Source organism: Agarivorans sp. DSG3-1 (assembly GCF_046774965.1).
GTDB lineage: Bacteria > Pseudomonadota > Gammaproteobacteria > Enterobacterales > Celerinatantimonadaceae > Agarivorans.
In genome coordinates, this window is the sequence record NZ_CP177241.1 from 3,742,322 (window position 1) to 3,799,992 (window position 57,671).

A 57,671-nucleotide genomic window follows, 5' to 3' on the forward strand; every position below is an offset into this window, starting at 1 on the left:
AACATAACTTATCCTTAAGGTTAAACGTCTACTGCTTATCAAGTTAAAACAGTAACAACTCCACAAATAGAACGATATTGCGATTACAGCGAGCCGCCTAAAAATCACTAAATGAGGTTTGAGCCTCACTGGCTAAACAGTAAAGCTTAGTGCTTCTTAACTATATGCCGCTCTCCCGCCATATTTGGCGAATTAAGCATCCAGTACTGATAAGGCCAGCGGGTAAAATTTAGGCCTTTATATTTGCCAATAAAGCGATTACTTCTTCAGTTTCTACCGGCCTCACTATACGCGCCACTTCTTTGCCAGACTCAAGCAAAATTAAAGTTGGCCAAAGCTTTACCTTAAACGATCGACCTAAGCGCTTTCCCTTACCGTCAAACACTTTTATGTGTGGTATACCGGCCTTAGATAACACCGATTCAACAGCAAGTGCAGCCGCTTTACAGTGGCCACACCACGTTGCGCCGAATTCAAGTATTGCGTAGCCGCTAAGCTCAGCCACCTCTTCAATGCTGGGGGCGTCTTCTTGGTATTCAGGGTTAAAACCTGTGTGGCTTGCTTTCATGCTATTTTCCTATGCGATTACAAAATAATTAACGCGACTCAGCGCTTTTAGTAAGCTAAGCCCTTTTGGGTTAATGTTCAAATTCACCCGTTTTTAAAAACAGCTTCACTTGTTTTATTACGTCATCATTTTTCATCATAAAGGTGTGAGTAACCGGCATAACAACATGGTCTGTCATGCCCTCAACTTTTGTTCGCTCAACGGAAACCTTTCCATCATCAGGGTTGGGTAGCATTAACGAGAGAAAGGGATTAAAGGTAGAACTGCCCGCGATAATGCCAACGGGATAAGTCACCGGGCCAATAGAGTTTGGCAAGCTGTCATCTTCTGTCCCGAGTTGCATGCCAGCAGGGCCATTAACCAACTCAAAACCTGGTACATTTTTAAGCCTATCAACAACCTCACTGCCCTTATTTGGAGGCCCTAACATCACCACGCGGCCAAGCTCAGTTAATCTGTTCTTACTCAAAAACCTGCGCAATACAATGCCGCCAAGCGAATGAGTAACAAAATTTACCGGTTTAGCACTACCACATGCTTCTAATGCTTTAGTAACGTGTAACTCGGATATTGCTTCAATATCTAGGCGAGTAGATGGATAATCATAGTTAGAAACAATATACCCTTCTTCCTCTAGCGCTTTAGCAAGTTTACCCATAGAACTCTCTGAGCGGGCCATTCCATGAAGTAAAACCACGCACTCGTCGGCCAACACAGAGTTACTTGAAATCAACAACAAAACTGCGATAACCACAGTCTTTGTTATGCCGAATTTTAAACTTTCCAGTTGCTTAGTCATGAGCAGAAAATGGGACAATTGTTGTTTGATATTAAAATACCGAGTCATTGATGTTTAAACGGAGACAAAGTCACCTAATCTGATTGGCAAACAAAGCGCGATAGGGATTGTTTCCAGGCATTTTAATTTGACTCTGACCCCTATTATTTGACCCCTTTTATTATTTTGTCGTCTCGCTGTTGTGTAGATTTCATTTTTAACCTTGTAATTTCGCCCAAAGTAACGGAAAGCTTAATCCTTAGATATCGGCTTCAACGGCCCACTTAATCGCTCTTTCTAAGCGGTCATTTCCCCAAAAAAGCTCGCTACCGACATAAAAAGAAGGCGCACCAAAAATTCCACGCTCAATCGCCTGTTCGGTTTGTTCTCTCAGCATGAACTTAGCCTCTTCAGTCACCGCTTCCCTCATCACTAAGGATACATCTGCTCCAACAGCACCAAGACAAGGTTCGATAACGCTTGGAGATGAGATATCTTGGTTATGCTCAAAATTAGCAGAGTAAACTAACCTTACGAATTTTGGGACCCAAGGTGCATCAGAAAATCTAGTTGTAACGCGGGCTGCTAGCAATCCATTTTGCGGGAATGTTTTGGGGCGACTAAACGGAAGATTGGAATCGCGACAAATTCTCGCCATATCTTTCCACATGTATTCACCTTTAGCGGGATAGACATTAAAAGGTGAATCATTCATACCCTGCTTATTGAAGACTGCACCCAACAGAAAAGGCCGCCACACAATACTTACATTGTTATCGGCCGCCAAAGACTCAATACGCATTGCCGCAGGATAGGAGTATGTACTAGCATAATCAAACCAAAACTCAATGCTCACTAAGCACTCCTCTAGAGGCTAATGCCTTGTTATGCCTATGACTTAAGCGAAAACTATTTATTGTTTTCTTTATCCGACAGATACTTAGTAATCAATTGAGGAATATGTAGCCCTGTCTTACGAACAAGATACCAATCTATAGCAGCCAGAATAACCAAACCTATAATCATTCCCATTTTCAATTCTCCATGTACTTTGAAATGTAAATCTATCAAATAGTTAAGAAAAACACTTTGAGCCTAAATACACTATTGATATTTGGTCTGGGTAATTACTTTTATTCTGTTACGCCGCGTTAAGTTTTGAGCAAGGGCACCACTGAACCTAACCTATTGCGTCATAAACACTAGAATTAGAACTAAAGCCGCCAAGCGCTGGAAATCTACTTTAAACGCTTTGTTATGTGTTCATACTCATAGCGTACTCGGCACAACCAGTATGCTCACAAATGTGCTCATTATCTATCTTGAAGCCCTGTGATAGATAGAATCTATAGGTTGCTTCATTGTCTTTATAAACATTTAAGGTTAACGCTGAAAATTGCTCTTTAGCATGAGCCATCAGCTGCTTACCAATACCTTCCCCTTGGTGTTCTGGAGACACAAAGTTTGCTGCCAACAAATTCTCGTATAAGGAGTAGAAGCCAATAACTTTTGATTCGTTTTCAAATACGTAAGTCTTTGATGCTGGTATATAGATATCGCGCATACTCGTAACTTGCGATTCCCAGAACTCTGCGGCTACAAAGTCGTGAGCTTTCACTGAAGCTTGTAACCAAATATCTAAAACTGGGTTTATGTCTGTTGATGTGTATTTTCTAATCATTTTTATTATTTCAATCGTTCGTTAAATCCAAAATATAGATGAGATTATGACGACTTTTGGATTCAAAGAATTGAATATTTACGACACGTTTAGAGCCAATTTTGCCTCGAAAACATAACGGTCAAAAAATGGGCAAGTGCAGCGCCTCCGCCTAACTAAACAAAAAACTATCTAAACAAGACACCCTTTTAGAAAACCAACAACAACACCCTTTCGTGACACTTAACTTAGTCTAAAGCTAAAAACCTCCAAGCAAGTTAACACTATAAGCTTAAGTGCTTGGATCAACTCAGCTCTAATCATAAACTAGGCGAACTAAGGCCTCAGCATGGCTGATGATTCGATAAAAAACGAATGAAGAAAATTAAGCACTGCTTAGCAAGCAGCGACTTAGACCTAAACCTGTGGTGCGCTTATGGCCGAGGTGTTGGTAGTATTTCCGTAATAAGCGCTCTTTACCCACCGCGCCTGAAAAGTGCTGTTCAAACTCGCAACTTAAACTAAGCCATTGCTCTGCAGCTATGCCTAAGCGTTGCATAATGGGGCTAGCCTTTAGGCTTAGGTGGCCTCGTTTGTCTTCTCGAACAATACGGCCAGTGCTATCAACCAATTCCAAATAATGGTGCAGCTGAAAAGGTAAGCCTTGTGGCATGGTGTTTCTGGGATTACCCACAAAGGGAAACAGCGCTTTAGGTTGGGCTTTTTTTTGCTGTACGGCTTTCGCTCTTAACTTAACACTGGTGTGTTTAGAGGATTCGGGCGTTGTGTCCATTTTCGCCCTAACGGGGTTTAAATCAACATAAGCCATACAGGCCATTAGGGCTGCTTCATCGAGCAAAGCTTGGGATTTAAAGCGCCCCTCCCAAAACCTTCCCGTGCATTGGTCTTCTTTATTGGCTTCTCTAGCAATATGTTCATTGAGTTGGCGCATAAACCAACTTAAGTCATAGAGACGTTGGCGGTAAACTTCGGCACTATCGTTAACACACTGGAGTTGGCTTGCATCTAGTTGGCTACGCCGCTCTGGGTTTACATACATTTGGGTTAGTAAGGTGCCCTTGTGCAAACTATGCCAGCGCTCAAGGACTTCTTGTATAGACCAAGCCTTGGCGTGCTGTTGATTCACATGCAGTACGATATGCGTGTGATTGCTCATGACCGCATAAGCGCACACATCAATGGCAAACACCTGTGCCAGATTTAGTAAATAGTCTTCTACCCATTGGCGGCGATGCGCATAGCTCTTGCCTGTTTGCTTATCCTCACCGCACAAATACGCCCGACGTACGCAGCGGGAAACACAGTGGTAATAAGGCGTATCATCCAAACTTACTTGCGATTTTCTAGGCTGAGGCATAACAACAACTCCACGCTAAAACGTTACTTAAGCGTAGAAGAGTGACGAATATTTCGCCATAATTATGGGTGTCTTATTTAATTTTCCTCAATACTTCGATACAACACTCTTCGTCACACTTCATGGAAATAAACCCTTTTTCTTGCAAGTCTTGTAAAAGTAACATGTCTATGTCAGACAGCTCTCCTCCAAATAATTTTTCTAAGTTCTCGTTGCTCCAGTAAATATACCCTTCGGTATAGAAGCGTTTTAGTCCTGAGATAACTCTTACTTTCTTAGGGTGATTTACTTCACTGAACATCTTCGATCCCTTTACCTTTCAAGTCGGTTATAACGTCAACTTTTATTTCTTGGTTAGTTATCACCTGTGTTGCTCCACCTTGTCCAAAATTAGGAAAATCTATTGTGAATAAAAGAAATAAAAGGGGTCAAAATAAAAGGGGTCAGAGTCACTTTATTTAACTTAATCGACATGCTTTCGCCACCCTTCTCGCCTACCGCGCATACCTTCTGTTACCCGTAGACCCGTTAGCGTTTCTATTTCCTGTTTAAACTGTTCACTACCTAATGCCAAGCCTTTATGCGTTGCTTGGCGAATATCATTGAGTAGCTTTCCTTCTATATGAGTGGCAAACAAAGCGCGATAAGCACTTTGCCGCGCAGCAGGCAAGCGACCTAAACGCATATATAGCTCATGCTCACTCAGCAAGCTGCTACGTTTTCCTAGTGCATTACACTGGTAACTAGACCAAGAGTAATCGGCTGGGTCTTTAACCATGCTCGCGCGCACAGGGTTTAGCTCTATGTATCTGCTTACCTGCATGAAATACGCTTCACTCTCGATTAAGCAAGACTTAAAACGCCCCTCCCACAAGGTACCAGTGCGCTGGTAGCGACGATTAAAATACAACACATACATCCGCCCTAGCGACTGCATCATTGTTGAAATGCCCGTTGCTGTTGAAGGTGTGCAGAGTAGATGGACGTGATTAGTCATTAATACCCAAGCATGAATAGCCACTTGATACTGCTTGGTATATTGCTTTAACCAAGCAACATAGGCTTGCATATCTTCGTCGTTAGCAAAAATAATTTGGCGATTATTGCCACGCTGAATGATGTGCTCCACCACACCGGGATAAGAAACACGAAGTTTTCGCGCCATTCTATTACCTAAAGCAAGATGTTTAGCTCAGTGTAGGCAATATAAAGTGACTCTGACCCCTTTTATTCTTTGATTAAGCAAGACTTAAAACGCCCCTCCCACAAGGTACCAGTGCGCTGGTAGCGACGATTAAAATACAACACATACATCCGCCCTAGCGACTGCATCATTGTTGAAATGCCCGTTGCTGTTGAAGGTGTGCAGAGTAGATGGACGTGATTAGTCATTAATACCCAAGCATGAATAGCCACTTGATACTGCTTGGCATATTGCTTTAACCAAGCAACATAGGCTTGCATATCTTCGTCGTTAGCAAAAATAATTTGGCGATTATTGCCGCGCTGAATGATGTGCTCCACCACACCGGGATAAGAAACACGAAGTTTTCGCGCCATTCTATTACCTAAAGCAAGATGTTTAGCTCAGTGTAGGCAATATAAAGTGACTCTGACCCCTTTTATTCTTTTATTCTTAATTTTTTTAATTATTGTTGATTTATAGTTTACTGTTTCCCTCATGATCAACCACTCTCAACTTTTTCGTATTGCCGTTGAATTCTAGTCGCGCGTCGCCTCGTCCGCCGCGCTGGTTTTGGAAGTTGGTTATGTCCATGGTGAAAATGTGAGTTTTACCTGTATAAAGATGCCCATGGTGGGCTTTTCGATTGCCGCCATTCACTGTATCAAGTATTGATATGACCTTTAGCCTGTCTTCAGGTGAGAGAAGATCATTTTTCTCGAGATCGGATATGTCCCACTTCTTTCCAAACAATAGGTGTGGTTGGCTCTTAGTCTCTTGCTTTTTGTCCGGGGTGGGGTCAGTTATTGTGGCTTTATCTTCTGTCTTTAACTCCCGCAATCTTCTTTTGCTTAGACTATATGTCTTGACTTGGAGTTCTCCAAATTCCTCAACAAGCATGGCGCGAATTTTCTCATCATTTTCATTACGATGATTCCATATTTTTACTCGTGCCGATCGTTCATCCAGTTTTGGATACCGTTTTTGGTCTGTACTTGAACTTTGCCTCTGCAATGCCCTACCCCCCATCACATCCGCTTCTCGCTCCAACCCCTCATCATCATTTACATTCACTCCACCCTTCATCTGCAATGTCGGCCTCACCCGCCCCTGCTTTTGCTGAACCACATGCCAAGCCTCATGCGGTAAATGCTTCTCCTGCCCCGCACCTAAGTGAATATCACTGCCCTGCGCATAAGCATGCGCCTGTAACTGCGCTGGCTTGCTAGAGTTATAATGTACCTTCACATCGTCCATACTCATGCCAGATAAATTCTCGATGCCGGTTTTCAGCGTATCGGGTAAGCCAGTGTTGTTTTCCTGTTTTGGTTTTTCTCTTAACTGAGTAGGGCTTGTTAAAGCCGGTTCTTTTTTTGTATCAGCGAGCGGCTCGGTTTTTAACTGTGTGGTTGGTACGTTTTCTAACAACGACGTTTCTGGTGCTTGCTGCTGCACTGCCCCATTACCATTATTCAAACCACTTTGAATGCCTGCTACTCGTTTTTGCTGCGCATGCATACGCGAGCTGTTATGAATGTGATTGGCAACGCTTTGAATCTTTTGTTGCTGTGGGCTGCTGTTTGCCATCGCTTGAAATTGAGCCAGCTTTTTACTTTGGGGCGATTGTAACGCGAAACCTAGCTCACTCGCTTTTTTACCGGCGCTGCCACCAACTTGTTCGGCAGAAGCGTGCTGTTGCGTTGGTTGGTTCTGTTGTTGCGCGTTTGGTTGCGGTTGCTTTATTTTTGCTTCCTTCATACTTTCACCTTAGCCGTGTTTTTCATTTCAGTGAGTCGGTGTATTGATTTCCCAGCACGGGACATTTCATTTTTAAAAGCTTTGGTTCGCTTTTCTGTTTGGAGGAAGCATAGGTTTCCAATTTCAACCATCCGGCTCAAGTTCAACCTCACTTTTAACCTCACTCTCAAACGCGATATCAACCTCAAGTTCAAACTCATCGATCAAGGCAACCAATGCTTGCAACGCTTCTTCGTTTGGGTTTGCCTTTAGCAAATGCTTAACATTACCCGCGGCTGCCTTCACCTCACCGGTTAAGCATTGGCACAAGGCAATCTTGTAAAGACCGTCTCCGGTTGTGCCGTAGATGTTGATTGATTGTTCAAAGTATAAAATCGCCTCATTGAAAAAGTGCAACGTCATCAATACGTTGCCAAGGTCGTCGGCGAAGTCGTCGGCTTCGGCCAGGGGGTAGTAGGTATCCCACAATTTAGGGATCAGCCGTAGCAGGTTCCAACGTTCGTTGTCGCTGATGGTTGGTAAAATTTCAAATAGCCGTGGCAGCATTTGTACAAATATGCGTGCGTCGCAACCACTGAGGCGGGTAACCGCGAGAATGTCTCGGTAATTTGCAGTTTCAAAAGAAGGTTCTACCAGTTTCTTTAAACTGAAATAATCGTCGGGGCCATAGTCGGCTACGAAACGCTCATAGGCATTACGAGTTTCTATAAAACTATGGGCGTCTGGTAAAAACAATAGGCAACCGAGGTCGAGGCTGGCTTGTTGGTGCAATGGGAACAAGGCTAAACCACCTTTATTGGTGCACACCTGTTGTAAGGCGTGGTAGTTCACCGTGAGTGAAAAACTGCCGTGGGTGACCAGCCCCGGTGCAGGGTTATGGTCTAGGTTACTGAGGTGGTGTTCGCCTTTGTCGGCGGTGAGTAACACTAAGCCCTGTTGCGATAAATTTTGCAGGCGAGTAAGGCAACGCAAACCGATGTGGGGTAATAGTACGTGGCTGTCGCTGAGTGTTTCGCGGTAGGTTTCCAGCAGACGGTTTAATTCAGGTTCATCTTCATAGGCCAGTTCGGTGTCGCTAATGGGGTGGTAAGCATACTCTAGGTGTAAGGTGTCTATTTTCTGCGCGGCGCTTCCTTCTTGGTCTGAGTTTTCTGTTTCGGTTTTTTGTTCTTTGTTTGCCTCTTGAGCAACGTTGGTTTCGCTGTGCAAGCTCAGCAAGGTATGGCTGAGCGTGCCGTTTTCAACTTTAAACAGATCTTGCGGGATGGTATCTAAAAAGTAATTACCGACGGCGAGGATCGGTTGCACCAGGCTGTTAGGTTGAATCTGCTTATTTGAGTATTGCAGGTTTAGGTTGGTGGTGGACTCGACATCGTACAAGCAGTAGTCGAGCCAGCCTTTGTCATAATAAGGTTGCAAGCGTGGGTGGCCGCGCCAAAAATCTAAATTGGTTTCGGTAAAGTCACTGAGGACATAACAAAACGGTGGTAAGGGCATGGCGCTGTTATTGTAGAATTTTTCGAAGTGTTTAAAAAAGTGGTAACACAAACGGCCGTGGCCAGCGCCGAGTTCTAATAAATACACCGGCTCTTCGGTGTGGCCTTTTAGGCTTAAATCCCGTAACAGGGCTAGCACCAGCTCAGCGTAGGTTTTGCCCATGACCGGGTTGCTGGTGATGTAGTGCGGTACTTCACCGCTGCGCCAGGCATTAATGCCAGCTTGGTTAAAGTAGTCGCGTTGTAATTGCCATATTCTGCTGCGGGAAAACAAGGTTGCTTGCTCTATGCAATGCATGTCGGCTGATTATCCTTACCTGGGTAGCAGACGGACGTTACCTGTCTCGACGCAGGCTATGTACTAAGGCCTGCGTTGCTACGGTGTCGTTAAAATTTAATTAAAAAAGCTCGTTTTCTATTGATAAACTGCGTTTTTCACCAAACTTCGTCATATTGAGAGTGCTTCAATTATCATTCTCAATAAACAGCGACACAGTCACTCTACATGTAGTCAAAGGTTTAAACAACTGTTCAATATTCACACCAGTGATGCGTCTAATTCGGAGCTGGCACTTTATAACGACCACATAACTCCTAAATAGACAGAAAAGTTTTACTTACCACGTATAAGGGTCTGACTTTACGCATCTCTGTAACACAAGTTTCAAACAGCTCTGTATAGCGGCTATTATTGGCGGCCCTAGGTAGTTCAGCTTCAATGCGTGTTTCAAACTGACAGGTATCCAAATATCGCTGGACCCGACACCGTGTATTGTGGCGTAGAACCGTATCAGCGCTAGCGAGGCAAATCGTTATGTCGAACATAATCAACGCCCGCTGTGACAGTTTGGCTCGCCTCATTGAGCGCAAGGGATAAAACTGTCCAGGAGGAGTTAACCTAAGAATGGATTGATTTAGTATAGTATCTGCATAGTGACGACGCACGAATAAACGTTTGCATATTAACTCGCTCAACAATGGTCGTTAAAAGTGTTTCCACAGCAGTCGGTGAAGATCCATGTAAAATAGTTTCACTTGGATTTTCGTCGCTTTGATGTTCGAAATGTTTGTTGCCGCAAATGTCAGTGTTGAACTGTAGACAAAAAACCAAAAGCTAGAAGAGACACCACTTTTGAAAAATAGAAAGCACTGTAAAAAAACAGTGCTTTCTTTGATATGTTAATGAGCGAAAAAATGCTTACAAGCTAGCCATGTACGCTCGCCAGCCGCCAAATTCGCTAACATCTTTGGCTGTGGTCGTTGCGTAGCCTTCACAGATAAAGCTATTTACCCAGCTTCCATCGGCTAACTCAATTTTGCCTAAGCCTAGAGGGTGCGGAATGCCTTGCAAGAAGCTACCAAGGTGCTGTTTGGGTAAGCGCCATACTTCTACTTCTATGGCTACGCCATGTTCTTCATCACGAATCATACCGGGGCGTGCGGGTGGCCCACCAGCTAAAGCATATAACTTGTAGGCGCTGGCGCTTTGAGTAGCTTTAACTAATTGCCCTGCTCGCTCGGTAAGCTGAAAGTTAAGGGGTAAACCTGACAAGTGAGCACCACACACTGCTAGGTCCATGTAATCATCCTCTACGCTTTCTGGGGTTTGCAGTGCCGGTAACGCTTGTTTGCTTGCACCTAAGTTAAAGCCATTATCTTGTTGGACAAGTGCCGCCATGCTGAGGATCTTTCTGTCGCAATAAGCATCGCTAAACAGGGTTATACCGAAGCTTTGAGTATTACCTTGCTGGTTTTGGTAAAAACCGGCAGGTACCGATATCGCGCTGTAGTCCAGCAAGTTCATAAAGTTGGTGTAGTAGCCCATATTGGAGTTAAGTTGAATGGGATCTTCTTGTAATTGGGCAATGCTATAACTACTGCCCGCTGTTGGGGTAACAATTGCATCTACTTGTTTAACTAGCTCGTCACAGACCACTTTATAGGCTTGCAGTTGATAGAAGGCCTTAAAGGCATCCACCGCATTGTGCTTTGTAGCGCCGCCAATAATGGTTTGAATAACCGGTAAACATTGGCTTGGATCTTTTTCAAAAAACTCTTGAATAGCGGCATAACGCTCGGCCACCCATGGGCCTTCGTAAAGCAATTTAGCGGCTGCTAGGAATGGTTCAAAATCAATTTCTACTAACTCTGCGCCTAAACGCTCTAGCTGTTTGAGGCTTTGTCCAAACAACTTTTCTGTTTCTGGGTTATCGAAAAACGCCAGGTTGCTAGCTTTGGGTACTCCAATTTTGAGTGAAGTTAACTCCTGCAAAGGCTGATAGTACTGGCTTTGATTAGCTTGTTGGTTTGGCCTTGCGTAACAATCATCGGCGTCGTACTGGCCAGCTACGTCCAGCAGCAAGTTTAAATCATCACTGGTATGGGCAAACAAGGTGACACAATCTAGGCTTTTACAAGCTGGCACTACACCGCTGCAACTAAGCAAACCTTTGGTGGCTTTTAAGCCAAGAATATTATTGAGCGCTGCGGGCACCCGGCCAGAGCCTGCGGTGTCGGTACCTAATGAAAAACACACTTGCCCTTTGGCTACGCTTACCGCACTGCCTGAGCTAGAGCCACCAGAAATCATGCTTGGATCAAAGCTGTTTTTAACTGCTCCCCAAGGGCTGCGAGTACCGACTAAACCTGTAGCAAACTGGTCTAAGTTGGTTTTACCCAAAGGCACCGCACCAGCTGCAATAAGTTGTTTCACCACAAAGGCACTGTCACTGGGTTGGTAGCTATATTCTTTACAGCCTGCGGTAGTTGGCAATGCTGCTAGATCAATATTGTCTTTAATCGCAAACGGCACGCCATATAAAGGTAACTCGGCAATATCTTGCTGCTCTAGCGCGGCTAAATAGTCGGCTAATTGTTGCTCACTTATGGTAGATATCCAGCAGTTGTTAATGTCGCTTTTCACTGCTGCTAACTGCTGCTCTAAATATTGCTTAGCGCTAAACTGTTTGCTTAGGTAAGCTTCGCGCAACTGCGAAATAGTGTAGGTACTTGTTGTCATGTTATTCGGTCTCCATAACCATTAGGCGCTGCCCTGCGTGAACTTGGGAACCTTGAATTTGGTTCAACTGTTTTATTACTCCGTTTGAAGGCGCAGTCACTTCTAGTTCCATTTTCATTGCTTCTAACACTGCCACCACCTGGCCAGATTTAACGCTTTGCCCAGGCTCTACCATTACTTGCCATAGGTTTCCGGCTACGTGGCTCTCGATAGCGAGTTCCGAATCTTCTAATACATCGTCGGTGCCGGTTTGTTCGTTAAGTTGTTCAGCCACAAAATTGGCTTGGCCTGTTTCTTCCCAGCGCTGACGCTCTGCTTCAAAGGCGACTTGTTGGTTTAACTTAAAGGCTTGAATGCTTTCTTGCTGTTCATCTAGCAAGGCTTGATAACCCTTTAAGCTAAACGCTGTTTCTTCAATTTTTAGTGGGTAATCGCCCCGCGGGAAGTCTTTACGAATTTGCTTAAGCTCGTCCGCACTCACTGGGTAAAACTTAATTTGATCGAAAAAGCGCAGCAACCAAGGTTTAGTAAACTCAGTGGTAGTGCGATAGCGATTCCACATCTGTAGAGTACGCCCCACAAACTGATAACCACCCGGCCCTTCCATGCCATATACACACAAATATGCACCGCCAATACCTACCGCATTTTCTGGTGTCCAGGTGCGCGCGGGATTGTATTTAGTGGTGACCAAGCGGTGGCGTGGATCAATTGGCGTAGCGACGGGTGCGCCAAGGTATACATCGCCCAACCCCATGACTAAGTAATTGGCGTTAAATACAATGTCTTTTACTTGTTCAACAGTATCTAGGCCGTTAATGCGGCGAATAAACTCGATGTTATCGGGGCACCACGGCGCGTCTTTTCTGACTACATCGTTGTACTTTTGAATAGCCAATCGGGTGGCTTCGTCGTCCCACGACAAGGGTAAATGAACAACCCGAGCAGGCACACTGAGCTGATTAATATCACCAAGGCTTGCTTCTACTTGTTCAAGAATGTCGAGCAGCTTGCTTAGGGGGATCTCAAGGTTGTTGTAATGCACCTGCAACGAGCGAATGCCCGGGGTTAATTCTTGAATGCCGCTTATCGCCAGTTCTTGTAACTTAAGCATTAAAGCATGCACCCGAAAACGCAGTGCAATATCTAAGCGTTGCGGGCCATATTCAATCAGTAAATAATCTTCACCCGCTGGGCGGTAAACCACTTTTTCGCCATATAACTCAGCGGCCAAGGTTTTAACAATCGGAGTAGTAATAGGCGAAGCATCAATGGCAGTATTGTAAGCTTTGCCTAGGCTAATGCATTCTAGCTGCTGACGCTCTGCTTGTTCGGCTTGTGGAATAGTGACCGGAATAAAGCTTATTTCGTCACCCGCTTTAAGTTGACCCATTTTCCACAAGTCAGCTTTAATGATGGTAGCCGGACAAACAAAGCCACCTAGGCTTGGGCCATCGGGCCCCAAAATAACCGGCATATCGCCAGTAAAATCAATGCTGCCAACGGCATAAGCATTGTCGTGAATGTTAGACGGATGCAAGCCAGCTTCTCCGCCGTCTGTGCGTGCCCATTCAGGTTTTGGCCCAATTAAACGTACGCCTGTGCGACTCGAGTTAAAGTGCACTTTCCACTTGGCAGCAAAAAACTGCGTAATATCGTCATCGGTAAAAAAATCAGGCGCACCATGCGGGCCGTAAATAACGTGAATAGTCCAATGTTTCTGAATACTGGGCGTTTGCTCTAACGCTCGACCCACTATAAATTCATTTAGGTGCTTAACATCGTTAATCACAGGCAGTTGTAATACGTCTCCGCTGCGTAACGCCCGACCCGCATGCCCGCCAAACTGACCTAGAGTGAAGGTAGATTTACTGCCTAAGTATTCAGGACATTGGAAGCCGCCACTAATCGCGAGGTAAGCTCGAGCACCAGCATCGCTCACTTTACCTAATGCCAAGCTTTGGCCGGCGCTTACTTTAAATACTTGCCACATCGCGCGGCTTTGGCCATCTAAACTAATCTCTATATCGGCGCCACCTATTGCTACCAAGCTGTCTTGATTAAACTTAAGTGTTGGCCCTTGCAGGGTAATCTCTAAACCAGCGGCATCACTTGGATTACCTAATAGCTTATTAAGAAGCTGAAAGCTTTGCGCATCCATTGGGCCTGATGGCGGTACGCCAATATCCCAGTAACCCGTGCGAGCGGGATAATCTTGAATAGTGGTTTGCGTACCTGCGCTTAATACATCAATAGTATTTGGCTTGTAGGCAAAGCTGTTTAAGCTAGAGGTAAGCAAAGTACCTTGTTGAAGTGCGGGCAGTTTAAGCAACTGCTGCAAGTACGCTAAGTTGTGCTCAATGCCATACACTTGGCAGCTAGCAAGCGAGCGAGCTAAGCCGGCGATGGCTGTGTCTCTATCTGCTCCATGAAACTGCACTTTAGCTAACATGGGGTCAAAAAACGGTGAGACTTCTACGCCACTTTCTATCCAGTGATCAATCCGCAGTTGCTCATCGCTGGCTAAACCTAGTTCTTCTGCCTTTGGCCAACTAACATGGCTTAATAAACCCGCGTTAGGCTGGAAATCTTTATTTGGATCTTCGGCATACAAACGCACTTGTATCGCGTGACCTGTGGGTTGTAAGCCCTCGGCTTTGTCACTTAGCGGATAGTTTTTATTACACGACTGAGCAAAACCCAGCTCAATCATCCACTTGACTAAATCTACGCCAAATACCATCTCGGTAACGCCATGCTCTACCTGCAGGCGGGTATTAACTTCTAAAAAGTAAAAGGCTTGGCTTTGCTGGTCAAATACAAACTCTACGGTACCTGCACTGCGGTAATTAACACTTTGGGTGAGTTGTTTAGCAGTTTGCTGTAGCTGTTCTCGAGTGGCCTGGCTTAAGTTGGGTGCTGGGGTTTCTTCAATTACTTTTTGGTTGCGGCGCTGCGCTGAACAATCTCGTTCGCCCAGGGTGAGTACTTCACCTTCGCCGTTACCAAACACTTGCACTTCTATGTGGCGTGCTTGAGTAATAAATTTTTCTAAGAACAAACCTGCATTACTAAAGTTGTTCTCGCTAAGGCGTTTAACACTGTCGAATGCTTGGCTTAGTTGCTCTGCACTGTCGCAGCGCTGCATACCAATACCACCACCACCGGCAGTACTTTTTAGCATAACCGGGTAACCCAGCTCCTCGGCACAGCTAAGTGCTTGTTCGCAATCATCTAACAAGCCGCTGCCTGGTAATAAAGGCACCTTGGCTTGCTCGGCTAATTCACGCGCTCGATGTTTTAGGCCAAAGGCATTCATTTGTTCTGCCGTGGGGCCTAGAAATACCAAACCTTGTTCTTCACAACGTTGGGCAAATTCTTGGTTTTCACTTAAAAAACCGTAACCAGGGTGAATCGCCTGCGCGCCACTTTGTTTGGCGATGGCAAAAATTTTGTCGATATTTAGATAGGTTTGGCTGGCTGAGCCCGCGCCTAGGCAATGGGCCTCAGACGCTTGGCTAATGTGTAAACTGTCGGCGTCGGCTTCGCTGTAGAGCGCAACGCTGGCAATATTCATTGAGTTGAGGGTTCGAATGATCCGACAAGCTATCGCGCCGCGGTTGGCTATCAATACTTTTTCGAACATAGTGTCACCTGAGAACTGCGGGTCGTCCCGGCTTATTAGTAAAGGCGTGTTTAGGGTCGTCCCTAGCCTTAATGTGGAGCGTGTTGCTTATGCAGCATCCCATATCAGCATTTCTACTGGTGTTGGGTTATAGGCGTTACAAGGGTTGTTAAGTTGTGGGCAGTTAGACAGTAAAACTATCACATCCATCTCGGCGTGCATTTCAACGTACTCACCTGCGCCACTGATCCCATCGGCAAAGCTCAAACCGCCTTCGGCAGTAACGGGCACATTCATAAAGAAGTTAATGTTGTGGGTAATATCACGCTTGGTTAAGCCAAATTGATCGTTTTCGGCCACGGCCAATAACCAACTGTCTCTGCAGGCGTGCATGCACTTTTTCTCTAGGGCGTAACGCACGGTATTGCTCTCGGTTGCACAAGCCCCACCTAGGGTGTCGTGTCGGCCACAGGTATCTGCAGTAATGGTGAGCATCTCGCGACCTAGATTTGACACTAAGGTCGTGCCCGCCGTTAAATACACATTGCCTTGTTCACGAATGGTGTCCATAGCGCTGTAACGTTCGCTAGGATCGTTAGCGTTATAAAATAGGGTATCGGCAGCTTGGTTGCCTTCTAAGTCTAAGATACGCAGGGTTTGACCGGCTTTTAGCACTTTCATGTAATAGTCACCGGCTGGAACTACATCGCGTAGCGTGGCGTCATCGGCTATTAATTGGCTTGTTTTAATCATCATTTTTTTCCTTTTAGTCCCAATACTTAAGCAACGCAACAACTGGCTTGCGTTGTTTCGCAACGATAACGTTCAGTGTTTTCAAAACCTCGACCATTCTCTGGTCTAAAGTTACGGCAATAATCATCTTGGCTAACGCTCTCCGCCTGACACATTTCTACGCTTACTGGATGGTTGGGATAATCACTAGCAGGGTTCATTGGATGTGGGCAAGTAGATATGAGCACTAATGTGTCCATTTCGAAACGCAGCTCAATGACATCGCCAGCCTTACTCGCTTGTTCATCAAACTGCAGGTTGCCTTCGGCGTCTGTTGCAACTTTGCTAAATAAGTTTAAGTTGGCCGCCATGTCACGCTTGCCTAAGCCGTATTTGGCGAGCTCGACCAACATGCTGTCGTAACCATTTTGTAGCCACTGGTTCCTCTGGGTTTGATAACTACGCTCGCCCCACTTGGCGGCGACTTTTTGCTTGTTGGCTAAACCACCTACGCTGTCTATCCAGCCGCTATCGTCTCGAACGATTGAGCAAAATATTCTGCCCATATCGGAATATAAACAGTTGCCTTTAGTCAGTTTCAAGGTGTGCTGACACTTAAGCGTATCCGGCGCGTTGTAGCGCTCTAGCAAGTCTTTAGGATTGTGAAACAACAGGCTAACATTGGCTTTCCCGCTGGTATTAATAAAACGTAAGATTTTACCCGCAGGCACAGTAACCGACCAATGAGCCGCTCCTGCGATGGTTTCTTGATAAATAATGTCTTGGGTTGATGAGGTCATAATTTGTCCTTATTACGCGACAGATGCATCGATAATCGGTTTCATATCCTCGGTAAAAGACAGATTTTGGATGTCTTTTGCAATCGGGATATCGTAAGTAACTTGAGCACCAAAACGCTCTGGGTGCTGTGCATCGTGACGGTGTTTATCAAATACCCACAGCCGATTACCTAGGCTAAAGCCCTCTGATAAGTCGTGAGTAATCATAAAAATAGTGAGTTTGTGTTCTTGCCAAAGTTGATGCACTAACTTGTGCATGTCCTTACGAATACCGGGATCTAACGCACCAAAAGGTTCGTCTAATAACAAAATTTTTGGTTTTTTCATTAAGGCTTGAGCAATGGCTAATCGTTGCTGCATACCACCCGATAATTCAGCAGGATATTTATGTGCCGCGTGGCTTAAGCCAACTTTGTCTAACATCGCCATTGCTTGGGTATAGGCTTGTTGCTTCGCTTTACCAAACAAGCGACTAACAAAAAGCGACTGGGCAAATACATCACTTAGCATGACATTTTGCACTGCAGTTAGGTGAGGAAACACCGAGTACTTTTGAAACACAATACCGCGCTCAGGTCCGGGCTCGTTTGGTAGTATGTCACCATTAAGCAATAACTTGCCTCGGCTAACGCTTTCGTTGCCCAGTAGCAAGTTTAAAAACGTAGACTTACCACAGCCAGATGCGCCAACAATGCTCACAAACTCGCCTTCCATTACACTCAGGTTGATTCGCTCTAACACTACGTTGTCGCCGTATTCTTTCCATACATCTTTGGCTTGTATGATGGGGGTAGCCATTACGCGTCTCCTTGTGCAGTGTGGTACCAAGTAAACGCATGTTGCGACAGCTTGCGTAACAACCAATCCATTACAAAAGCCAGCAAACTAATCCAAAGCACGTAAGGTAAAATAACGTCCATGGCGAGGTAACGACGAATCAGAAAGATGCGGTAGCCTAAACCTTCGGTAGCGGCAATGGCTTCTGCTGCAATCAAAAACAGCCAAGCGCTGCCCAGGGTTAAACGCACTGCTTCAATTAATTTAGGCAGTATTTGCGGTACAACAATGGCAATAATGGTTTGCCAGCTTGATGCACCCAAGGTTTGTGCTTTAAGAATTTGTTCTGGCGGCAAGGCATCGGTTCGCAGCTGTAAATCACGGATCATGATTGGACAAATACCAATGATGATTAACATCACTTTGGATAGCTCACCCAGACCAAACACAATGAACAAAATCGGTAGTATTGCCATGGGTGGCACTAACGACAAGGCTGTAACCAAGGGAGATAATGGCGCGCGTACAAACGGCACCATACCGTTAGCCACGCCTACGATTAAGGCAATCAGAGCGCTAATCCCAACTCCCATCGCTAAGCGACTCAAGCTAGCTAAAGTATCGGCCAACATTAAGTATTCGCCGCTACGTCTGCTTGGCTCAAAGGCCATGCGGTTTATTGCGTCTACAAAGCTAGACATTGCCGGCAATAGCTTGTCATTTGGGTTATCTACCAAACGGGCTTGCGATGCCATCATGTACAGCACAATCAACACAATGAAAGGAAGTAAGCCCAACAGCAGCCGAGTAATTCGGCTAGGCTTTTTATTAATTAGTCGAGTCATAGAACGGCCTTATAGTTTGCCTTGAACCGCCATGTCCATGTACTCAGAGGTAAAGCGTAGTTTTACATTAGCGCTGTCACCATAGGTACCTGATGGCGTTTCGATACCAATGAAACTAGCATCTGGCGCCCCTTCACCTAGTAGGCCGTGGTGGTGAGAAAACTCAGCCACTTTAGCCATGGTAGATGGCAAGGTTGCACTGTTAGTGAAATCAACAGCGTCTTTTGCGTCGTAGAACATTTTGGTAGAGGCCAGTTGCGCATCGTAACCCGCTAAATCTGTACCCGATGCTTCGGCCATAAAGCTGCGTGCTTTAATTGCTGCTTCGTCATTGCCCGACATGGTAGCCATAATTTCGTACCAAGCGCCGGTTAGCGCTTTACCCAATTTAGGATCTTGATTTAGGGTATCGGTATGCACGACTAATAGGTCGATAATTTCGCCAGGGATCTTAGATGAGTCAAACACCATGTTGGTATCTGGCATAGAGGTAATTTCGCTTAGCAGTGGATTCCACGTGGTTACTGCCGTTACGTCTGACGTGGTAAACGCAGCAACAAGGTCTGCATCGGAAGTATTCTCTACTTTAATGTCACGCTCTTTTAAGCCTACCGACTCCAATGCACGTGCTAATAAGTAATGAGAAACGCTGAGTTCAACAAGGTTTACTTTTTCGCCCTTCAGATCTTTTAGGCTCTTATTACCTTTTAACACTACGCCGTCGTTACCGTTTGAAAAGTCGCCCACAATTAATGCCGTAGAATCAATGCCGCTAGCTGCGGGAATGGTTAAGGCATCCATGTTAGTCATTACGGTAGCGTCGAAGCCGCCTGCAGTGTATTGGTTAATAGATTCGATGTAGTCGTTAACTTGCACTACTTCGATATTGATGTCGTATTTGTCAGCCCATTTTTGCACGATGCCAGAAGCAGCGCCATAATCCCATGGCATCCAGCCCACGTAAATTGTCCACGCAAGTTTATAAGTAGGTTTATCGGCGGCTTGCGCTGAGCAAATGCTCATTACGCTAGCACTTAGAATAGTGGCTGCTATAGCCAAAGAACGGAGTGGAGATTTAACTAAGTTCAACATGGTCACCTCAATGTGGTTGTACACTTAAAATAAAAACATGAGAGACGTATTTAAGTGTCATCTCCCGGGCTTTTATCCCTCCGTGTAACCCCGTAATGAGGTTGACAACTCTCGGTCCAGACACTGCGTTGCAGCCGGAACCCTAGATGTCTATTGCAAATTGTAGTGGCGGCTCTTGATGTGGCAAAGCCATACATCTCTCATGTCGCATAGTTAATAGAGCAAACGCTATGCCAAAGTATGAGTACCTAGTTTTGGGTACTTGATGGGTTATTACAAGAAACTTTGCGCACCGAATTGGCGCATATCGACCTAGTGCGCACCAAAGCAGTGAAACTAAATAAAAGGATAATTTTTGTGGGAATTAGAAACCAAAAAAGCCAGTAGCAAATGCTACTGGGTTTTCTGAATTGGTGCCCGGGGCCGGACTTGAACCGGCACGTCCTTTCAGACGAGGGATTTTAAATCCCTTGTGTCTACCAATTTCACCACCCGGGCAAAACTTTACTTTGTAATGGAGGCGGGTCCCGGAGTCGAACCGAGGTCCACGGATTTGCAATCCGCTGCATAGCCACTCTGCCAACCCGCCATACAGCGTTACAAATTTTGGAGCGGCACATCAGGTTCGAACTGATGACCTCAACCTTGGCAAGGTTGCGCTCTACCAACTGAGCTAGTGCCGCTTAATTCTTTAATCAACACTGAAGCAGTGCTAACTAATTCCTATCTTCATTAGCCTTTGGTAAGGACTAACAAATTAAGTCTTTTGTTACCGCTTATGCAGTAGCGAGATTCTCAACTCTAAATACTGGTGCCCGGGGCCGGACTTGAACCGGCACGTCCTTTCAGACGAGGGATTTTAAATCCCTTGTGTCTACCAATTTCACCACCCGGGCGACACGTTTGTTGCTAACAATATCGGCCTACGGCCTGAAAGCGAGATGTACTTTAACGTATTACAGAAATGAGTCAACGGATTTTTTAAGGGAGTTGATTCAAGTGCTTAAAAAGCGATCTAGCAAGCACCAATTAGCTTCTTTAGTGAACGACTAGCCTGCATATTACGCGCTATGAATTAGCGTTTAACTATAGATTACGTCTAGAGAACATGATTGGTGAATTAACAGATGCAACTAAACTAGAGAAGAGTTTGAATCACAGTACAGATGAAAGGTTAGCTGAAAAGCTGGGAGAATAATGCAAAGAAGAGTTGGTGCCCGGGGCCGGACTTGAACCGGCACGTCCTTTCAGACGAGGGATTTTAAATCCCTTGTGTCTACCAATTTCACCACCCGGGCGACACAAATTTCGATAGTAATGGAGGCGGGTCCCGGAGTCGAACCGAGGTCCACGGATTTGCAATCCGCTGCATAGCCACTCTGCCAACCCGCCATACTATCTGTGTTAAATTGGAGCGGCACATCAGGTTCGAACTGATGACCTCAACCTTGGCAAGGTTGCGCTCTACCAACTGAGCTAGTGCCGCTTCTCTGCTTTGCTTGCTAATTAGGTAACTAGTCAAGTTCGGCTTTTTAACACTCCAGCGTTGCCGCTGAATGTGCTGTGCATTTTAGCGGCCAGAATCCTTACGTCAACTGTCTTTTAGCAAGTTTCTTACTGTTCGTTGGATTTTTAGACTAAAGCTGCGATTTATTAGCCATTCTGCTTTAATTGTGGCCATGCCAGCATTAAATAACTGACCATTGACCATAAAGTTAATATGGTTGCGACATAAAACAAGCCATAACTTGCTTGGGTAACCAAGGGATCAATTTGTGCAGTAAGGCCGGTAATAGCTGCCATTTGCGCAGCAGTTTTATATTTGCCAATCCAAGACACAGCTACGCTTGAGCGTTTACCTAACTCAGCCATCCACTCTCGTAGAGCTGAAATAATGATCTCGCGAGAAATCATTATTACCGCAGGCACGGTAATCCAAAATGTTTGGTAATGCTCAACCAATAGCACCAGGGCAGCAACCACCATGGCTTTATCTGCAACGGGGTCTAAAAACGCGCCAAACGGAGTGGTTTGGCCTAGGCGACGCGCTAGGTATCCATCTAAATAATCTGTTGCAGCTGCTAAACCAAAAATGAATGCAGCAGCAAGCATGCCCCACTCTACAGGAAGGTAAAAAGCTAAGACGAAAAATGGAATTAATACAATTCTAAACGCGGTTAGTAAATTTGGAATATTTATCATTATTTTTCATTTATAAAACTACTGCCGCTATGTTGCCTAATCTTGCCTAGTGATGCAACGTATCAAAAATCTTTTGCGCTAAAGTCGGGCTTATTCCAGGAACTTTTTTCAATTCGTCTACGCTGGCGTTTTTCATTTGTTGCATTCCACCTAAATGGGTAAGCAACGTTTGCCTGCGTTTAGCCCCTATACCTGGAATATCTTCAAGCACACTGGTTTTACGTGCTTTGTCGCGCCTATTTCGATGGCCAGTTATCGCGAAGCGGTGGCTTTCATCACGAATATGTTGAATTAAATGTAGGGCAGCTGAGTCACTCGGTAGATGAATCTCAGTCATTGCCTTACCAATTAGCAATGTTTCTAAGCCTGGTTTACGTGTTACACCTTTAGCGACACCTACCAACAATGGCATAGGATCGAGGTTTAGAGGCTCAATACTGGAAAATGCCGCGGATAACTGCCCTTTCCCACCATCAATAAACAATACGTCAGGGATCTTTTCAGCCAATTGAGCTTTTTGATAACGCCTTTTTAAGGCTTGTGCCATTGCCGCATAATCATCTCCGCCGGTAATACCTTCAATATTGAAACGCCGATACTCTGATTTGTTAGGCCCTTGCCTATCAAATACCACACAAGACGCCACGGTACGTTCACCTTGGGTATGGCTGATATCAAAACACTCCATCCGTTTTATCGGCTTGTCTTGATCAAGCAAGCTCTCTAACTCGGTCACTCTATGATGAATAGTCGCTTCTTGGTTAAGCTTAGTGAGTAGTGCGTTCTCAGCATTGGTATTAGCCAAAGCCACAAAACGGAGTTTTTCACCACGCTTAGGTGAAGTGAGTTTTACCTTCGTACCTAGCTCGGATTCTATCGCCTCTTCAATCTCAGGCCAATCGCCTTCTACGTCAGGGAGCAATACCTCGTTAGGCTGGTTACCTTTGCGCTGTTCAGAAAAATAATACTGCATCACAAAGCTTCGTAATACTTCTGGCAACTCTGCTTGTTTTGGCACTTTAGGGTAGTAAGAGCGACTACCCAGCACTTGGCCATCACGAATAAGTAATAGATGAACCACTGCAATACCGTTTCTAAAGGCAAAACCAAGTACGTCACTATGTGCGGTATTACCGCTAACAAACTGCTGCTCTTGGACCTTACGCATGGCTTTAATTTGGTCTCTAAAGCCTGCCGCAGCCTCAAAATTCAGGTTTTCGCTAGCAGCTGACATTTTGTCAACCAGCTGATTAATCACCTGCTGGCTTTTGCCTTTTAAAAACATGCTCGCAAGATCGACCTGCTGCTGGTAGTCAGGTTCTGAAATAAAATTAACACAAGGTGCTGAGCAACGCTTAAGTTGATATTGCAAACATGGCCGTTGACGATTGGCATATTCACTATCACTGCATTGACGAATAGGGAATAATTTCTGCATTAAGTGCAGACTTTCGCGCACCGCATTGCCATTAGGATAAGGCCCAAAGTAGTCACCCTTGGTACGTTTAGCGCCACGGTGCATCGAGATACGCGGATGTTTATGATTACTGATTAAAATATAAGGATACGATTTGTCATCCCTAAGCAATACGTTGTATTTGGGTAAATACTTTTTAATCAGGTTGTGTTCGAGGATTAACGCTTCGGTTTCAGTATGAGTAACCGTTACTTCGATACTGGCAATGTTCGACACTAACGCGCGGGTTTTATTGCTATCAACATTTTTTCTAAAGTAACTACTTAAGCGTTTTTTGAGTGACTTAGCTTTACCGACATAGATCACGTCGTTAGCGGCATTGAACATCATGTAAATGCCGCTAGCTTCTGAGACTTGGTTGAGAAAAGCCTTACTGTCGAATGGCGTGTTTTTGTCAGCCAAAATTACAATTTGTCAGTATCAATCATACCGTGGCGAATAGCTAAATGCGTTAGCTCTACATCGCCGCTAATATCGAGCTTGCTAAACAAGCGATAGCGGTATGAATTAACGGTTTTAGGGCTAAGACTAAGTTGCTCTGATATATCAGTGACCTTTTCGCCTTTGGTAATCATTAGCATTATCTGTAATTCTCGTTCAGATAAACTTTGAAACGGATTGTCTTCTGCTGGATTAAATTGGCTTAGCGCCATTTGCTGAGCGATCTCAGGTGATAAGTAACGCTGACCAACATTAACTGCACGAATGGCCTGTAGCATTTCGTCTGGTGCTGCGCTCTTGGTTAAATAGCCACACGCACCTGCCTGCATTACCTTGGTAGGAAACGGGTTTTCGGTGTGTATGGTTAATACAATAATCTTGGCATCTGGATCGTAACGTAAAATTTTACGGGTAGCTTCCAAGCCACCGATCCCGGGCATGTTCATATCCATTAGGATAACGTTGGCTTGATTGCTTCTGCACCACTGAACGGCTTTCTCGCCACTTTCAGCTTCACCAACAACTTTAAATCCTCGAACGTCTTCTAAAATGCGACGGATCCCTGTACGCACTAGCTCATGATCGTCAACCAGAAATACGTTTATCAAGCGTTCTCTCCGCTGTAACTAAAACATCAATCTACTAATTGGGCGGGTTGGCAGACGGAGTGTTGCCTGCGCAGCAAATGTTATATCCCATCAAGATAAGAATTTAAAGGATTAAGCTTTATAAGTTTAGATTAGAACCGTGTTTATTGGCAGGTTGCGCAATAAACTAGCAATTTATCAGTTAGAGATACTGGATTGGATTTAGCTAAGCGGAAAACAAAAAGCGCCGACTCATTAGTCAGCGCTTTTCGTTTAATATGGCGGAGGAGGAGAGATTTGAACTCTCGAAGGGCTATTAACCCTTGCCGGTTTTCAAGACCGGTGCATTCGACCACTCTGCCACCCCTCCGCAGCAACGGGGCGCATATTACCCCCCTATCTTGGGCTTGTAAACTGTCTTTTTAAGGTTTTTTGACAAGAGCATGCCAAGTGCACATTTAGCAAACAAATTTTGCTTATAAAAAAACCCAGCTAAAGCTGGGTTTTTAATCTTTTAAAACGACTTACTTAGGCAGGTAGCTTTTACCCATTAAGAAGGTATCTACTGCTTGTGCAGCACCACGACCTTCATTAATTGCCCAAACAATCAAGCTTTGACCACGGCGAGCATCACCAGCAGCAAATACGCCTTTTACGCTAGTGGCATATTCATCGTAAGCTGCTTTAGCATTTGAGCGAGCGTCTTTTTCTACGCCTAACTCATCAATAATGCCGGCTTCAGGTCCCATAAAGCCCATTGCCAATAATACTAAGTCAGCTTTAATAACTTCTTCGCTGCCTTTTACTGGCTCAGGAATCATTTGACCATTGGCGTTTTTAGCCCAGTTGATCTTGGTAGTATGAACTTCAGTAACATTACCTTGTTCATCACCAGCCATTTTCTGCGTCATTACTAGGTAACGACGAGGATCTTCACCTTGAATAGCAATAGCTTCGTCTTGACCGTAATCACGCTTCAACGTGCGTTTAAACTCGGGCCAAGGGTTATCTTGAGCACGCTCTTGTGGAGGCTGAGGCATAATCTCTAACTGCATCACGTTTTTACAACCGTGACGTAGAGATGTACCCACACAGTCAGTACCTGTATCACCACCACCAATAACCACAACGTGCTTATCTTTAGCGCTAATGTAACGACCGTCTTCTAGGTTGCTATCTAGCAAGCTCTTAGTATTTTTACCTAAGAACTCCATCGCAAAATGAACACCGTTAAGCTTGCGACCTTCAACTGGTAAGTCACGAGGTACCGTTGCACCAGTGGCCAGCAGTAAGGCATCAAAATCATCGTTTAAGCGAGTGATTGAAATATCTTTACCAATCTCAACAGAGGTTTTAAAGATAATGCCTTCTTCACGCATGATGTCGACACGACGCTGAACAATCTCTTTTTGTAGCTTCATGTTCGGAATACCGTACATTAACAAGCCACCAATGCGATCTGCTCGTTCAAATACCGTTACCGTGTGACCAGCAGAATTCAATTGCGCCGCTGCAGCTAAGCCAGCAGGGCCAGAGCCCACAATAGCCACTGTTTTACCGCTGCGTTTTTTAGGAATGTTAGGTTTAACCCAACCTTCTTTAAACGCGCGCTCAATAATGTTTACTTCTTGGCTCTTAATGGTTACTGGTGGAGCATTAATCCCCAGAACACAAGAATCTTCACAAGGAGCTGGACATACTCGACCCGTAAACTCAGGGAAGTTATTGGTTTTGTGTAAACGGTCGATGGCATCTTTCCAGCGACCACGGTAAACCAAGTCATTCCACTCAGGGATCAAGTTGTTAATCGGACACCCAGCTACGCGCGGGGCGTAAGCTGAGTCACCTGAATGACAAAATGGGATCCCGCAATCCATACAGCGCGAAGCTTGGTCTTTAACCGCTTCCTCGCTCATAGGCGTTTTAACTTCTAGCCAATCTATCAAACGCTCTGCTGGGTCGCGGTCTGTCGATAGCTTCCTGTCTATTTCCATAAATCCAGTTGGATTTGCCATGTCTCTCTCCTAAACCGCTTCAGCTTTCTGTTTGGCTTGTTCAGCCTTGGCTTTTTTCGCTTGCGCAACGCTATCAAGGTGCATATCGAATGCAGCAACTGCTACATCGTAATCCGTTTCATATTCACCGGTAGCTTTAGCGTCTTTCATGTAATTTTGCATACGTTCATAATCAGTAGGCATTACACGAACAAACAGACTTAGCGCATTGTCCCAATCTTCCAACAACTCTTTGGCTACGTCTGAGCCAGTGTGAGCTAAGTGGTTCTCGATTAGGGCTTTTAACTCGGCGGCTTCAGCTGCATCTTCGATGCCACCAAGTCTCACCATTTCCATGTTACAGCGAGAAGCGAACTGCTTGCTGCGGTCTAATACGTAAGCCACACCGCCAGACATACCAGCAGCGAAGTTACGGCCAGTTTCACCAAGAATAACCGCTTTACCACCGGTCATGTATTCACAACCGTGGTCGCCAACACCTTCTACAATGGCAGTAACACCTGAGTTACGAACACAGAAACGTTCACCAGCAATACCGCGAATGTATGCTTCACCCGCTGTGCCACCAAAGAAGGCTACGTTACCTACAATGATGTTTTTGCGTGCTTCAAACGGTGCACTTGAATCTGGGTAAACCACCAATTTGGCGCCAGATAAGCCTTTACCGAAGTAATCGTTGGCATCACCTTCAAGTTCAAACTTGATACCTGTAGCCGCAAACGTGCCGAAGCTTTGTCCTGCACTACCGCTAAATTTAACGTTAATGGTATCTGCAGGTAGACCTTCAGCGCCGTAGCGTTTAGATATCTCGTTCGACAACATCGTACCCACACTTCGGTCGGTATTGATGATTTCAGAGCTTAAAGAAACTTTCTCGCCAGACTCTAGCGCAGCAGCAGCATCTTTAATTAAGCGACGGTCAACAATGTCGTGAATTAAGTGTTTTTGCTCTTGGCTACAGTAAAGCGTCTCGTTTCCGCTATCGTCTGCTTTATACAAGATTGGCGATAAATCTACGCCTTTATATTTCCAGTGATCAACGTCTGTGCGAGGCGTTAAACATTGGCTCTGGCCTACCATCTCGTTGATGGTACGGAAGCCAAGTTCAGCCATAATTTCGCGTAAACCTTCAACCATCATTTGGAAGAAGTTAACAACGTGGTCAACTTGACCTGCGTAACGCTCACGTAAACGACGGTCTTGTGTAGCAATACCTACCGGACAAGTGTTTAAGTGACACTTACGCATCATGGTACAACCTTCAACCACTAGTGCAGCGGTTGCCACGCCCCACTCTTCAGCACCTAACAAGGTAGCTACTGCTAAATCGCGTGGTGTTTTAAGTTGGCCATCGGCTTGAACTGTAATACGGCTACGCAGTTTATTTTGAATAAGGGTTTGGTGTGTTTCTGCTAGACCCAGCTCCCACGGCAAACCTGCGTGTTTAATTGAGCTAAGTGGAGAAGCACCGGTACCACCATCGTAACCAGCAATAAGCACTACATCGGCGTAACCTTTACATACACCCGATGCAATTGTACCTACGCCCGCTTCTGATACTAACTTAACGTTAATACGTGCGTCACGGTTGGCATTTTTCAAATCGTAGATTAGCTGAGCTAAATCTTCGATTGAGTAAATGTCGTGGTGTGGCGGTGGTGAAATTAGACCTACACCCGGCGTTGAGCCGCGTGTTTTACCAATCCATGCATCTACCTTATCACCAGGTAATTGACCACCTTCACCAGGCTTAGCGCCTTGTGCCATTTTGATCTGTAATTCTTCAGCATTCGCTAAGTAATGGCTGGTAACACCGAAGCGACCAGAAGCAACCTGCTTGATCTTGGAGATCATTGAGTCGCCATTTTCCATAGGCTTGAAGCGAATTGGGTCTTCACCGCCCTCACCAGAGTTACTCTTACCACCAATACGGTTCATGGCAATTGCCAATGTGGTATGAGCTTCCCAAGAGATTGAACCAAAGCTCATTGCACCTGTAGCGAAACGCTTGAGGATCTTGTCAGCTGATTCAACTTCTTCTAGAGGTACACTTTCGCGGTCAGTCTTAAACTTCAGTAAGCCACGTAGTGTGAAGGCTTCTTTCGCTTGGTTATCTACATTGGCTGCGTATTCTTTAAATACCTTGTAGTCATTAGTAGATGAAGCGTTTTGCAGCAAACGGATAGTGGTTGGGTTAAATAAATGGCGTTCGCCATCTTGACGCCAAGCGTAATCACCACCAGTTTTAAGAATCAAATCATTAAACGGGTTATCGTCTGCAGGGAAACCTTCGCGGTGACGATTTAAAGCTTCAGTGGCAATTCCGTCTAGGCTTAAACCTTCGATACGAGTTACTGTGCCAGTAAAGTATTTCTTAACCACATCAGAGTTAATACCCAGCGCTTCAAAAATTTGCGCGCCTTGGTATGACTGAAGTGTAGAGATACCCATTTTCGAAAAGATTTTTAGCAAGCCACTATTTACTGCATTGCTGTAACGCGATATCACATCATCGTTAGACATGCTGCTATCAATAATGGCTTGGTCACGCATGTCTAGCAGTGTTTCAATGGCTAGATATGGGTTTACTGCTGCCGCGCCGTAACCTAATACAGTGGCTAGGTGATGCGTTTCACGAATGTCGCCTGATTCAACAATCAAGTCTGCGTGAGCACGTATACCTTCGCGGATTAAGTAGTGGTGAACAGCGGCTGTGGCCAATACCGATGGTACTGCAGCATGGTCGCTATCTACTCGACGATCACTCAAAATAAGGATTGAGAATCCGTCATCTACAGCGTCTTTAGCATGACGACAAATACGGTCGATTGCTTTTTCTAGTTCATTTTCCGCGCCAGTGGCTTGGAAAGTAGTAGAAATAGTCGCTGCTTGGAAGTGGTTATGATCAATGCTACGTAGCTTAGCCAACTGTTCGTTGGTTAATACTGGCTGCTTGATTTCTACTTTACGACAATGCAGTGGTGTTTCTTCAAGTAAGTTTAAGTCCGCGCCTACGTAAGTACGTAGCGACATCACCATTTCTTCACGAATTGGGTCGATTGGCGGGTTAGTTACTTGAGCGAACAACTGCTTAAAGTAATGTGATAGATGCGGATTTTTGTCAGACAAAATCGCCAATGGCGTATCTGTACCCATTGCACCTAGTGGTTCTTTAGACGTTCCAACCATTGGCTTAAGAACGGCATTAATGTCTTCTTGGCTGTAACCAAAAGCTTTTTGACGTTTTTCTAAGCTGTGCTGCGTAGCAAAACGGTCGTAACCTTCAGGTAAAGGTAGATCATCAAGAACAATCTTATTCTCTTCTACCCACTTACCGTATGGCTGACTAGAACACACAGTGTGTTTAACTTCGTCGTCAGCAATAATGCGACCTTGTTCTAGGTCTGCAATAAAGATTTTACCTGGCTGCAAGCGGCCTTTTTGAACCACTTTAGATTGGTCTACTACTAAGGCACCTGTTTCTGAACCCATTACAACTAGGCCATCATCGGTAACAAGGTAACGAGAAGGACGTAGTCCGTTACGGTCTAAAGTTGCGCCAATCACTTTACCATTGGTAAATGAAATTGAAGCTGGGCCGTCCCATGGTTCCATCATGCACGAATAGTACTCGTAGAAGGCACGCTTCACAGGGTCCATATCGTCTTGAGTTTGCCATGCTTCTGGCACAACCATCATCATTACTTGCTCAAGTGGGCGACCACTTAACACCAGTAATTCTACACACATGTCTAGGTTGGCTGAGTCAGAACGCGTGATATCACACACTGGATTAATCATATCCAGTTCTTCTTTGCTGAAGTTTACACTTGCAAGCAGTGATTCACGGGCACGCATCCAGTTTACGTTACCTTTAACCGTGTTAATTTCGCCATTGTGGGCAATGTAACGGAAAGGCTGTGCTAAACGCCAAGCTGGGAAGGTATTAGTAGAGAAACGCGAGTGGAACATAGCAATTGCCGACACTACGCGTGGATCTTGTAAGTCTAAATAGTATTTACGTACTTGCGCGGTTGTTAACTGCCCTTTATAGACAATAGTGCGCGAAGACATCGACGCCATGTAAAAGCTTTCGTTTACACCAGCAACCGTTGCATCAGCAATGTGCAGCGTGTATTTACGTAAAACAAATAGCTTACGTTCAAAAATCTGTTGGTCTAGATCAGATGGGCGCGCAATAAAGACTTGCTCAATTTGCGGCTCATTATCAACTGAGGCCTGACCCAAACTTGAGTTGTCTTTTGGCACTACGCGATAACCTAATAAGGTTAAGCCTAGTTTCTCAATGTTTCGGTTTAAAATTTCGCGACATTCGCGACGAATAGCTTCATCACGCGGGAAGTAAACCATGCCCACGCCATACTCACCTGGATTAGGTAAGCTGAAACCTAGTTTTGTCGCTTCTTCGTTAAAAAACTCATGAGGAAGCTGAATGAGGATACCTGCGCCGTCTCCACTATCGACGTCACAACCTGTACCACCACGATGCTCCATGCAAGTAAGCATGGTTAATGCGTTTTCGATCACATCATGACTTTTACGCCCTTTTAAGTGGGCAACAAATCCGATACCACAGCTATCGTGTTCGAATTCAGGCCTATAAAGGCTCTTATTGTGTTGAGTTATGTTTGTCATCCAGTAATTCCTATTTACTGCTATATTGATGTTATTCAGACCGACAAGACCTTGAACATCAATAGTATTTTCATTTAAAGAGGAGCCACATCAGCTCTCGATGATGTGTGAATAATCGTCTTTATCAGTAGATTATCCTTACAACCTCCAAAACAACAGCATTCAATAACGCAGGAGCTAGTCCATTCGTCACGAAAGTAACGGAAATGCTATCACAGATATAATGAGAATTTCAGACTTGACTTGAAATTAAGTGTGATTTTTTTTTACAAAAACGCCTAAGAGACTAAATAAACGAGTTTTTTCTCACATTTTTTGCAGAAAAATTCATTAAGTGACGATAAAAACAGTAAACACTGTTTAAAAAGTAATTAAATAACGTAATTTGTAAACTAAAATCAGCACGCGAGTTACTGAAAACGAAACTCAAAGTTAGAAAATTAATTTAACGATCAACAAACACAAAAAAACCAGCCTAAATTGGCTGGTTTTTTATACAAGTGTGAGTGTTTAACTGGCGTCAAACTCACGCTGTAAGGGCGGCATCACCTGCTTCTTACGGCTAACTACGCCAGGTAAATCAATAATAGAGCCATCAATACTTCCACCTAAAGTAGACGCCACCAATGCGGCTTCATCACTACAGATTAAACCAGTAGAATTTAATGTAGTGATGTCAGTAAGCAATACTAATGCGGTGTGGTAGTTATGAGCTTGTTTAAGCGCCACTAATTCTGTTTCTAACTCATCTAAGCGCGCTAATACCGGTGCAACCGAGGTTAACTCAAGCTGAGCGATAGCAAATTGCTTACCGTTAATCTCGTAAACCTTTTGGTCGCGAAGCACTAACTCAGATGCAGGCACTGATGCTACATCTGACTTAGCAGCAAACTGCTCATCAGCGAAGGCATTAATATCGGCTACACCCGCCAATTTCGCTAAGGCTTCTGCAGCTTCACGATCAACAGGAGTAAATGTAGGCGAGTTAAACTTAACAGTGTCGCTCAAAATAGCACCAAGCATTAGCGTTGCCGCTTCTTTACTTGGTGTAATGTTCGAGGCTTGGTACATGCTGTAAACAATGGTACAGCTACAGCCCACTGGGCGGATCCAACACTCTACTGGCTCAGCAGTAGTAATGTCGCCGAGTTTATGATGATCAACAATACCGCGAATATTGGCTTTTTTAGCATCTTTAGGCGCTTGGCCCCAATCAGAGTAATCAATTAACCATACATCTTCACCGGCAATCTCGGTGCGAACTTCTGGCGCTTGAAAGCCAATTTTGTCTAAAAGAAATTGTGCTTCAGGGTTTGGTTCGCCCTGAGCAATAGCAGTAGCAGGTGTACCTTGCTTAGTTAATAACTCTGCTAAAGATATTGCACCAGCAATACTATCGCAGTCTGGATTAGTGTGTCCTAAAACTAACATCTGTTATCCGTCTCACTTAATCGTTGAAGGGTTGAGGCAAACTGCCCTGTTAATGCGCTGATCATAGGGCTATGTGAAACCGAGTGCAACACTCGCTTTAGTATAAGGTAAGGTGATTTTGCACTGACAAACATTCAAAAAGCTAAGTCTTTGAGTGCTTTATTAAATTTATCTGTGATGAATTGGTGACGCTACCAGCATTTTTAGATGGCGGATTTGATTTTTTTTAGTTAAAAACTGGTTATACTACAATTTCGGTTTATATAAACTAACCAACTAACTCAGCCTGAACGGAGTGAAATAATGAATCAGCCTAGCACGATAAACTATAGCGCTGCATCGAAACTGGAAACAAATAAGGTATTGCGTAATACATACGCTTTACTATCGATGACCTTGTTTACCAGTGCAATTGCAGCTTTCTTTGCAGTAGTCGCCGGTATTGGCCACATGGCGTCTATTGGTATGATGGTTGCCGCTATGATCATCGTATTCTTCGTCTTACCTCGCAGCATCAATTCTTCGATGGGGCTTGTTTGGACATTTGTATTTACAACCTTAATGGGTGCCTCGTTGGGTCCATTGCTTAGCGCTTACCTACAGTTTCCACAAGGCCCAGCCATTGTGATGCAAGCCTTAGGTATGACAGGTCTTATTTTCTTCGGCTTGTCTGGCTATGTACTCACCACCAAAAAAGACTTCTCTTTTATGAGCGGCTTTTTAATGGCAGGTTTAATTGTGGTTGTAGTGAGCATGTTACTTAACTTGTTTTTACAAATACCAATGCTTAGCCTAGCCATTAGTGGTGCAGCGGTAATGTTGTTTTCTGGCTTTATTCTTTACGATACCAGCAACATCTTAAACGGTACCGAAACCAACTACATTCGAGCAACTATCTCTATGTACTTGAATATATTTAATATTTTCGTACACTTGTTACACATCTTAGGTTTCTTGAACGACGACTAAGCCAGATTGGTAAAGGATAAATACGCCCTGCCTTTGCAGGGCGTTTTCATTTATGGCACTTACGTTAAAAATTGATTCATCTGCACTTAACTGGACTGTAGCGTTAAAAGCTGCTGGTTTAGCTACGTTAGTATTAAGCCTAGGCTTGCTGCTAGACGTAGATCTCGCACTTACCGCCACTCTCGGTATTGTGGCTGCGGGTTTAGCCGACAGCCCCGACTTCTATCAGCAACGCCTGCAAAGTACAGCATTAATGGTAACCAGTTTTACCTTAGCGACTGTATCGGTCACTCTATTGTTTCCTTGGCCGTGGTTGTTCGCTGTTGGTTTATTTAGTTCATGTTACTTGTTTATGCGCATGCCGGTGCTTGGGCAAAAATACGGCTCTATCTCTCTTTGTTCCTTGATTATTGCCATTTACACCATGCTGGGGTATTCCACCTATGCAAACCCTTGGGTGCAACCACTTTGGTTAGTGATAGGTGCACTTAGTTATGCGTTACTTTCGCTGGTTATAAACGCCCTTTACCCTACCCGCTGGGTAGACAAACAGCTGGATAATGTATTTCGCCAAATCAGTTTGTACCAATTAACTAAAACCCGGCTATTTCAACGCGCAGCTAATATCAACGACATTCAAGTTAAGCTAACAGCCCAAAGCGCTGATATTGCTGAGCAGCTAGGCGTTATACGCCACGGCTTGTATGTGCACCAACAGCGTAACAAACAGCAAGTTGGCTCAAGCCAAATGGACCGATTTTTTAAAGCCCAGTTACTGCATGAGCGCTTAAGTTCGTCCCATTTAGATTACGAACGTTTGCAAAAGGTTCTTCCAAGAACATTGCTCGCTGAAACGAGAACTATATTAGTTAAAATCGCCCGGGTTATTGGTGCAAGACAAACCCCGCCAGAAATACAACAAGAACTTAACTATGCAATTGATACTCTTGAGCAAAACCGAGCCAATTTAAAAGATGTGCCACCGCGCTTTGCCTACATGCTCAAAAACTTAAAGAAAGTCACCGCTCTATGCTTTCATGAGCAGCACTTTCCTGAACCAGAACAAAGCTTTTCACCTTTTAGTTCTATTTCAATAAAACAATATTTGCAGCAAGCTTTCGACTTTACACTCTCCATAAACCGCCATGCCTTAAGAATGGCTACTATTATGTTAGCCGCTTACGGTTTAATTCAGCTCTCGGGAGACGAACACGCTTACTGGTTGATGCTAAGTTGTTTATTAGTAGTTAAGCCGAATTATCACGATACTAAAAAGCGAGTAGACAAAAGAGTTTATGGCACTATCGTGGGTGTTGTGCTTGCTGCGGGACTCAGTTATTTAGCTCTTCCTGAGATCATTCTTATAGCATTGCTCCCAGGCTTTATATTACTGTTCTTTTTGTTCTTCCATTTTAACTACGCTATCTCCGTGGCTGTTATTACGGTGTTTGTAGCCATGTCTTTAGACATACAGGGCTATCCCGCGAACGAAGCGTTAATGGTAAGAACCTTTGTCACTATTCTTGGGGCAGTAATGGCAATGACAGCGATGCGTTATCTGTGGCCCGATTGGCAACATAAGCAAAGCCGCAAAATTATTAGCCAGTTATTTGCCAATATTGCCAAGTATCAGCAAGCCATATTCGAGCAGTATTTCTCTCAAGCTACCGATGAGTCAACGGCCTTTCGCTTAAGCCGCTACCACGCCTATCAAAGCGAAGCCGAACTGGTTCGCCATTGGCAACATATGCTGGCAGAACCCAGTGCTAAGCAGCGATTATCACCTGATTTGTATCAACTGGTAGGTTTAAGCCATCATTTGCTGTCTCACCTGTCTGCCCTCTCTACGCATCGTAATCAGCTGCAATCTAGCCACGCAGCTGAACGCTTAGCGAGTCTAGGCGAGACCATTCAAAACGAGCTGTGTTTAATGCACGATTACCTGTTGCTAAAGTCGGAGCAAAGGCCAAGTTTAAGCCTGCAGCATGACGCTTTAATGCGCTCCATTAACCAACTACTGCCTCAATTAGTTGGCAATGAACTATTGATTGCTTATCAGCTACAGCTTATCGGTAAAGACTTAAAGAAAATTCGACAGTTATTGCTCAATGGTAAGTGGTAAACTAGCCGTGATAACAGGCTAATAAGGCACGAAACACTGGCATGATTGAATTTAACGGCAAACAATACCCTACCGATAAAAACGGCTACTTACTTGAGTTAGAGGTATGGACAGAAGCGCTAGCCGCTCATATTGCTGAACTAGAGAACATTGAAATGAATGAAGCCCATTGGGAAGTGGTTCACTTTGTTCGAAATTTCTATCTGGAGTTTAATACCTCACCAGCCATGCGGGCGCTAGTTAAAGCTATGGCCAAAAAGTTTGGTCCAGAAAAAGGCAATAGTCGATACTTATATAAACTGTTTCCAGAAGGTCCGGCCAAACAAGCAACCAAAGTAGCTGGCCTACCTAAACCAGTTAAATGTATCTAAGTTAAATAACAAAAAAGCGCCTTAAGGCGCTTTTTTAATACTCATTAATTCGTTAGTGCTAAGCAGAAATAAGCTCTATTCCGCCCATGTAAGGTTGCAGGACGTCTGGGATACGAATACTGCCATCAGCATTTTGGTAATTCTCTAAAATAGCCACCAAGGTCCGACCTACTGCTAAACCAGAACCATTTAAAGAGTGTAACAACTCTGGTTTTTTAGCACCGGTTGGTCGAAAACGCGCTTGCATACGGCGCGATTGGAAGTCTTCACAGTTAGATACTGAAGAAATTTCTCGGTAAGCATCTTGCGCAGGTACCCATACTTCTAAGTCGTAGGTTTTAGTTGCGCCAAAACCCATATCTCCAGTACACAAAATAACTACCCGGTATGGCAATTCAAGTTTCTGAAGAATGTTTTCCGCATGTTGACGCATCTCTTCCAAGGCGTCGTATGATTTCTCTGGGTGAACCAGCTGCACCATTTCAACTTTGTCGAATTGGTGTTGGCGAATTAAACCGCGAGTATCACGCCCGTAAGATCCGGCTTCACTGCGAAAACACGGAGTATGAGCAGTCATACGAATGGGCAACTCAGTTTCATCTACGATGCTATCGCGCAACATATTAGTGAGCGGTACTTCGGCCGTAGGAATCAAACTCATGCCAATACCTTCTTCGGTTGCCGGCTGAGTATGAAATAAGTCTTTACCAAATTTAGGCATTTGGCCCGTGCCGTACAAAGAATCTGAGTTAACCAAGTACGGTACGTACATCTCTTGGTAACCATGTTCTTCAGTATGGGTATCTAGCATAAACTGAGCAATGGCACGGTGTAACTTAGCAATTTTGCCTTTCATTACGATGAAGCGTGAACCACTAATCTTTACTGCGTTGGCAAAATCTAAACCTTGTAAGTCAGTACCTACATCAACGTGATCTTTAACGTCAAAATCAAAATCCGGTAATTCACCCCAAGTATGCAACTCAACGTTCTCGTCTTCGTCTTTGCCTATTGGGGCACTTGGATGAGGTAAGTTAGGTAGCGTTAAAGAATAATCTTTAATTTCTTCCAGTAACGCGTTTAGCTCGCCTTTCGCGGCGTCAAGTTTTTCACCCAATTGGCCTACTTCGGCAAGTAGCGGTGCAATATCTTCGCCACGGCCTTTAGCTTGACCGATTGATTTGGAACGGGTGTTACGCTCATTTTGTAGTTCTTGGGTGCGAACTTGTAGTTCTTTACGACGACTTTCTAATTCAGTCAATCGAGCTACATCAAGTTCAAATCCACGAGTCTTTAAGCGCTCAGCGGTGGTGTCTATTTCGCCGCGCAACAAATTAGCGTCTAACATTCAATAACCTACTTCCAATTCAATTTGATAATTAATCACAATACCCAGCCAAATAACGCCTAGTAAGGTATTGCTAAATGTTTGCTTTACAAAACTCGCTTATTATAGAGCAACTACCTACAGACACAATCTAGCTTTCGACTAGATCGCGCAATATAGGCGAATTACTTTGAATAAGTGAGTGCTTATTTAGCTTGCTGGTCGAGATTATGTAAATAACTCAGTTTTTCAGCTATCTGTTTTTCTAAACCGCGCGGTTGTGGGTAGTAAAATTGGCTACCGTGTAAGGCGTCTGGCAGGTATTGTTGACCAGCCGAATAAGCATTGGGTTCGTCGTGTGAATAACGATACTCTGCCCCATACCCTAACTCTGCCATCAATTTGGTGGGTGCGTTACGTAAATGTACTGGCACTTCTGCATCGCCGTATTCTTTGGCTGCAACACGAGCGGCTTTAAAAGCGGTATACACCGCGTTGCTTTTAGGTGCGCAAGCCAAATAAACCACAGCTTGAGCAATCGCACGTTCTCCTTCTGCAGCACCAACTCGAGTAAAACAGTCCCATGCACTAACCGCAATTTGCATCGCGCGAGGATCGGCATTTCCCACATCCTCTGAGGCAATTGCTAAGCAGCGACGCGCAACCGATAAAGGGTCGCCACTGGCTTCTAAAATACGGCTATACCAATACAAGGCTGCATCTGGCGATGAGCCACGAATTGATTTATGTAAAGCCGACAACAAATCATAAAACTTGTCGCCTCCTTTATCGATATGGCTATAACGCTCTCCGGCCACTTGCTTAAGCAGACTAAAACTTAAGTACTTACCTTTTGCATCTACTTCAGCCAGCTCAGACATCATCTCAAGCAGATTGAGTGCACGACGCGCGTCGCCGCTCACTAAGCCAGCTAAGGCCTCAAGCACACCATCTTCGAAGTGCAGATTTTGTTGCTTTAGAAGTGAGTCATCGTTAATCGCACGATCTAGCAGCTGCATAATTGCCGCGCTATCTAGTGAGCGTAATACATAGGTTTTCGCCCGCGACAATAAGGCGTTGTTAAGCTCAAACGAGGGGTTTTCAGTTGTTGCACCCACAAAAATAACGGTGCCATTTTCTACATATGGTAAAAATGCATCTTGTTGGCTTTTGTTGAAGCGATGTACTTCATCAACAAATAGAATAGTGCGACGGCTTACTTGTTGATTTTGTTGAGCCCGCTCAATAGCAGCTCGAACTTCTTTAATGCCACCAGTTACTGCAGAAATTTTTTCGACTTCCGCATCAGCATAATGCGCAGCTAGCTCAGCAATAGTGGTTTTACCGGTGCCTGGCGGGCCCCATAAAATCATTGAATGTAGCTGGCCACTTGATATTGCTTTATACAAAGGTTGATCAGCCGCTAAAATGTGCTGCTGGCCAACGTAATGCGCTAATTCTGTCGGGCGCATTCTTGCTGCTAGAGGCCGAAAATCGGCCTCGAAGTTTAACTCCAAACTCATTAGCGTTGGTCGTCAATCATTGTATTTGCCGGAATATCGAATTGAAACAGTTTGCTATCAAACTTTGGGTTAGCTTTAAAACTGTCTAATGTAAATTCACTGCGCTGACCGGTACTTTCAATAATGTCGAAACGCGAAATACTGCTATCGGCATTTAGTTTCACCCAAAACGCAGCTTGCATTGGATCTTGTTTAGATTTAACTAAATAACCCTGCTCTAACTTTTCTACCTGATAGTTCTGCCAACTCTCTTTACGATCGTCTGCTAGCAAAATAAAGGGCGATTGATTAATCGCTTCACCCGCATCCATGATGGTAACCTGCTCAACAAATGGGCTGTAATACCAAATAGTTGAACCGTCCGAAACAATCATATCTTGCTCAGGCATCACTTGTTGCCAGTTAAGCTTGGCAGGCCTTGCTAAGCTAAGCTTACCTTCTGCCTCGTGAATATTGACACCGTCGGCATCTATCACCGTTTGTTTAAACTGTGCTTGAAAGCCCTGCAAGTCTGCAAGGTGTTGTTTTAATTCAGCAGCGGCATCAGCCGCTACAGCCTGGCCTGCTACCAATGCAGCAAAAGCAATACTTACTAATGTTTTCATCTTATCTCTTTAATCAATTCGAACAGGAGGTGGTGCAATCACTTCACGATTGCCGTTGTGCCCTGGGGCACTCACAATGCCTTGAACTTCCATTTGTTCAACGATACGCGCCGCGCGGTTATAACCAATTTTAAACTTACGTTGTACTCCAGAAACAGAGCCGCGGCGAGTTTCGGTTACGTGCATTACCGCTTGGTCAAATAAAGCATCTAATTCTTCGTCGGATTCAGCGACTTCGCCAGGTAGCATTGCATCTGGGCCAGCTTCGCCGTTTAATATCTCGTCAATGTAATCGGGTTCGCCGCGTTCTTTCCAGGCAGAAACCACTGCGTGAACTTCGTGATCGTCTACAAATGCACCATGCACACGTGTTGGAACACCGGTACCCGCTGGCAAGTACAACATATCGCCCATACCCAGTAAGGTTTCAGCACCCTGTTGGTCCAAAATGGTTCGAGAATCAATACGACTAGAAACTTGGAATGCCATTCGTGTAGGAATATTGGCTTTAATCAAGCCGGTAATTACATCCACCGAAGGACGCTGTGTTGCCAAGACTAAGTGAATACCTGCAGCACGGGCTTTTTGCGCAATACGAGCTATTAGTTCTTCTACCTTTTTGCCTACAATCATCATCATGTCGGCAAATTCATCAATCACCACTACAATATGCGGCAGCTTTTCTAAAGTGGGCGCAATTTCTGCCATGCTGTCTTCTGGCTTCCAGAGAGGATCGACAATAGGATTACCCGATGCCAAGGCATCCAACACTTTTTGGTTATAACCTTTTAGGTTACGCACGCCGAGCGCTGACATTAATTTGTAGCGTCGCTCCATTTCACCCACACACCAGCGCAGTGCATTAGCTGCCTCTTTCATGTCTGTCACAACCTCAGACAATAAATGAGGAATGCCTTCATAAACCGACAACTCCAACATTTTAGGGTTGATCATGATCAAGCGAACATCTTCGGGTGTTGATTTATAAAGTAGGCTCACGATCATTACGTTTACCCCAACAGACTTACCCGAACCTGTTGTACCAGCCACTAACAAGTGCGGCATTTTGGCAAGATCAACCACTACAGGTTGACCGGCAATATCTTTTCCTAACACCATAGTGAGTGGCGATTTAGCTTGATGAAATACTGGGCTATCTACCACTTCACTTAAATAAACTATTTCTCTAAAGCGATTTGGCAGTTCTAAACCAATCACCGACTTACCGGGAATAACTTCAACCACACGCACACTAATTGCCGATAAAGCTCGCGCTAAATCCTTAGACAAATTGGTGATTTTGCTTACTTTTACCCCAGGCGCTAAATCCAATTCAAAACGGGTAATTACTGGGCCAGGGTGCACTGCTACTACCGATGCTTGAATATTAAAGTCCAGTAATTTGGCTTCGACTAAACGAGAAACTTGTTCTAACTCTTCTTGAGAAATCGGGTTTTGCTTTTTATCTGGCCTATCCAATAAATTCATATCGGGTAGTCTGCTTAATCGAGGTTGAGCAGGTGCAGCCGGAGTTTGCGGCTGACTGGGTGCGACAGTTTTAGCCTTAGCCGGCATTGAGCCACCATCAAAGGGGATATCAGGCATTGGCTCAGGTGGTGTTTGGTCAAGAATCACGCTTGGTGGGTCTACGCTTTCGTCTTCAAAGGCAAACTCAATATCTTCTTTAGCTTGAGATAACTCTTCCTCAAATGAACTGTCTATTGAAAAGCTCGGTTCAATCGCTTGCGAGCTCACTACAGGCTCTGCATCTAATTTTTCTTGTAAAGAGGCTTGCTGTTCATCTACAAAATCAGTTTGCAAATGAATATCAGACTCCATATTTGGGTCTGGCAATTCAGTGCTTTCTTCAGCTTTTGGTTCTGGCTCAAAGTCGCGCATTAATACATCTTGCTCTAATTCGCGTTGTTTCTTATTCCGCATTCGCTCGGGCAAAGATACCAGGCCACTATAGGCTGCGTTTAAAAGACTGCCCAGTTGCTCAACAAACTGAATCCAAGATACGCCGGTAAATAAGGTTACACCACCGGCAAATACTGCTAACAAAATAATACTAGTGCCTAACAAACCAAACACTGGGATCATTAGCTGAGTGAAAATATCTCCCACTAAGCCTCCTGAAGAAAAAAAGAAAAAATCATCAATATGAATGCTCGCTAAAGTGGTTAAACTCGCGAAAGTGAAAACAAACCCAATAACCCTTAAACCTAGAGTAAAGAAATTGAGTTGGGCAACCGGACAGGGTCGCCAAAATAAAGCCCAAGCTAAAAAACCACTTATCAAAGGAACGCTATAAGCCATAAAGCCAAAACTAAATAGCAGTAAATCGGCAAACCAAGCACCAGAACTGCCAGCTGCATTAGCAATGGATTGTTCAACTGCTGTTTGCGACCAACTCGGATCACTAGGATTAAATGTTAATAAGGCTACCATTAGGTAAACACCTAAAGCGCCCATTGCGATAGCGCATACTTCCGCAATACGAGCAAAGCCAGACAATCTGTTGTCTGTAAGATCTGTCACAAGCGTTCCCTTGAACTAAAAATATCCAATAAATATTCTGTTTGGTTAAAAACAAAACAAGCGGCATTAGCCGCTTGTTTAACTTTATCAAAAATGAATTGGAGGGGGAAACGACTCCGTTAGTTTTTGATAACTAGTCGATTACTCTGCTTCACTTCTTCCATAACGACGTAAGTACGCGTGTCGTTTACACCAGGCAAACGAAGAAGAGTTTCGCCTAACAACTTACGATAAGCAGACATATCCGCTACGCGAGTCTTTAATAGGTAGTCAAAATCACCAGATACTAAGTGACATTCTTGAATTTCTTCAAGCTGCTGCACTGCATGGTTAAATTGTTCAAATACATCTGGCGCACCACGATTCAACGTGATTTCAACAAAAACCAACAGTGAAGCGTCTAAATACTGAGGATTTAAAATTGCGGTGTAACCGGTAATGTAACCTTGGCGCTCCAGGCGTCTAACCCTTTCTAGACAAGGTGTAGGGCTTAAACCTACGCGTTTTGAAAGTTCCACATTTGATATGCGGCCATCTTTTTGCAACTCATTAAGTATGTTGCGATCAATACGATCCAGTTCCTTCATTGGTCGACCTTTTGCTTCCATTAGTGGTGATACGATTGTTGTCCCTAAGTACACCAAGTTGAGCTGACTTTTTATGCATTATTACTGGTTGTCACTGCATAAACTATGTGGGTATCCCTTCACACATAAATAAGTCATTACAAGCGAGATGCAGAGCTAAAACCCAAGCGAACAGATTTTTCTAAACTTTTGTTTTATCCCCGAGCATTATTTATTCCACAAAATGCCCAGACTATCAAGTAAAAAGCCGAATTAAAGGCTAGATAAATACGCATATCCATATAAAGTTTTATTATTTGTTGGGATTAACGAAGACGATTATGCTGTATCCAACAAATCAGCTTGCCCGTGCAGACCGCAAGTTTTTCATATTTTGATGCTTGATATTGAGTTTTATACCCTCATATACCAAGCAAGGACTTTAAGGAATTGAAACAATCATGAGCAACGCGAAACATCATAAACTAATCATTCTCGGTTCAGGCCCTGCGGGTTACACTGCAGCGGTTTACGCTGCCCGAGCAAACCTTAGCCCTGTTCTTATCACAGGCATTCAACAAGGTGGCCAGCTAACCACGACCACCGAAGTTGAAAACTGGCCTGGCGATGCCGAGGGATTAACCGGTCCTGCGTTAATGGAACGGATGCAAGCTCATGCTGAAAAATTTGAAACTGAAATTGTGTTTGACCACATCAACGAAGTAGATTTTAAAGAGAAACCATATAAGCTTAAAGGCGACAGCGCTGAATATACCTGCGACGCTCTAATTATCGCTACAGGCGCTTCCGCTAAGTATTTAGGGCTTCCATCAGAAGAAGCATTTAAAGGTAAAGGCGTATCGGCTTGTGCAACCTGTGATGGATTTTTCTACCGCAACCAAAAAGTAGCCGTTGTGGGTGGCGGTAACACTGCTGTTGAAGAAGCCCTATATCTTTCAAATATCGCTTCAGAAGTTCACCTTATTCACCGCCGCGAAGAGTTCCGTAGTGAAAAAATTCTTACTAAACGCTTAATGGACAAGGTGGCAAACGGCAATATTGTTCTTCATTTAAACCAAACATTGGATGAAGTACTGGGTGACGAAATGGGCGTAACTGGTGTTCGCGTGCGAAACGTAAACGACGACACCACTCAAGATATCGACGTTATGGGCGCATTCATTGCCATCGGTCACCAACCTAACACTGGCATTTTTGAAGGCCAATTAGCAATGAAAGATGGTTACTTGACTATACAATCTGGTACCGAGGGCAATGCAACTCAAACCAGTATTCCGGGGATCTATGCCGCTGGTGATGTTGCAGACCACATTTACCGTCAAGCAATTACCTCTGCTGGCGCTGGCTGTATGGCTGCCTTAGATGCTGAGCGTTACTTAGATAGCCTAAACGACTAGAGTTATCATCTGCGTCAATCTAAAGCCGGCCTCAATGCTGGCTTTTTTATTGCCTATTCACTTTGGTTTTGCTGATATACTCAGCCAATAACCATTTTACATCCAAGTTATTTTGCAGCCGGTATATCTAGATCTTAATCGACCCTTTCCTGACCCACACCAAGCACTCAGCGATCCAAACGGGCTACTAGCTATAGGCGCGGACCTGAGCAGTAAACGGCTAATCGATGCATATAACAATGGTATTTTCCCGTGGTTTAGTGATGAACAACCAGTATTATGGTGGAGCCCCGATCCTAGAATTGGGCTAGAATTATCAAGCCATACCATTAGCAAAAGCATGCGTAAATTTATCCGTAAATCTTCCTTAACAGTCACCATCAATCGTGATTTTGAACAGGTTATTCGTCAATGTGCATTGCAGCGAGAAGGTGAGACCTGGATTAACAACGACATGTACCAAGCTTACTTAAAGCTTCATCAACTTGGTCATGCTCAATCAGTTGAAGTATGGCAACAACAGCAATTAGTCGGTGGCCTTTATGGCGTTAATGTAGGCCAGGTGTTTTGTGGTGAGTCGATGTTCCATACCGTAAGCAACGCTTCAAAACTAGCCTTTCACCTTTTCTGCCAGCACTTTGCTGCTCATGGTGGCGTTTATATTGACGGCCAAATAGAAAACCCTCACTTGCTAAGTTTAGGTATGCAAGCTTTAACAAGAGCTGATTTTCTTAATTTATTGGAAGCAACCAAAGACAAACCACTAAACCCAAACTGCTGGCGGCCACAGGAAATACGTTAATGCAATTGCCTATTGGCTTAAGTCAAATAAGCCCCTGCCCTTACCTACCTGAAGAAAAAGAGCAGTTATGTTTTACCCTATGTAATTCTCAACAAAAGACTGACTATTACCCACAGTTATTGGCCTTAGGATTTCGCCGTAGCGGCAATGAGCTATACCGCCCAGCCTGCGAACACTGTCACGCCTGTCAATCCTTACGCGTTGATACTCAAGCATTTAGCGCTAGTCGCTCTCAAAAACGTATTTTGAACAAAAACAAACTAGTGACAATGCAATGGGAGGAAGAACTTAATCAAGTTGATTACCAGCTCTTTGAACGTTACATAGCCGCACGACATCAAGATGGCAGCATGTACCCTGCCAGCGAGGAGTCATTTTTTCAGTTTTTAAGTTGTGAATGGTCAAATACCCAATATCTAAAACTGTTTCTAAATGGCCAACTAATAGCGGTATGTGTAACCGATGTACAAGAAAAAGCCTACAGCGCCGTATATACATTCTTTGAGCCGAACTTAGCACAACAGTCACTGGGTAATTTGGCGGTACTAATGCAAATATCAGCCGCTCAACAAAACAATAAGTCATGGTTGTACTTGGGTTATCAAGTCGATAACTGCAAAAAAATGAACTACAAACGGAACTATTTGCCACATCAACGATTTATTAATGGGAAATGGCAATAGATTTGGAGGATAAACTTTACACAAGGCGGTAAATCTGGCATTCTCCCTGCGTTTTTATAAGTGCGTGTCAAACAGAGGACTCAATGGCGAAAGAAGACAATATTGAAATGCAAGGCACAGTGTTAGACACCTTGCCTAACACAATGTTCCGTGTAGAACTAGAAAACGGACATGTTGTTACAGCCCACATTTCTGGCAAAATGCGTAAGAACTACATCCGCATTTTAACCGGGGATAAAGTTACGGTTCAACTAACACCGTACGACTTGTCAAAAGGGCGCATTGTTTTCCGCGCGCGCTAATCCGCATATTGTTGTGAGCAACAATTAAAAAAGCCAGCTTATCGCTGGCTTTTTGCATATTGGCTTGATTTATACTTCAGCCACTTCATCTTCATATTGAAAATCAAGCTTGCCATCTTTCAAACCAATATCAACATGGCCACCTTGATTTAAACGTCCAAACAAGATTTCGTTAGCGAGTGGTTTGCGTAGTTGTTCGCGAATAACCCTAGACATTGGCCTTGCGCCCATAGAGCGATCATAGCCTTGTTCAGATAACCACAAACGTGCTTCTGTATTCACTTCCATTGATACGCCATTAGCATCAAGCTGTGCTTGCAGCTCTACAATGAACTTATCCACCACTTGCTCGATGATGTCTTCACCTAAGTGATTAAACCAAATAATGTTATCTAAGCGGTTTCTAAACTCTGGAGCAAAAATACGGTTAATTTCTGCCATCGCATCAAAACTCATATCCTGCTCTTTAAAGCCAATCGCTGAACGTTGAGTTTCTTTAACACCAGCGTTGCTGGTCATAACCAAAATAACGTTGCGGAAGTCTGCATGACGCCCGTTGTTATCGGTGAGTGTACCGTGATCCATGACTTGCAATAACAGGTTGAATACGTCTTCGTGTGCTTTCTCAATCTCATCGAGCAATACCACACAATGAGGATGTTTGAGTACTGCATCCGTTAACAAACCACCTTGGTCGAAACCAACATAGCCAGGAGGCGCTCCAATCAAGCGAGAAACAGCATGACGTTCCATATACTCGGACATGTCAAAACGAATAAGCTCTACACCCATAGCTTTGGCTAACTGTTGAGTAACCTCAGTTTTACCGACACCAGTTGGCCCCGCAAACAAGAACGAACCCACCGGTTTTTGTTCTGCACCTAATCCAGAGCGGTTTAAGCGAATCGCATCCACTAATACATCAATGGCTGGATCTTGCCCAAACACCACCATTTTAAGGGTATCGTTTAAGCCGCGTAAGGTTTCCCGATCAGAAGACGATACTTTGGCTTCAGGAATACGCGCAATTTTTGCAACAATCGCTTCAATATCACCGGCACCAATGGTTTTTTTACGGCGACTTACCGGCAGCATTCGCATGCTAGCACCCGCTTCATCGATGACATCAATGGCTTTATCAGGTAAATGACGCTCATTAATATACTTGGCTGCTAATTCTGCAGCGCTGCGCATTGCTTGCTTGGTATAACGCACGTCGTGGTGAGCTTCATAGCGACTCTTCAAACCCATCAGGATCTTAGTGGTATCCTCAACTGTTGGTTCCACCACATCAATTTTTTGGAAACGACGAGCTAACGCTCGATCTTTCTCAAAAATCTGATTGTATTCTTGGTAAGTTGTTGAGCCAACACAACGCAGTAAGCCATTGCTTAGTAGAGGTTTAATCAAGTTAGCGGCGTCAAGTTGGCCGCCTGAAGCTGCTCCTGCGCCAATAATAGTGTGAATTTCGTCGATAAACAAAATGGCGTTTTCAGCATTTTCTAGCTGTTTTAACAACGACTTAAAACGCTTCTCAAAATCACCGCGATACTTAGTACCAGCAAGCAAAGAGCCAATGTCTAAAGAATAAATAGTAGCGTCTTTAATGACATCAGGGACGTCTTCGTGAACAATTCTGTAAGCAAGTCCTTCAGCAATCGCGGTTTTACCTACCCCTGCTTCACCCACTAACAACGGATTGTTTTTACGACGACGACATAATACTTGAATAGTACGCGACAGTTCTTTGTCACGACCAATAAGAGGATCGATTTTACCTTTCAACACTAAATGATTTAGGTTGCTAGCAAAACTCTCTAGTTGTTTAGTTTCTTCAGATTGCGCTTCAGTATCCGCTGCAGGGCCTTGTTCAGCACTTGGCTCATCATCTTTACGAATACCATGCGATATAAAGTTAACCACGTCTAAGCGGCTAATATCCGCTTTTTTAAGGAAGTAAACCGCTTGGCTCTCTTGCTCACTAAAGATAGCGACTAATACGTTAGCCCCGCTAACTTCACTGTTGCCTGATGATTGAACATGAAACACTGCACGTTGCAGCACACGTTGAAAACCTAGAGTAGGCTGAGTCTCGCGCTCGCCATCGTCCTCTGGAATGATTGGGGTGGTTTGTTCAATGAAACTACTTAACTCTTGGTTAAGTTGATTGAGATTAGCCCCACACGCGACTAGGGCTTCTTTTGCGGCAGAATTTTCTAGTAAACCCAACAACAGGTGTTCTACCGTCATGAATTCGTGTTGCTGTTGTCTCGCTTCTTTAAACGCTTGGTTTAAAGTTTGTTCCAACTCTTTATTTAGCATGCATAGGCCCCCTAAAGACAATCAATACTACGTAGCTATGCTTTCTCCATGGTGCACATCAAGGGATGGTCATTTTGTTTAGCATAACTATTTACTTGTGCAGCTTTTGTTTCAGCTACTTCGGCCGTGAAAACCCCACAAACTCCTTTACCTTTATAATGAATGGTTAACATTATTTGTGTTGCTTTATCTAAATCCATATTAAAAAACAACTGCAACACTTCGATAACAAACTCCATAGGAGTATAGTCATCATTATTTAATACCACCTTATACATTGGTGGCGGTGCCGTCTCGCTTTTGGCCTCTTTGGTGAATTCTTCAACATCTAGCCAGTCAGATAATTTGCTCATAAAAACTATAGTAGTAAAAACGCGTTTCTGTATTCAACATAACCGCTTTGAGTTAACAAGGCTAGTAGAAAAATGCCTTGAAAACTTGACTGTAGTAAATATTTTACTAAATTGTTAAACAGCTGACTTAAAGTTGCGTCAAAAATGACCAACAAGTTGGTTTGGTAGATAAATTTAATAGGGAAATGTCGTATGCCAAACGGTACAGTTAAATGGTTTAACAACGCAAAAGGATTTGGTTTTATTTGCCCGGATACAGGCGGAGAAGATATCTTCGCTCACTATTCGACAATTCAAATGGAAGGGTATCGTACTCTTAAAGCTGGTCAGCCAGTTCAATTTGAAACTCAGCAAGGGCCGAAAGGTAGTCATGCTGTAAGCATTGTCTTTGACGATAGTCAGCAATGACCTTTTAATAGCAATACTCTGCTAGGCCAAATGCCAGTCTTAATGACTGGCATTTTATTTTCGAACTCCCCCACTCTCATTTATCAACATGACCCGTCCTAAAATAGGTTGACGATTTTTAGGCCAGCTCCAGTAGCTGGCCTTTTCTATTATGCACCTGATTGGGCGTTTCCATATTTAAACTCAGGTGCGGTCTCATCGTGTTGTATATCGCTATCGATTCTTTTACCAGTCTCTTTAGTTCTTTCAGTGTCTTACATCGGTACAGTAAAAACTCTTGCTTCAGTATACCGTTTATCCTTTCCGCCAATGCGTTTTGGTAGCAATCATAGCCGTCTGTCATCGATGGTCGAATTTGGTTTATCAATAAATAGTTCATCTTGATAAACAGCCGAACAGTATTGTGAGCCTCGGTCTGAGTGGTGTACCGCGTTAGCGATATAGCGCTTATCTTTAACCGCCATCTTTAGCGCTTTCACTACGCTGTCAGCTTTCATGTCCTTACTCACGTGATGACCGACTATTTTACGAGAACCCGCATCGGTGACCAGCGACAGATAATGCACACCTTGGTCTGATTCAAGGTAGGTAATATCACTAACTAGCACATGCTCTGCATCATGCAGTCCTTCCTCTTTCAGCAGATTCGGATGTTTCTTCATCCAGTGCTTACTGAACGTCGTTTTGGTGACGCTTCTTTTGGGTTTAACCAGCAAGCCCTCTCGTCTCAAATAAGCAAAGAACTCATCTCGGCCAAGTTTAATGTTGTGCTCAAGCAGTGTCGGTTTTAACAACGCGTAGAGCTTGCGCCCACCCAATCGCGGCATATATTTACGCCAGTACGCTACCCAGTCTTTGATGACCGATAACGTCGCTCTACGGTTTTCCATTCGGGCGACCGCCTGATAAATAGATTGCCGTGAAATACCTGCCGCGCGACAGGCAGCAGCGAGGTTTATTTCGCTGTCGGTTTTCGCTTGCCAGACGTACCGGATAAGTACTTTTTTCTGAGGCCCGCTCCGTATTCATTGTCCATGATATCGACCATACCATTGAGGATTTGGTTACGGAGCTTCTCTTCGGCTAACTCACGCTCAAGGCGCTTAATGGTTTCTGCTGGCGTTTCTTTTGAATTAGGCATAAGGGGATGCTGAAAAGGTTTTGACCAATCAAGCCTACCATGTTTTCTGAGCCAAACCAGTACGGTTGAACGCCCCTGAATGCCAAATCGGGCTTGTGCTTGTTTGTACGCCATTTCGCCTTTTTCGATGCGCGCTACGACACCTAATTTAAAGGCCAAGGTGTAATCGCGTTGTGTGCGCTTACGGCTAGAGTTAATGGGTCTTGTCATAAAGAAGTCCTCTTTATGACAACCTATTTCCGGACGGGACAACAGATACAAAAAAGCCGATAACAATGCACCGGCTTATTGAAATGGCTTAGCTCGAAATCAACGCAAGCTATCAACTATTTCGTTAAAGATAGCACTTGGGCGCATTGCTGCAGACGCCTTAGCGGCATTAGGCTGGAAATAGCCGCTTAAGTCTACACTTGGGCCTTGAGCCGCATTTAACTGTTCTACGATCGCGCTCTCTTGCGCAACTAGCTTATCAGCAATGGCTGCAAACGCTTGCTTAAGCTCTTTATCACCTTCTTGCTCGGCTAGGCACTGAGCCCAGTACATACACAAGTAGAAGTGACTTCCACGGTTATCAAGCTCTTTAACTTTGCGTGAAGGCGACTTGTTTTGGTCCAAGAAAATGCCCGTTGCTTTATCTAAGGTCGCAGCTAGAACCGCAGCTTTAGCATTATTGGTAACTTGTCCTAAATGCTCCAAAGAAGCAGATAGAGCTAGAAACTCACCTAAAGAATCCCAACGTAAGTGGTTCTCTTTCTCGAATTGCTGAACGTGTTTCGGTGCTGAACCGCCAGCACCCGTTTCAAACAACCCACCACCATTCATTAGCGGAACAATCGACAACATTTTAGCTGATGTACCCAGTTCCAATATTGGGAACAGATCCGTCAGGTAATCACGCAATACGTTACCCGTTACTGAAATAGTATCTAGGCCCTGTTTAACGCGCTCTAGCGAGAACTGAGTTGCATCATTAGGTGCTAAGATCTTAATCTCTAAACCACTAGTATCGTGATCACCTAAGTAGCTCTCTACTTTAGTAATCAACTGAGCGTCATGGGCACGGTTTGCATCTAACCAAAATACTGCTGGAGTATTGCTTAGGCGCGCACGGTTAACGGCGAGTTTTACCCAGTCGCGAATAGGCGCGTCTTTAACCTGACACATACGGAAAATGTCGCCTTGATTAACTGATTGGCTAAGTACTACTTGGCCATTTGCATCAATTACTTCAACTGTACCCGCCGCAGGAACAGCAAAGGTTTTGTCATGCGAACCGTATTCTTCAGCTTTTTGCGCCATTAAGCCAACGTTAGCTACCGAGCCCATTGTCGTTGGGTTAAATGCGCCATTATCTTTACAGAAATCAATAGTTTGCTGATAAATACCGGCATAGCTACGATCTGGAATAACCGCTTTAGTATCTTGTTGCTTACCGTCACTATTCCACATTTGACCAGAAGCACGGATCATTGCAGGCATTGAAGCATCAATAATCACGTCACTTGGTACGTGTAAGTTGGTAATGCCTTTATCCGAATCCACCATCGCTAACGCAGGACGCACAGCGTAAACAGCTTCAATAGCGGCTTTTATTTCTTCTTGCTTTGCACTGTCTAAGCTTTGAATTTTAGCGTATACATCGCCTAAACCATTACGTACGTCTACACCTAGCTCGTCAAATAACTCACCGTATTTAGCAAATACATCTTTGAAGAATACTTTAACTACATGGCCGAAAATGATTGGGTCAGACACCTTCATCATGGTCGCTTTCATATGAAGTGAAAACAAAATACCTTTTGCTTTAGCGTCTTCTATCTCTGCTTCAATAAAGGCTGATAACTGGGCCACATTCAGTGCCGCAGCATCAATAACTTCACCGGCTAATACAGGGAAAGCCTCTTTTAGCGTAATAGTTTCACCTGCATCAGTTTTTAATTGAATCGCTACAGTGCCAGCCTGTTGAATAGTTGCCGATACTTCACTACCGTAAAAATCGCCCTGCTCCATACTGGCTACATGGCTTAAAGAATCTTTAACCCAAGCTCCCATAGAATGAGGGTTGTTGCGAGCATATTGTTTAACAGAACCAGGCGCGCGGCGGTCTGAGTTACCTTCTCGTAGTACCGGGTTTACGGCACTGCCTTTAATTTTGTCGTATTTAGCTTTAGCACCACGCTCTTGGTCGTTGCTTGGCTCTTCAGGGTACTCTGGCAAGGCATAACCTTGTGCTTGAAGCTCTTTAATTGCCGCTTTTAACTGCGGAACAGAAGCACTAATGTTAGGTAACTTGATGATGTTAGCTTCAGGCTTCTTCGCCAATTCACCTAACTCTGCTAATGCGTCTGAGATTTGTTGTTGCTCAGTTAAGAATTCTGGAAAGCTAGAAATAATGCGACCCGCTAAAGAGATATCGCGGGTTTCTACGTGTACACCAGCAGCGCCGGTAAACGCTTGTACAATAGGTAGCAATGAATATGTGGCTAAGGCTGGCGCTTCGTCCGTTAAGGTATAAATAATCTTTGACGTCATGTCGGTCCCTAAAGTTGTGGTTGCTCTCGCTACGGCTGCCATTTTTTGAATAATGATCGAGTCCGCGAGGTGGTCAATTTTACGTATAAAAGCAAATAAGCTGCTGTTATTAGCAACTGACCGTCCAATAATTCGGCCAAAATAATAAACCATTTACAAACGCATTAACATTGTTTTACTAGTGGTACATACATTAGCTGTTACAATCGGCGCTATGAATAAGTTTGCAAAAGCGCCAAAGCCGCGCCGTTTTAAACGAAAGGCTGAAGTTAAACCCATTAAACCGCTCAACGGCCCACGCCGTTTAGTTTTATTTAACAAACCTTTTGACGTACTCAGCCAGTTTACCGATGGCCAGGGCCGAGCCACCTTAAAAGACTTTATTGATATTCCAGAAGTGTATGCCGCTGGCCGCTTAGATAGAGACAGCGAAGGGTTACTACTGTTAACAAACGACGGAAAGCTGCAACATCAATTAGCGAACCCTAAAGCCAAAACCAGCAAAACCTATTGGGTACAAGTAGAAGGTGCGCCAACAGAGCAAGATTTAGCGCCGCTACGTAGCGGTGTAACGCTCAAAGACGGCCCTTGTTTACCCGCCAAAGTAAAAATTATAACCGAGCCAAACCTTTGGCCACGCAATCCGCCCGTTAGAGAGCGTAAATCTATCCCTACTACCTGGCTCAGCATTAGTATTAAAGAAGGTAGAAATAGGCAAGTAAGGCGCATGACAGCAGCGATTGGTTTCCCTACTCTACGCTTGGTACGTTATCAAATTGGTAGCTATACCTTAGATGGCATCAACAACGGTCAGTACCAACAATTAACTGGTGATCAGACAGCATAGTTTGGCTATGTGAAATGCTGTTTTCATCACAGATTTTCTGGTAGAATTCGCCCCAAATTTTTTCCAACTAGTTAGCATGAACTCAAACAACACTAAAAAAGTGATTGTCGGTATGTCCGGCGGCGTTGATTCCTCAGTTTCAGCCTACTTGCTTATTCAGCAAGGCTATCAGGTTGAAGGTCTTTTTATGAAGAACTGGGAAGAAGACGATAACAGCGAATACTGTGCAGCGGCTGAAGATTTAGCCGATGCCCAAGCTGTGTGTGACAAATTAGGTATTAAACTTCATACCATAAACTTCTCAGCGGAATACTGGGATAACGTATTTGAACACTTCTTAGAAGAGTACAAAGCGGGTCGCACGCCAAATCCAGACATTATGTGTAACAAGGAAATTAAGTTTAAGGCATTCTTGGAATTTGCCGCAGAAGAATTGTCTGCCGATTACATCGCAACCGGTCACTACGTACAACGTCGCTTTAAAGACGGTCATTGGCAAATGTTACGAGGCTTAGACAGCAACAAAGACCAAAGCTACTTTTTGTATACTCTAGAAGAGAAGCACGTGGCACAAACGTTGTTCCCTGTTGGTGAAATCGAAAAACCAGAGGTTCGCCGAATCGCCGAAGAACAAGGTTTGATCACCGCCAATAAAAAAGATTCCACCGGAATATGCTTTATTGGTGAGCGTAAGTTTACTGACTTTTTGGCTCAGTACTTACCCGCTCAACCAGGTGATATAGAAACGTGCGAAGGCAAAGTAATTGGTACTCACCAAGGTTTGATGTACCACACCCTAGGCCAACGTAAAGGTTTGGGTATTGGCGGCACCAAAGACGGTGACGAAACGCCATGGTACACAGTAGATAAAGACATTGAGCGTAATGTGCTTATTGTTGGCCAAGGTCATGACCACCCTCGCCTTAAATCACAAGCTTTAATCGCCGCGCAACTGCATTGGGTTGACCGCAAAGTGATTAAGCAGGAGTTGCGTTGCAGCGTTAAGATCCGTTACCGCCAGCAAGACGTAGCCTGCACCATTATCCCGCAAGGTGATGATGAAATTAAAGTCGTTTTCGATGAGCCTCAAATTGCCGTTACACCAGGTCAATCTGCGGTATTTTACTTAGACGAAGTATGTTTAGGTGGCGGTATCATTGAACAGAAAATTGGCCTATAGCGCTTATGAGTAATCCTCTATCTGATCGTGTTATTGCCTTTGCAGGCATTTGCCAAGCGGCCAAGCTGGTACAAGACGTTGCTCGCACCAGTAACTGTGAAGAAGCCGGTTTAAGTACCTGCCTCAACAGTATTTTGGTGACCAACCCTGATCAAACGGTTGAAGTGTTTGGTTCACTGGAAGAGCTAAAACTAGGTTTAGGCGTAATGAACGCTCAGCTTAGTAGCCAACAAGAAAAGCGCAACGCCGAAATCACTCGTTACTTGGTTAGCCTATTAGCGTTAGAACGGCGTTTAAACAAACGCCCTGATCTTATGAATATGATGGGCGAGCGGATTACCCAACTCGATCGCCAGTTACAGCATTTTAACCTACTCGACCAACAAGTATTAGGCGGCATCGCTGATATCTATAGCGACATTATTAGCCCGCTAGGGCCACGCATTCAAGTTGCAGGTAACGTGAGTTACTTACAACAACCGGTGGTTCAACACAAAGTGCGTGCATTACTCTTAGCCGGTATTCGTGCTTGTGTACTATGGCGCCAATTAGGTGGACAACGCCGCCAACTACTGTTTTCAAGAAAGAATTATTTACAGCAAACATCAACACTTTTACACACCATTGATTAGTTAATTTAGGAGAACACCATGGAACTGTCGGCCTTGACAGCCATTTCCCCGATAGACGGACGCTACGGGGATAAAACTTCTGAACTGCGCAGTATTTTTAGCGAATTTGGCTTAATAAAATACCGCGTAAGGGTAGAAATTCGTTGGTTACAAAAACTTGCCCAGCAAAACAACATTGCAGAAGTGCCTGCCTTTTCTCCTGAAGCCATTGCTTTTTTAGATAGCATTAACGATAACTTTAGCGAATCCGATGCTGCTCGCGTTAAAGAAATTGAACGTACTACCAACCACGATGTAAAAGCGGTTGAGTACTTTCTTAAAGAAAAAGTAGCAGGCAACGCCGAGCTTAACGCCGTATCTGAGTTCATTCACTTTGCCTGTACTTCTGAAGACATTAACAACTTGTCTCACGCCTTAATGCTAAGCGAAGCACGTAGCGAAGTATTAGTGCCTTACCTGCAACAGCTAATTGATGCGATTACCAGTCTTGCTAAAGAACTGCGTGAAACACCGTTACTGTCTCGTACTCACGGGCAGCCGGCTTCACCAAGTACTATGGGCAAAGAGATGGCTAACGTAGTAGCACGTTTACGTCGCCAGCTTAAACAAATCGAAGCAGTGGAAGTTTTAGGTAAAATTAACGGCGCAGTAGGTAACTACAACGCTCATAAATCGGCTTACCCAGAGGTAGACTGGCACCAGTTTTCTGAAGAGTTCGTTACCAGTTTAGGTGTTCAGTGGAACCCTTACACTACGCAAATCGAACCGCACGATTACATTGCCGAGTTGTACGATGCCATTGCCCGTTTTAACACTATTTTGTTAGATTTTGACCGCGATGTTTGGGGCTATATCTGCCTTGGTCACTTCAAGCAAAAAACCATTGCTGGTGAAATTGGTTCTTCAACCATGCCACACAAAGTTAACCCAATCGACTTTGAAAACTCAGAAGGTAACCTAGGTATCGCTAACGCCTTGTTTGGCCACCTAGCGGCTAAACTACCGGTTTCTCGCTGGCAGCGCGACCTTACCGATTCTACGGTATTACGTAACCTTGGTGTGGCAATGGGTTACTCGCTAATTGCTTATCAAGCTACGCTTAAAGGCGTAAGCAAGTTGCAAGTAAACGAAGAAAACTTATTGAAAGATCTTGATGGCAACTGGGAAGTATTGGCCGAGCCAGTACAAACCGTTATGCGCCGTTACGGTATTGAAAAGCCATACGAGAAACTGAAAGAGTTAACTCGCGGTAAGCGAGTGGACGCAGAAGCAATGCGCAACTTTATCGACGGTTTAGATATGCCAGAATCGGCGAAAGATGAGCTGAAGAAAATGACCCCTGCCAACTACATTGGCGATGCGGTTAAGTTAGTTGACCAGCTTTAAACGCTAGGCTCACTATCAAAAGCCAGTAGCAACGCTACTGGCTTTTTTGTATCTAAAGGCTTTTAAAACACCAAAAAGAAAAATCCCCGCCATAGAGGCAGGGATTGGTGTAAAAGTATCTATACTAGAAAAACACTAACAATTAATTTGCAGAATTAGTCTCTACCCATTGCATATTGTATTTAACCGCTTCCATAAACTGACTTTGGTCGTCTTTTACCTTACCAATGAAGCTATAAGTATCTCCATCATTCAGAGCTCGACTAAAATCAAAGTCATATGCCGCTGATTGCACGCCATTTTCAACTAAATCGAAGCATTCAGTACTGGTAACGCTAAAGCCATCCGGGCCGTTTAAGGTAATAGCACTGTAAAATTCTCTTATCGTAGAGCAGCTAATACTTTCACCATTCGCAGGATCAAAGTAAAGATCCGCATCGTACAACGCTCCTAGGTCACTAGTGTCTTTTTTCATCGATAGTGACACCGTACCTAGCTGATACTGTAATGCTTCACTTTTAGGCAAGTAAAAATCGAATGCACGTTTGAACCAAGCATCACTTGATTTACTTTGTAAGCGTTTTTCAGCTTCTTGCAAATCACTATAATAGGCATAACGTTCGCCTCCGAACGCTTCAACCATAAACGCGCCCTCTGATAGATCATCAGCAAGGGCTTGAATAAATAGCTCGGTGTACTCAAATTGCGTTGCACTTATTGTATCGTCAACATCAGCCGTAATACGGATAGACAGTTTATTGTTTACAATTTTGTACTCGCCCACTTCAACGTCTGCTTGTGTATCACAAGAGGTTAAGTTTTCTGGACTACGACGATTCATAAACATCTTACCGTCTTCAAACAACGCTGTATCACACCAAATACGGGTGAAGTTGCTGGTAGAATCATCACCATCGTCACTACCATATTCGGTGTAGTACCAATTCATACCAATCAACGCTTCGACATTGTGTTCGGGGTTTTGTGAAGGGTCCCATTGTTGAATGGTACTTTCGATAAGCGTCAAGTTTTCTGACTCCAGCAAAGTGAAAAGCGATTCCCCCTCAGCTTGGTCATAAATGATACTTAACGCCTGCTCACCCTCGCCAAATGTACGCATG

The 57,671-nt window shown here is 44.2% G+C and carries 44 protein-coding genes, 8 tRNA genes, 2 pseudogenes and 1 riboswitch (2 of these 55 running past the window's edge); of the genes and pseudogenes, 12 read left to right on the forward strand and 42 right to left on the reverse strand.

Annotated features, from left to right (window positions below; genetic code table 11):
• The 32 genes and pseudogenes from ACLD71_RS17365 to ACLD71_RS17520 form a co-directional block, all read right to left on the reverse strand.
• Window positions 1-5 carry the 5' portion of a VOC family protein gene (locus ACLD71_RS17365; RefSeq protein WP_411991483.1) on the reverse strand. 382 nt of this gene lie to the left of the window's left edge, so the window shows 5 of its 387 coding nt (coding positions 1-5); it begins with the start codon at window positions 3-5; its stop codon lies beyond the left edge, outside the window.
• A 224-nt stretch (window positions 6-229) separates the two neighbouring features.
• On the reverse strand, window positions 230-568 hold the full coding sequence (locus ACLD71_RS17370) for a thioredoxin family protein (RefSeq protein WP_411991484.1): 339 nt from the start codon (window positions 566-568) through the stop codon (window positions 230-232).
• 70 nt (window positions 569-638) lie between these two features.
• Window positions 639-1,226: an esterase/lipase family protein gene (locus ACLD71_RS17375; RefSeq protein WP_411991485.1), complete on the reverse strand. Its 588-nt coding sequence runs from the start codon at window positions 1,224-1,226 to the stop codon at window positions 639-641.
• Window positions 1,227-1,605: 379 nt separating this feature from the next.
• The gene (locus tag ACLD71_RS17380; RefSeq protein WP_411991486.1) at window positions 1,606-2,202 is read right to left on the reverse strand and encodes a 2-hydroxychromene-2-carboxylate isomerase; all 597 of its coding nucleotides are present in this window, start codon (window positions 2,200-2,202) and stop codon (window positions 1,606-1,608) included.
• Between the two features lie 399 nt (window positions 2,203-2,601).
• Entirely contained in the window at window positions 2,602-3,027 is a 426-nt protein-coding gene (locus ACLD71_RS17385) for an N-acetyltransferase (RefSeq protein WP_411991487.1), read from the reverse strand.
• Window positions 3,028-3,391: 364 nt separating this feature from the next.
• Window positions 3,392-4,384: a transposase gene (locus ACLD71_RS17390; protein WP_411991488.1), complete on the reverse strand. Its 993-nt coding sequence runs from the start codon at window positions 4,382-4,384 to the stop codon at window positions 3,392-3,394.
• Window positions 4,385-4,457: 73 nt separating this feature from the next.
• Window positions 4,458-4,685: a hypothetical protein gene (locus ACLD71_RS17395; RefSeq protein ID WP_411991489.1), complete on the reverse strand. Its 228-nt coding sequence runs from the start codon at window positions 4,683-4,685 to the stop codon at window positions 4,458-4,460.
• Window positions 4,686-4,847: 162 nt separating this feature from the next.
• Window positions 4,848-5,549, reverse strand: coding sequence for a transposase (locus tag ACLD71_RS17400; protein ID WP_411991490.1), 702 nt, complete (start codon window positions 5,547-5,549; stop codon window positions 4,848-4,850).
• Window positions 5,550-5,617: 68 nt separating this feature from the next.
• Window positions 5,618-5,944 (reverse strand): annotated as a pseudogene (locus ACLD71_RS17405) (transposase); the annotation flags it as partial.
• 100 nt (window positions 5,945-6,044) lie between these two features.
• On the reverse strand, window positions 6,045-7,325 hold the full coding sequence (locus ACLD71_RS17410; protein ID WP_411991491.1) for a DUF4157 domain-containing protein: 1,281 nt from the start codon (window positions 7,323-7,325) through the stop codon (window positions 6,045-6,047).
• Between the two features lie 123 nt (window positions 7,326-7,448).
• Complete coding sequence (locus tag ACLD71_RS17415; RefSeq protein ID WP_411991492.1) at window positions 7,449-9,119, reverse strand: hypothetical protein; 1,671 nt, start codon at window positions 9,117-9,119, stop codon at window positions 7,449-7,451.
• Window positions 9,120-10,019: 900 nt separating this feature from the next.
• Window positions 10,020-11,840 carry an allophanate hydrolase gene (atzF, locus tag ACLD71_RS17420; RefSeq protein WP_411991493.1) on the reverse strand — a complete coding sequence of 607 codons (1,821 nt, stop codon included), beginning with the start codon at window positions 11,838-11,840 and terminating at the stop codon, window positions 10,020-10,022.
• Between the two features lies 1 nt (window position 11,841).
• Window positions 11,842-15,486 (reverse strand): urea carboxylase, encoded by a 3,645-nt coding sequence (gene uca, locus ACLD71_RS17425; RefSeq protein ID WP_411991494.1) that lies wholly within the window; start codon window positions 15,484-15,486, stop codon window positions 11,842-11,844.
• Between the two features lie 87 nt (window positions 15,487-15,573).
• A complete protein-coding gene (locus ACLD71_RS17430; RefSeq protein WP_411991495.1) occupies window positions 15,574-16,221 on the reverse strand; it encodes an urea amidolyase associated protein UAAP2 in 648 nt (215 codons plus the stop codon).
• A gap of 23 nt (window positions 16,222-16,244) precedes the next feature.
• On the reverse strand, window positions 16,245-16,997 hold the full coding sequence (locus ACLD71_RS17435) for an urea amidolyase associated protein UAAP1 (protein ID WP_411991496.1): 753 nt from the start codon (window positions 16,995-16,997) through the stop codon (window positions 16,245-16,247).
• 12 nt (window positions 16,998-17,009) lie between these two features.
• Window positions 17,010-17,795 carry an ABC transporter ATP-binding protein gene (locus ACLD71_RS17440; protein ID WP_411991497.1) on the reverse strand — a complete coding sequence of 262 codons (786 nt, stop codon included), beginning with the start codon at window positions 17,793-17,795 and terminating at the stop codon, window positions 17,010-17,012.
• Entirely contained in the window at window positions 17,795-18,619 is an 825-nt protein-coding gene (locus ACLD71_RS17445) for an ABC transporter permease (RefSeq protein ID WP_137674760.1), read from the reverse strand. Before ACLD71_RS17445 ends, ACLD71_RS17440 begins: the two co-directional genes overlap by 1 nt.
• 9 nt (window positions 18,620-18,628) lie before the next feature.
• Window positions 18,629-19,711 (reverse strand): putative urea ABC transporter substrate-binding protein, encoded by a 1,083-nt coding sequence (locus ACLD71_RS17450; protein WP_411991498.1) that lies wholly within the window; start codon window positions 19,709-19,711, stop codon window positions 18,629-18,631.
• A 59-nt stretch (window positions 19,712-19,770) separates the two neighbouring features.
• Window positions 19,771-19,868, reverse strand: a riboswitch (guanidine-I (ykkC/yxkD leader).
• A 254-nt stretch (window positions 19,869-20,122) separates the two neighbouring features.
• Window positions 20,123-20,209, reverse strand: a tRNA-Leu gene (locus ACLD71_RS17455).
• A 17-nt stretch (window positions 20,210-20,226) separates the two neighbouring features.
• Window positions 20,227-20,300, reverse strand: a tRNA-Cys gene (locus ACLD71_RS17460).
• An 18-nt stretch (window positions 20,301-20,318) separates the two neighbouring features.
• A tRNA-Gly gene (locus tag ACLD71_RS17465) sits at window positions 20,319-20,394 on the reverse strand.
• A 126-nt stretch (window positions 20,395-20,520) separates the two neighbouring features.
• Window positions 20,521-20,607, reverse strand: a tRNA-Leu gene (locus ACLD71_RS17470).
• A gap of 315 nt (window positions 20,608-20,922) precedes the next feature.
• Window positions 20,923-21,009: transfer RNA gene (locus ACLD71_RS17475), tRNA-Leu, on the reverse strand.
• A 20-nt stretch (window positions 21,010-21,029) separates the two neighbouring features.
• Window positions 21,030-21,103: transfer RNA gene (locus ACLD71_RS17480), tRNA-Cys, on the reverse strand.
• An 18-nt stretch (window positions 21,104-21,121) separates the two neighbouring features.
• Window positions 21,122-21,197 (reverse strand) — tRNA-Gly (locus tag ACLD71_RS17485).
• A 167-nt stretch (window positions 21,198-21,364) separates the two neighbouring features.
• Window positions 21,365-21,916: a CDP-diacylglycerol--glycerol-3-phosphate 3-phosphatidyltransferase gene (gene pgsA / locus ACLD71_RS17490; protein ID WP_201798767.1), complete on the reverse strand. Its 552-nt coding sequence runs from the start codon at window positions 21,914-21,916 to the stop codon at window positions 21,365-21,367.
• Between the two features lie 43 nt (window positions 21,917-21,959).
• Window positions 21,960-23,792, reverse strand: a complete 1,833-nt coding sequence (gene uvrC / locus ACLD71_RS17495; protein ID WP_411991499.1) for an excinuclease ABC subunit UvrC — start codon at window positions 23,790-23,792, stop codon at window positions 21,960-21,962.
• 2 nt (window positions 23,793-23,794) lie between these two features.
• Window positions 23,795-24,439, reverse strand: a complete 645-nt coding sequence (gene uvrY, locus ACLD71_RS17500; RefSeq protein ID WP_303515555.1) for a UvrY/SirA/GacA family response regulator transcription factor — start codon at window positions 24,437-24,439, stop codon at window positions 23,795-23,797.
• Window positions 24,440-24,697: 258 nt separating this feature from the next.
• Window positions 24,698-24,788, reverse strand: a tRNA-Ser gene (locus ACLD71_RS17505).
• Window positions 24,789-24,942: 154 nt separating this feature from the next.
• On the reverse strand, window positions 24,943-26,433 hold the full coding sequence (locus ACLD71_RS17510) for a glutamate synthase subunit beta (protein WP_303551135.1): 1,491 nt from the start codon (window positions 26,431-26,433) through the stop codon (window positions 24,943-24,945).
• A gap of 9 nt (window positions 26,434-26,442) precedes the next feature.
• Window positions 26,443-31,089 carry a glutamate synthase large subunit gene (gltB, locus tag ACLD71_RS17515; protein ID WP_303551132.1) on the reverse strand — a complete coding sequence of 1,549 codons (4,647 nt, stop codon included), beginning with the start codon at window positions 31,087-31,089 and terminating at the stop codon, window positions 26,443-26,445.
• A 510-nt stretch (window positions 31,090-31,599) separates the two neighbouring features.
• On the reverse strand, window positions 31,600-32,520 hold the full coding sequence (locus ACLD71_RS17520; protein ID WP_303515561.1) for a manganese-dependent inorganic pyrophosphatase: 921 nt from the start codon (window positions 32,518-32,520) through the stop codon (window positions 31,600-31,602).
• Window positions 32,521-32,823: 303 nt separating this feature from the next.
• On the opposite strand from ACLD71_RS17520, the gene ACLD71_RS17525 reads away from it, so the two are divergent.
• The 3 genes from ACLD71_RS17525 to ACLD71_RS17535 are packed head-to-tail and all read left to right on the forward strand — an operon-like array spanning window position 32,824 to window position 35,982.
• Window positions 32,824-33,489 carry a Bax inhibitor-1/YccA family protein gene (locus tag ACLD71_RS17525; protein ID WP_137674752.1) on the forward strand — a complete coding sequence of 222 codons (666 nt, stop codon included), beginning with the start codon at window positions 32,824-32,826 and terminating at the stop codon, window positions 33,487-33,489.
• Between the two features lie 52 nt (window positions 33,490-33,541).
• Window positions 33,542-35,611: an FUSC family membrane protein gene (locus tag ACLD71_RS17530; protein ID WP_411991500.1), complete on the forward strand. Its 2,070-nt coding sequence runs from the start codon at window positions 33,542-33,544 to the stop codon at window positions 35,609-35,611.
• Between the two features lie 41 nt (window positions 35,612-35,652).
• Window positions 35,653-35,982: a TusE/DsrC/DsvC family sulfur relay protein gene (locus tag ACLD71_RS17535; protein WP_137674750.1), complete on the forward strand. Its 330-nt coding sequence runs from the start codon at window positions 35,653-35,655 to the stop codon at window positions 35,980-35,982.
• Window positions 35,983-36,040: 58 nt separating this feature from the next.
• On the opposite strand, the gene serS is transcribed toward ACLD71_RS17535, so the two are convergent.
• The 5 genes from serS to lrp all read right to left on the reverse strand — a co-directional run bounded on the left by serS (window position 36,041) and on the right by lrp (window position 42,586).
• On the reverse strand, window positions 36,041-37,330 hold the full coding sequence (serS, locus tag ACLD71_RS17540; protein WP_411991501.1) for a serine--tRNA ligase: 1,290 nt from the start codon (window positions 37,328-37,330) through the stop codon (window positions 36,041-36,043).
• A gap of 185 nt (window positions 37,331-37,515) precedes the next feature.
• A complete protein-coding gene (locus ACLD71_RS17545) occupies window positions 37,516-38,781 on the reverse strand; it encodes a replication-associated recombination protein A (RefSeq protein WP_411991502.1) in 1,266 nt (421 codons plus the stop codon).
• 50 nt (window positions 38,782-38,831) lie between these two features.
• Complete coding sequence (gene lolA, locus ACLD71_RS17550) at window positions 38,832-39,437, reverse strand: outer membrane lipoprotein chaperone LolA (RefSeq protein ID WP_411991503.1); 606 nt, start codon at window positions 39,435-39,437, stop codon at window positions 38,832-38,834.
• Between the two features lie 9 nt (window positions 39,438-39,446).
• Window positions 39,447-41,912 (reverse strand): DNA translocase FtsK 4TM domain-containing protein, encoded by a 2,466-nt coding sequence (locus ACLD71_RS17555; protein WP_411994876.1) that lies wholly within the window; start codon window positions 41,910-41,912, stop codon window positions 39,447-39,449.
• A gap of 185 nt (window positions 41,913-42,097) precedes the next feature.
• A complete protein-coding gene (lrp, locus tag ACLD71_RS17560; RefSeq protein ID WP_040306996.1) occupies window positions 42,098-42,586 on the reverse strand; it encodes a leucine-responsive transcriptional regulator Lrp in 489 nt (162 codons plus the stop codon).
• Window positions 42,587-43,005: 419 nt separating this feature from the next.
• Here lrp and trxB point away from each other — a divergent pair, with 419 nt between their 5' ends.
• The 4 genes from trxB (at window position 43,006) to infA (ending at window position 45,749) form a co-directional block, all read left to right on the forward strand.
• The gene (trxB, locus tag ACLD71_RS17565) at window positions 43,006-43,962 is read left to right on the forward strand and encodes a thioredoxin-disulfide reductase (protein WP_137674745.1); all 957 of its coding nucleotides are present in this window, start codon (window positions 43,006-43,008) and stop codon (window positions 43,960-43,962) included.
• 112 nt (window positions 43,963-44,074) lie between these two features.
• Window positions 44,075-44,764 carry a leucyl/phenylalanyl-tRNA--protein transferase gene (aat, locus tag ACLD71_RS17570; protein WP_411991504.1) on the forward strand — a complete coding sequence of 230 codons (690 nt, stop codon included), beginning with the start codon at window positions 44,075-44,077 and terminating at the stop codon, window positions 44,762-44,764.
• Window positions 44,764-45,447 (forward strand): arginyltransferase, encoded by a 684-nt coding sequence (locus ACLD71_RS17575; protein WP_411991505.1) that lies wholly within the window; start codon window positions 44,764-44,766, stop codon window positions 45,445-45,447. The genes aat and ACLD71_RS17575 overlap by 1 nt, the downstream gene beginning before the upstream one ends.
• Before the next feature lie 83 nt (window positions 45,448-45,530).
• Complete coding sequence (gene infA, locus ACLD71_RS17580) at window positions 45,531-45,749, forward strand: translation initiation factor IF-1 (RefSeq protein WP_016401030.1); 219 nt, start codon at window positions 45,531-45,533, stop codon at window positions 45,747-45,749.
• 69 nt (window positions 45,750-45,818) lie between these two features.
• On the opposite strand, the gene clpA is transcribed toward infA, so the two are convergent.
• Together clpA and clpS are read right to left on the reverse strand one after the other, a co-directional pair.
• Window positions 45,819-48,071: an ATP-dependent Clp protease ATP-binding subunit ClpA gene (gene clpA / locus ACLD71_RS17585; protein WP_137674742.1), complete on the reverse strand. Its 2,253-nt coding sequence runs from the start codon at window positions 48,069-48,071 to the stop codon at window positions 45,819-45,821.
• A gap of 35 nt (window positions 48,072-48,106) precedes the next feature.
• Window positions 48,107-48,424, reverse strand: a complete 318-nt coding sequence (gene clpS / locus ACLD71_RS17590; RefSeq protein ID WP_137674741.1) for an ATP-dependent Clp protease adapter ClpS — start codon at window positions 48,422-48,424, stop codon at window positions 48,107-48,109.
• A gap of 192 nt (window positions 48,425-48,616) precedes the next feature.
• Between clpS and cspD the strand changes: the two genes are divergently transcribed.
• On the forward strand, window positions 48,617-48,832 hold the full coding sequence (gene cspD / locus ACLD71_RS17595) for a cold shock domain-containing protein CspD (protein WP_137674740.1): 216 nt from the start codon (window positions 48,617-48,619) through the stop codon (window positions 48,830-48,832).
• 118 nt (window positions 48,833-48,950) lie between these two features.
• Here the strand turns inward: cspD and ACLD71_RS17600 are convergent.
• Window positions 48,951-50,183: pseudogene (locus tag ACLD71_RS17600) on the reverse strand (IS3 family transposase).
• A 99-nt stretch (window positions 50,184-50,282) separates the two neighbouring features.
• A complete protein-coding gene (locus ACLD71_RS17605; protein ID WP_411991506.1) occupies window positions 50,283-52,505 on the reverse strand; it encodes an NADP-dependent isocitrate dehydrogenase in 2,223 nt (740 codons plus the stop codon).
• Window positions 52,506-52,719: 214 nt separating this feature from the next.
• Here ACLD71_RS17605 and ACLD71_RS17610 point away from each other — a divergent pair, with 214 nt between their 5' ends.
• The 4 genes from ACLD71_RS17610 to purB all read left to right on the forward strand — a co-directional run bounded on the left by ACLD71_RS17610 (window position 52,720) and on the right by purB (window position 56,550).
• The gene (locus ACLD71_RS17610) at window positions 52,720-53,352 is read left to right on the forward strand and encodes a pseudouridine synthase (protein ID WP_411991507.1); all 633 of its coding nucleotides are present in this window, start codon (window positions 52,720-52,722) and stop codon (window positions 53,350-53,352) included.
• 76 nt (window positions 53,353-53,428) lie between these two features.
• Window positions 53,429-54,532: a tRNA 2-thiouridine(34) synthase MnmA gene (mnmA, locus tag ACLD71_RS17615; RefSeq protein WP_137674737.1), complete on the forward strand. Its 1,104-nt coding sequence runs from the start codon at window positions 53,429-53,431 to the stop codon at window positions 54,530-54,532.
• A gap of 5 nt (window positions 54,533-54,537) precedes the next feature.
• Complete coding sequence (gene hflD, locus ACLD71_RS17620; protein WP_137674736.1) at window positions 54,538-55,164, forward strand: high frequency lysogenization protein HflD; 627 nt, start codon at window positions 54,538-54,540, stop codon at window positions 55,162-55,164.
• An 18-nt stretch (window positions 55,165-55,182) separates the two neighbouring features.
• A complete protein-coding gene (purB, locus tag ACLD71_RS17625; protein ID WP_411991508.1) occupies window positions 55,183-56,550 on the forward strand; it encodes an adenylosuccinate lyase in 1,368 nt (455 codons plus the stop codon).
• 142 nt (window positions 56,551-56,692) lie between these two features.
• Here purB and ACLD71_RS17630 read toward each other — a convergent pair whose 3' ends face one another.
• On the reverse strand, window positions 56,693-57,671 hold the 3' portion of the coding sequence (locus ACLD71_RS17630) for an Ig domain-containing protein (RefSeq protein WP_411991509.1). The gene runs 2,303 nt beyond the window's last position; only the last 979 of its 3,282 coding nucleotides appear in the window; its start codon lies off the right edge, out of view; the stop codon is at window positions 56,693-56,695.

Coding starts and splice junctions, on each gene's coding strand:
- ACLD71_RS17370 (WP_411991484.1), bottom strand. CDS start 568: ATGAAAGCAAGCCACACAGGTTTTAACCCTGAATACCAAGAAGACGCC.
- ACLD71_RS17375 (WP_411991485.1), bottom strand. CDS start 1,226: ATGGGTAAACTTGCTAAAGCGCTAGAGGAAGAAGGGTATATTGTTTCT.
- ACLD71_RS17385 (WP_411991487.1), bottom strand. CDS start 3,027: ATGATTAGAAAATACACATCAACAGACATAAACCCAGTTTTAGATATT.
- ACLD71_RS17390 (WP_411991488.1), bottom strand. CDS start 4,384: ATGCCTCAGCCTAGAAAATCGCAAGTAAGTTTGGATGATACGCCTTAT.
- ACLD71_RS17395 (WP_411991489.1), bottom strand. CDS start 4,685: ATGTTCAGTGAAGTAAATCACCCTAAGAAAGTAAGAGTTATCTCAGGA.
- ACLD71_RS17400 (WP_411991490.1), bottom strand. CDS start 5,549: ATGGCGCGAAAACTTCGTGTTTCTTATCCCGGTGTGGTGGAGCACATC.
- ACLD71_RS17410 (WP_411991491.1), bottom strand. CDS start 7,325: ATGAAGGAAGCAAAAATAAAGCAACCGCAACCAAACGCGCAACAACAG.
- ACLD71_RS17415 (WP_411991492.1), bottom strand. CDS start 9,119: ATGCATTGCATAGAGCAAGCAACCTTGTTTTCCCGCAGCAGAATATGG.
- atzF (WP_411991493.1), bottom strand. CDS start 11,840: ATGACAACAAGTACCTACACTATTTCGCAGTTGCGCGAAGCTTACCTA.
- uca (WP_411991494.1), bottom strand. CDS start 15,486: ATGTTCGAAAAAGTATTGATAGCCAACCGCGGCGCGATAGCTTGTCGG.
- ACLD71_RS17430 (WP_411991495.1), bottom strand. CDS start 16,221: ATGATGATTAAAACAAGCCAATTAATAGCCGATGACGCCACGCTACGC.
- ACLD71_RS17435 (WP_411991496.1), bottom strand. CDS start 16,997: ATGACCTCATCAACCCAAGACATTATTTATCAAGAAACCATCGCAGGA.
- ACLD71_RS17440 (WP_411991497.1), bottom strand. CDS start 17,795: ATGGCTACCCCCATCATACAAGCCAAAGATGTATGGAAAGAATACGGC.
- ACLD71_RS17445 (WP_137674760.1), bottom strand. CDS start 18,619: ATGACTCGACTAATTAATAAAAAGCCTAGCCGAATTACTCGGCTGCTG.
- ACLD71_RS17450 (WP_411991498.1), bottom strand. CDS start 19,711: ATGTTGAACTTAGTTAAATCTCCACTCCGTTCTTTGGCTATAGCAGCC.
- ACLD71_RS17510 (WP_303551135.1), bottom strand. CDS start 26,433: ATGGCAAATCCAACTGGATTTATGGAAATAGACAGGAAGCTATCGACA.
- gltB (WP_303551132.1), bottom strand. CDS start 31,089: ATGACAAACATAACTCAACACAATAAGAGCCTTTATAGGCCTGAATTC.
- ACLD71_RS17520 (WP_303515561.1), bottom strand. CDS start 32,520: ATGTTAGTTTTAGGACACACTAATCCAGACTGCGATAGTATTGCTGGT.
- ACLD71_RS17525 (WP_137674752.1), top strand. CDS start 32,824: ATGAATCAGCCTAGCACGATAAACTATAGCGCTGCATCGAAACTGGAA.
- ACLD71_RS17530 (WP_411991500.1), top strand. CDS start 33,542: ATGGCACTTACGTTAAAAATTGATTCATCTGCACTTAACTGGACTGTA.
- ACLD71_RS17535 (WP_137674750.1), top strand. CDS start 35,653: ATGATTGAATTTAACGGCAAACAATACCCTACCGATAAAAACGGCTAC.
- serS (WP_411991501.1), bottom strand. CDS start 37,330: ATGTTAGACGCTAATTTGTTGCGCGGCGAAATAGACACCACCGCTGAG.
- ACLD71_RS17545 (WP_411991502.1), bottom strand. CDS start 38,781: ATGCGCCCGACAGAATTAGCGCATTACGTTGGCCAGCAGCACATTTTA.
- lolA (WP_411991503.1), bottom strand. CDS start 39,437: ATGAAAACATTAGTAAGTATTGCTTTTGCTGCATTGGTAGCAGGCCAG.
- ACLD71_RS17555 (WP_411994876.1), bottom strand. CDS start 41,912: ATGGGCGCTTTAGGTGTTTACCTAATGGTAGCCTTATTAACATTTAAT.
- lrp (WP_040306996.1), bottom strand. CDS start 42,586: ATGGAAGCAAAAGGTCGACCAATGAAGGAACTGGATCGTATTGATCGC.
- trxB (WP_137674745.1), top strand. CDS start 43,006: ATGAGCAACGCGAAACATCATAAACTAATCATTCTCGGTTCAGGCCCT.
- ACLD71_RS17575 (WP_411991505.1), top strand. CDS start 44,764: ATGCAATTGCCTATTGGCTTAAGTCAAATAAGCCCCTGCCCTTACCTA.
- infA (WP_016401030.1), top strand. CDS start 45,531: ATGGCGAAAGAAGACAATATTGAAATGCAAGGCACAGTGTTAGACACC.
- clpA (WP_137674742.1), bottom strand. CDS start 48,071: ATGCTAAATAAAGAGTTGGAACAAACTTTAAACCAAGCGTTTAAAGAA.
- clpS (WP_137674741.1), bottom strand. CDS start 48,424: ATGAGCAAATTATCTGACTGGCTAGATGTTGAAGAATTCACCAAAGAG.
- cspD (WP_137674740.1), top strand. CDS start 48,617: ATGCCAAACGGTACAGTTAAATGGTTTAACAACGCAAAAGGATTTGGT.
- ACLD71_RS17605 (WP_411991506.1), bottom strand. CDS start 52,505: ATGACGTCAAAGATTATTTATACCTTAACGGACGAAGCGCCAGCCTTA.
- ACLD71_RS17610 (WP_411991507.1), top strand. CDS start 52,720: ATGAATAAGTTTGCAAAAGCGCCAAAGCCGCGCCGTTTTAAACGAAAG.
- mnmA (WP_137674737.1), top strand. CDS start 53,429: ATGAACTCAAACAACACTAAAAAAGTGATTGTCGGTATGTCCGGCGGC.
- hflD (WP_137674736.1), top strand. CDS start 54,538: ATGAGTAATCCTCTATCTGATCGTGTTATTGCCTTTGCAGGCATTTGC.
- purB (WP_411991508.1), top strand. CDS start 55,183: ATGGAACTGTCGGCCTTGACAGCCATTTCCCCGATAGACGGACGCTAC.